Source organism: Pseudomonas sp. GW821-FHT02H09 (assembly GCF_059421425.1).
Genome location: NZ_JBWKVA010000018.1, coordinates 34420 through 90466, shown reverse-complemented (window position 1 = coordinate 90466; position 56047 = coordinate 34420). Strand labels below are relative to the sequence as shown.

54 protein-coding genes and 1 pseudogene (1 of these 55 cut by a window edge) are annotated in these 56047 nt (G+C 58.6%); 25 read left to right on the top strand and 30 right to left on the bottom strand.

The window, feature by feature from the left end:
• On the top strand, nt 1-159 hold the 3' portion of the coding sequence (locus tag AC07VR_RS22565) for a hypothetical protein (RefSeq protein WP_495012590.1). 36 nt of this gene lie to the left of the window's left edge; only the last 159 of its 195 coding nucleotides appear in the window; the start codon falls outside the window, past its left edge; its stop codon occupies nt 157-159.
• A 70-nt stretch (nt 160-229) separates the two neighbouring features.
• On the opposite strand, the gene AC07VR_RS22560 is transcribed toward AC07VR_RS22565, so the two are convergent.
• Complete coding sequence (locus AC07VR_RS22560; RefSeq protein WP_495012589.1) at nt 230-1288, bottom strand: LacI family DNA-binding transcriptional regulator; 1059 nt, start codon at nt 1286-1288, stop codon at nt 230-232.
• Nucleotides 1289-1426: 138 nt separating this feature from the next.
• On the opposite strand from AC07VR_RS22560, the gene AC07VR_RS22555 reads away from it, so the two are divergent.
• Nucleotides 1427-2350, top strand: coding sequence for a TIM barrel protein (locus tag AC07VR_RS22555; RefSeq protein WP_495012588.1), 924 nt, complete (start codon nt 1427-1429; stop codon nt 2348-2350).
• 26 nt (nt 2351-2376) lie between these two features.
• Nucleotides 2377-3546, top strand: a complete 1170-nt coding sequence (locus AC07VR_RS22550) for a Gfo/Idh/MocA family protein (protein ID WP_495012587.1) — start codon at nt 2377-2379, stop codon at nt 3544-3546.
• A 57-nt stretch (nt 3547-3603) separates the two neighbouring features.
• Here the strand turns inward: AC07VR_RS22550 and AC07VR_RS22545 are convergent, their stop codons facing one another.
• Both AC07VR_RS22545 and AC07VR_RS22540 read right to left on the bottom strand, forming a co-directional pair.
• On the bottom strand, nt 3604-4575 hold the full coding sequence (locus AC07VR_RS22545; protein WP_495012586.1) for a class I SAM-dependent methyltransferase: 972 nt from the start codon (nt 4573-4575) through the stop codon (nt 3604-3606).
• 246 nt (nt 4576-4821) lie between these two features.
• Nucleotides 4822-5670 (bottom strand): glycosyltransferase family 2 protein, encoded by an 849-nt coding sequence (locus AC07VR_RS22540; RefSeq protein ID WP_495012585.1) that lies wholly within the window; start codon nt 5668-5670, stop codon nt 4822-4824.
• Between the two features lie 640 nt (nt 5671-6310).
• On the opposite strand from AC07VR_RS22540, the gene AC07VR_RS22535 reads away from it, so the two are divergent.
• Together AC07VR_RS22535 and AC07VR_RS22530 are read left to right on the top strand one after the other, a co-directional pair.
• On the top strand, nt 6311-8263 hold the full coding sequence (locus AC07VR_RS22535; protein WP_495012584.1) for a hypothetical protein: 1953 nt from the start codon (nt 6311-6313) through the stop codon (nt 8261-8263).
• A 349-nt stretch (nt 8264-8612) separates the two neighbouring features.
• Nucleotides 8613-9302: pseudogene (locus tag AC07VR_RS22530) on the top strand (GNAT family N-acetyltransferase); the annotation flags it as partial.
• Between the two features lie 143 nt (nt 9303-9445).
• Here the strand turns inward: AC07VR_RS22530 and AC07VR_RS22525 are convergent.
• The 4 genes from AC07VR_RS22525 to AC07VR_RS22510 form a co-directional block, all read right to left on the bottom strand.
• Nucleotides 9446-9874: a TOBE domain-containing protein gene (locus tag AC07VR_RS22525; protein WP_495012583.1), complete on the bottom strand. Its 429-nt coding sequence runs from the start codon at nt 9872-9874 to the stop codon at nt 9446-9448.
• A 117-nt stretch (nt 9875-9991) separates the two neighbouring features.
• Nucleotides 9992-10345 carry a gamma-glutamylcyclotransferase family protein gene (locus AC07VR_RS22520; protein ID WP_495012618.1) on the bottom strand — a complete coding sequence of 118 codons (354 nt, stop codon included), beginning with the start codon at nt 10343-10345 and terminating at the stop codon, nt 9992-9994.
• Between the two features lie 138 nt (nt 10346-10483).
• Entirely contained in the window at nt 10484-11524 is a 1041-nt protein-coding gene (locus AC07VR_RS22515; protein WP_495012582.1) for a GGDEF domain-containing protein, read from the bottom strand.
• 323 nt (nt 11525-11847) lie between these two features.
• Nucleotides 11848-12519: a glutathione S-transferase family protein gene (locus tag AC07VR_RS22510; protein WP_495012581.1), complete on the bottom strand. Its 672-nt coding sequence runs from the start codon at nt 12517-12519 to the stop codon at nt 11848-11850.
• Between the two features lie 438 nt (nt 12520-12957).
• Here AC07VR_RS22510 and AC07VR_RS22505 point away from each other — a divergent pair, with 438 nt between their 5' ends.
• From AC07VR_RS22505 to AC07VR_RS22490, 4 genes are all read left to right on the top strand, one after another.
• The gene (locus AC07VR_RS22505; RefSeq protein WP_495012580.1) at nt 12958-14208 is read left to right on the top strand and encodes a hypothetical protein; all 1251 of its coding nucleotides are present in this window, start codon (nt 12958-12960) and stop codon (nt 14206-14208) included.
• Nucleotides 14209-14391: 183 nt separating this feature from the next.
• Entirely contained in the window at nt 14392-15876 is a 1485-nt protein-coding gene (locus AC07VR_RS22500; RefSeq protein WP_495012579.1) for an alkaline phosphatase family protein, read from the top strand.
• 522 nt (nt 15877-16398) lie between these two features.
• The gene (gene thpR / locus AC07VR_RS22495) at nt 16399-16944 is read left to right on the top strand and encodes an RNA 2',3'-cyclic phosphodiesterase (protein ID WP_495012578.1); all 546 of its coding nucleotides are present in this window, start codon (nt 16399-16401) and stop codon (nt 16942-16944) included.
• A gap of 267 nt (nt 16945-17211) precedes the next feature.
• Nucleotides 17212-17517, top strand: coding sequence for an NIPSNAP family protein (locus AC07VR_RS22490; protein ID WP_494992234.1), 306 nt, complete (start codon nt 17212-17214; stop codon nt 17515-17517).
• Nucleotides 17518-17587: 70 nt separating this feature from the next.
• On the opposite strand, the gene AC07VR_RS22485 is transcribed toward AC07VR_RS22490, so the two are convergent.
• Together AC07VR_RS22485 and AC07VR_RS22480 are read right to left on the bottom strand one after the other, a co-directional pair.
• Nucleotides 17588-19033 (bottom strand): SulP family inorganic anion transporter, encoded by a 1446-nt coding sequence (locus AC07VR_RS22485; RefSeq protein ID WP_495012577.1) that lies wholly within the window; start codon nt 19031-19033, stop codon nt 17588-17590.
• Nucleotides 19034-19245: 212 nt separating this feature from the next.
• Nucleotides 19246-20637, bottom strand: a complete 1392-nt coding sequence (locus AC07VR_RS22480) for an aldehyde dehydrogenase family protein (RefSeq protein WP_495012576.1) — start codon at nt 20635-20637, stop codon at nt 19246-19248.
• A gap of 100 nt (nt 20638-20737) precedes the next feature.
• Here AC07VR_RS22480 and ptrR point away from each other — a divergent pair, with 100 nt between their 5' ends.
• On the top strand, nt 20738-21616 hold the full coding sequence (gene ptrR / locus AC07VR_RS22475) for a putrescine utilization regulator PtrR (RefSeq protein ID WP_494992231.1): 879 nt from the start codon (nt 20738-20740) through the stop codon (nt 21614-21616).
• Nucleotides 21617-21700: 84 nt separating this feature from the next.
• Here the strand turns inward: ptrR and AC07VR_RS22470 are convergent, their stop codons facing one another.
• The 8 genes from AC07VR_RS22470 to AC07VR_RS22435 form a co-directional block, all read right to left on the bottom strand.
• Complete coding sequence (locus tag AC07VR_RS22470; RefSeq protein WP_495012575.1) at nt 21701-22516, bottom strand: HpcH/HpaI aldolase/citrate lyase family protein; 816 nt, start codon at nt 22514-22516, stop codon at nt 21701-21703.
• Nucleotides 22513-23355, bottom strand: a complete 843-nt coding sequence (locus AC07VR_RS22465) for an HTD2 family dehydratase (protein ID WP_495012574.1) — start codon at nt 23353-23355, stop codon at nt 22513-22515. Before AC07VR_RS22465 ends, AC07VR_RS22470 begins: the two co-directional genes overlap by 4 nt.
• A gap of 25 nt (nt 23356-23380) precedes the next feature.
• Nucleotides 23381-24325, bottom strand: coding sequence for an electron transfer flavoprotein subunit alpha/FixB family protein (locus tag AC07VR_RS22460; RefSeq protein ID WP_495012573.1), 945 nt, complete (start codon nt 24323-24325; stop codon nt 23381-23383).
• Nucleotides 24326-25075: an electron transfer flavoprotein subunit beta/FixA family protein gene (locus AC07VR_RS22455; protein WP_495012572.1), complete on the bottom strand. Its 750-nt coding sequence runs from the start codon at nt 25073-25075 to the stop codon at nt 24326-24328.
• 63 nt (nt 25076-25138) lie between these two features.
• Nucleotides 25139-26341, bottom strand: coding sequence for a CaiB/BaiF CoA transferase family protein (locus tag AC07VR_RS22450; protein ID WP_495012571.1), 1203 nt, complete (start codon nt 26339-26341; stop codon nt 25139-25141).
• 79 nt (nt 26342-26420) lie between these two features.
• Nucleotides 26421-27584: an acyl-CoA dehydrogenase family protein gene (locus AC07VR_RS22445; RefSeq protein ID WP_495012570.1), complete on the bottom strand. Its 1164-nt coding sequence runs from the start codon at nt 27582-27584 to the stop codon at nt 26421-26423.
• A gap of 66 nt (nt 27585-27650) precedes the next feature.
• The gene (locus tag AC07VR_RS22440) at nt 27651-28247 is read right to left on the bottom strand and encodes a thiamine pyrophosphate-dependent enzyme (RefSeq protein WP_494992224.1); all 597 of its coding nucleotides are present in this window, start codon (nt 28245-28247) and stop codon (nt 27651-27653) included.
• A complete protein-coding gene (locus tag AC07VR_RS22435; RefSeq protein WP_495012569.1) occupies nt 28235-28774 on the bottom strand; it encodes a thiamine pyrophosphate-binding protein in 540 nt (179 codons plus the stop codon). The genes AC07VR_RS22440 and AC07VR_RS22435 overlap by 13 nt, the downstream gene beginning before the upstream one ends.
• A 568-nt stretch (nt 28775-29342) precedes the next feature.
• On the opposite strand from AC07VR_RS22435, the gene AC07VR_RS22430 reads away from it, so the two are divergent.
• On the top strand, nt 29343-30638 hold the full coding sequence (locus tag AC07VR_RS22430) for a dicarboxylate/amino acid:cation symporter (protein WP_495012568.1): 1296 nt from the start codon (nt 29343-29345) through the stop codon (nt 30636-30638).
• Nucleotides 30639-30757: 119 nt separating this feature from the next.
• On the opposite strand, the gene AC07VR_RS22425 is transcribed toward AC07VR_RS22430, so the two are convergent.
• Nucleotides 30758-31660: a LysR family transcriptional regulator gene (locus AC07VR_RS22425; protein WP_495012567.1), complete on the bottom strand. Its 903-nt coding sequence runs from the start codon at nt 31658-31660 to the stop codon at nt 30758-30760.
• Between the two features lie 116 nt (nt 31661-31776).
• On the opposite strand from AC07VR_RS22425, the gene AC07VR_RS22420 reads away from it, so the two are divergent.
• The 5 genes from AC07VR_RS22420 to AC07VR_RS22400 all read left to right on the top strand — a co-directional run bounded on the left by AC07VR_RS22420 (nt 31777) and on the right by AC07VR_RS22400 (nt 36848).
• Nucleotides 31777-32967 carry a CaiB/BaiF CoA transferase family protein gene (locus AC07VR_RS22420; RefSeq protein WP_495012566.1) on the top strand — a complete coding sequence of 397 codons (1191 nt, stop codon included), beginning with the start codon at nt 31777-31779 and terminating at the stop codon, nt 32965-32967.
• A 15-nt stretch (nt 32968-32982) separates the two neighbouring features.
• Nucleotides 32983-33951 carry a hydroxymethylglutaryl-CoA lyase gene (locus AC07VR_RS22415; protein WP_495012565.1) on the top strand — a complete coding sequence of 323 codons (969 nt, stop codon included), beginning with the start codon at nt 32983-32985 and terminating at the stop codon, nt 33949-33951.
• Nucleotides 33948-34343 carry a VOC family protein gene (locus tag AC07VR_RS22410; RefSeq protein ID WP_495012564.1) on the top strand — a complete coding sequence of 132 codons (396 nt, stop codon included), beginning with the start codon at nt 33948-33950 and terminating at the stop codon, nt 34341-34343. Before AC07VR_RS22415 ends, AC07VR_RS22410 begins: the two co-directional genes overlap by 4 nt.
• Nucleotides 34340-35281, top strand: coding sequence for a D-2-hydroxyacid dehydrogenase (locus AC07VR_RS22405; protein WP_495012563.1), 942 nt, complete (start codon nt 34340-34342; stop codon nt 35279-35281). The genes AC07VR_RS22410 and AC07VR_RS22405 overlap by 4 nt, the downstream gene beginning before the upstream one ends.
• A gap of 235 nt (nt 35282-35516) precedes the next feature.
• Entirely contained in the window at nt 35517-36848 is a 1332-nt protein-coding gene (locus AC07VR_RS22400) for a dicarboxylate/amino acid:cation symporter (protein WP_494992216.1), read from the top strand.
• A 326-nt stretch (nt 36849-37174) separates the two neighbouring features.
• Here the strand turns inward: AC07VR_RS22400 and AC07VR_RS22395 are convergent, their stop codons facing one another.
• From AC07VR_RS22395 to AC07VR_RS22380, 4 genes are read right to left on the bottom strand one after another with little or no spacing between them, the layout of a single operon-like run.
• The gene (locus AC07VR_RS22395) at nt 37175-38389 is read right to left on the bottom strand and encodes a pyridoxal phosphate-dependent aminotransferase (RefSeq protein ID WP_495012562.1); all 1215 of its coding nucleotides are present in this window, start codon (nt 38387-38389) and stop codon (nt 37175-37177) included.
• Nucleotides 38386-39030, bottom strand: coding sequence for an RraA family protein (locus AC07VR_RS22390; protein WP_495012561.1), 645 nt, complete (start codon nt 39028-39030; stop codon nt 38386-38388). The genes AC07VR_RS22395 and AC07VR_RS22390 overlap by 4 nt, the downstream gene beginning before the upstream one ends.
• Nucleotides 39030-39692, bottom strand: a complete 663-nt coding sequence (locus AC07VR_RS22385) for an RraA family protein (protein ID WP_495012560.1) — start codon at nt 39690-39692, stop codon at nt 39030-39032. Before AC07VR_RS22385 ends, AC07VR_RS22390 begins: the two co-directional genes overlap by 1 nt.
• Nucleotides 39692-40357, bottom strand: coding sequence for an RraA family protein (locus tag AC07VR_RS22380; protein ID WP_495012617.1), 666 nt, complete (start codon nt 40355-40357; stop codon nt 39692-39694). Before AC07VR_RS22380 ends, AC07VR_RS22385 begins: the two co-directional genes overlap by 1 nt.
• Nucleotides 40358-40477: 120 nt before the next feature.
• Here AC07VR_RS22380 and AC07VR_RS22375 point away from each other — a divergent pair, with 120 nt between their 5' ends.
• Together AC07VR_RS22375 and AC07VR_RS22370 are read left to right on the top strand one after the other, a co-directional pair.
• Nucleotides 40478-41371 (top strand): LysR family transcriptional regulator, encoded by an 894-nt coding sequence (locus tag AC07VR_RS22375; RefSeq protein WP_494992212.1) that lies wholly within the window; start codon nt 40478-40480, stop codon nt 41369-41371.
• A gap of 160 nt (nt 41372-41531) precedes the next feature.
• Nucleotides 41532-42347, top strand: a complete 816-nt coding sequence (locus AC07VR_RS22370) for an alpha/beta fold hydrolase (RefSeq protein WP_495012559.1) — start codon at nt 41532-41534, stop codon at nt 42345-42347.
• Nucleotides 42348-42507: 160 nt separating this feature from the next.
• On the opposite strand, the gene AC07VR_RS22365 is transcribed toward AC07VR_RS22370, so the two are convergent.
• Both AC07VR_RS22365 and AC07VR_RS22360 read right to left on the bottom strand, forming a co-directional pair.
• Nucleotides 42508-43884 (bottom strand): MFS family transporter, encoded by a 1377-nt coding sequence (locus AC07VR_RS22365; protein WP_495012558.1) that lies wholly within the window; start codon nt 43882-43884, stop codon nt 42508-42510.
• A gap of 85 nt (nt 43885-43969) precedes the next feature.
• Nucleotides 43970-44104, bottom strand: a complete 135-nt coding sequence (locus tag AC07VR_RS22360) for a hypothetical protein (protein ID WP_495012557.1) — start codon at nt 44102-44104, stop codon at nt 43970-43972.
• A 297-nt stretch (nt 44105-44401) separates the two neighbouring features.
• Here AC07VR_RS22360 and AC07VR_RS22355 point away from each other — a divergent pair, with 297 nt between their 5' ends.
• The 3 genes from AC07VR_RS22355 to AC07VR_RS22345 all read left to right on the top strand — a co-directional run bounded on the left by AC07VR_RS22355 (nt 44402) and on the right by AC07VR_RS22345 (nt 47328).
• Nucleotides 44402-45325, top strand: a complete 924-nt coding sequence (locus AC07VR_RS22355; protein ID WP_495012556.1) for a LysR family transcriptional regulator — start codon at nt 44402-44404, stop codon at nt 45323-45325.
• 82 nt (nt 45326-45407) lie between these two features.
• Nucleotides 45408-46157: an alpha/beta fold hydrolase gene (locus AC07VR_RS22350; RefSeq protein WP_495012555.1), complete on the top strand. Its 750-nt coding sequence runs from the start codon at nt 45408-45410 to the stop codon at nt 46155-46157.
• Nucleotides 46158-46218: 61 nt separating this feature from the next.
• The gene (locus tag AC07VR_RS22345; protein WP_495012616.1) at nt 46219-47328 is read left to right on the top strand and encodes an MFS transporter; all 1110 of its coding nucleotides are present in this window, start codon (nt 46219-46221) and stop codon (nt 47326-47328) included.
• A gap of 23 nt (nt 47329-47351) precedes the next feature.
• On the opposite strand, the gene AC07VR_RS22340 is transcribed toward AC07VR_RS22345, so the two are convergent.
• Nucleotides 47352-47810: an Lrp/AsnC family transcriptional regulator gene (locus AC07VR_RS22340; RefSeq protein ID WP_494992206.1), complete on the bottom strand. Its 459-nt coding sequence runs from the start codon at nt 47808-47810 to the stop codon at nt 47352-47354.
• Between the two features lie 268 nt (nt 47811-48078).
• Between AC07VR_RS22340 and bcaP the strand changes: the two genes are divergently transcribed.
• Complete coding sequence (gene bcaP, locus AC07VR_RS22335) at nt 48079-49467, top strand: branched-chain amino acid transporter BcaP (protein ID WP_495012554.1); 1389 nt, start codon at nt 48079-48081, stop codon at nt 49465-49467.
• On the opposite strand, the gene AC07VR_RS22330 is transcribed toward bcaP, so the two are convergent.
• Both AC07VR_RS22330 and AC07VR_RS22325 read right to left on the bottom strand, forming a co-directional pair.
• The gene (locus AC07VR_RS22330) at nt 49464-49679 is read right to left on the bottom strand and encodes a hypothetical protein (protein ID WP_495012553.1); all 216 of its coding nucleotides are present in this window, start codon (nt 49677-49679) and stop codon (nt 49464-49466) included. The genes bcaP and AC07VR_RS22330 overlap by 4 nt on opposite strands.
• Before the next feature lie 41 nt (nt 49680-49720).
• Entirely contained in the window at nt 49721-50383 is a 663-nt protein-coding gene (locus AC07VR_RS22325; protein WP_495012552.1) for a methyltransferase family protein, read from the bottom strand.
• Between the two features lie 278 nt (nt 50384-50661).
• On the opposite strand from AC07VR_RS22325, the gene AC07VR_RS22320 reads away from it, so the two are divergent.
• Both AC07VR_RS22320 and AC07VR_RS22315 read left to right on the top strand, forming a co-directional pair.
• On the top strand, nt 50662-51432 hold the full coding sequence (locus AC07VR_RS22320; RefSeq protein WP_495012551.1) for a phytanoyl-CoA dioxygenase family protein: 771 nt from the start codon (nt 50662-50664) through the stop codon (nt 51430-51432).
• Between the two features lie 199 nt (nt 51433-51631).
• A complete protein-coding gene (locus AC07VR_RS22315) occupies nt 51632-52462 on the top strand; it encodes an arylamine N-acetyltransferase family protein (RefSeq protein ID WP_495012550.1) in 831 nt (276 codons plus the stop codon).
• A 59-nt stretch (nt 52463-52521) separates the two neighbouring features.
• Here AC07VR_RS22315 and osmE read toward each other — a convergent pair whose 3' ends face one another.
• The 3 genes from osmE to AC07VR_RS22300 all read right to left on the bottom strand — a co-directional run bounded on the left by osmE (nt 52522) and on the right by AC07VR_RS22300 (nt 54271).
• On the bottom strand, nt 52522-52875 hold the full coding sequence (osmE, locus tag AC07VR_RS22310) for an osmotically-inducible lipoprotein OsmE (RefSeq protein ID WP_494992200.1): 354 nt from the start codon (nt 52873-52875) through the stop codon (nt 52522-52524).
• Between the two features lie 88 nt (nt 52876-52963).
• A complete protein-coding gene (locus AC07VR_RS22305; protein WP_494992199.1) occupies nt 52964-53476 on the bottom strand; it encodes a DUF3016 domain-containing protein in 513 nt (170 codons plus the stop codon).
• Nucleotides 53477-53617: 141 nt separating this feature from the next.
• A complete protein-coding gene (locus AC07VR_RS22300; RefSeq protein ID WP_495012549.1) occupies nt 53618-54271 on the bottom strand; it encodes a type 1 glutamine amidotransferase in 654 nt (217 codons plus the stop codon).
• A gap of 415 nt (nt 54272-54686) precedes the next feature.
• On the opposite strand from AC07VR_RS22300, the gene AC07VR_RS22295 reads away from it, so the two are divergent.
• Entirely contained in the window at nt 54687-55799 is a 1113-nt protein-coding gene (locus tag AC07VR_RS22295; protein ID WP_495012548.1) for a succinylglutamate desuccinylase/aspartoacylase family protein, read from the top strand.
• Nucleotides 55800-56047: the final 248 nt, after the last annotated feature.

The window sequence follows — 56047 nt, the reverse complement described above, 5'->3', positions numbered from 1 at the left end:
ACCCGATTAGGTCGGGACCACGACGAGATTGTTGATGCCATAGCCGCGCGTAAACCCGACGAAGCCGAGCACGCGGCCCATGAACATACAATGTTGTTTCAGCGCCGGTTCCTGGCGTATATGCAACAGAACCTGACAGAAAATATGTCCGTTGCTTGAACCGCGTTGTCGGCAATGCTTGCCCCACGAGGGGCACGGGGCGGGCTTTTCCTCTACTCAGCTAACAACCTCAGACGCTTTCAGCGACGTCGATCTGCGGTGAAAGCATGAACCTGGCGCCAGCATCGGAGGAGGGATCTATCGTAGCGTCCACCATGGCCTTCACGGCGGTCTGCGCCAGCGCCACAACCGGGTGAGAAAGAACACACTGAACCACGCCATCGCGCAGAGCCGCCGACGTGATCGGGGTCAAGTCGTGACACACCACCGTCGGCAACGGGACGTTCTGCGTTTTCAGTACGCGCAGTGCGCTGACCACGCCCTCGATTCCTCCACCGGCCACATAGAGGCCGACCAGGTCGGGTTCACTGGTCAGGAGGTCCAGGGTACTGGCATAGGCGAACTCCTCATCCTCCAGAGTCAGGCGAGTAGCCAGTAACTCCCAATCCGGGGATTGTTCCGAGAGGAACGAGCGCAAACTCATCTCGCACAGTTCCTGGCATTGAAAGCGCTGTGTTCCGAGCATCACTGCCACCGGGCCGGGTTGTGGCGCCAGATGTTTGATGAACCAGCCTGCGGTGCGGCCCATGCGCCGGTTGTCTACACCGACATAGCCTGCGGCTGCCGAAACTTCCAGCTCGGATACCAGGGCAACCACCGGGACGCCTGCAGCACGCATGTGGGCAACGGCCTTGCGCACCACTGAATGGTCAGCCGCAACGACACCCAGCGCATCGACCTCACCTTGTAGCTGCAGGATGCGCTGCGCCGTGGCTGTCGGGTCCAGGTCATCGATGTAGTTGATCATCACCCGAACCTGCGCCTGAACGCTGGCCGCCGCGGCCTCGGCCAGGGCTTTTGCCAGGCCCTGATAAAAAGCGACACCGCGCTTGTGAAGCAGGAACCCCAAGCGCACGGTCGGGCGCTTCTGAAGCAGCCTTTGCTCGATCACATTGCGCCCGTAGAACCCCAGCCTGGCGGCGGCTTCGGCAATGCGCTGCGCCGTATCGGCGCGCACATTGGCGCGCAGATTCATCACTCGGTCAACGGTGGACAGGCTGACTCCTGCAGCCTGCGCCACATCCTCCATGGTTGAACGGCGCTGCGACGGGTTGTTTGGCTCTGACATGAAATGAAAGCCTTGCTGAAAGTTTTGACGGGTTTTGACAGCTATCGCCTGGCGACTATAGCAGCAGTGGCCTGGCTCGCCTTAGGATTCCTCCGAGCGAAACAGCACGACTCATAACAATAATCATCGGAGCCTGACATGACCCTCCATATCTCGACCGCCCCCTGTTGCTGGGGCGTAGATGATGCCAAGAATCCTCATTTACCGGCGTGGCAGCAGGTGCTCAGTGAAGCCGCGCAGGCGGGCTATCGCGGCATCGAGCTTGGGCCTTACGGTTACCTCCCGATCGACTCCCGGGTGCTGGGTCCGGTGCTGGCTGAGCAGGGGTTGCACATCGTAGCCGGGACCATTTTCGACAATCTGGTCGATCCCTCCAATCTGCCGAATCTTCTCGGTCAAACCCGCAACATCTGTGCCTTGCTCAGGCAATTGCCGGTGATCCCACAGGAGCCGGGGCAGCGCTTTGGCATGCCTTGCCTGGTGGTCATCGATTGGGGTCACGAGGAGCGTGACTACGCTGCCGGTCATTCCGACCGCGCCCCGCGTCTGGCGCCAGATGCCTGGCGGGGCATGCTGAGCCATATCCGTGCGATTGCCGAGCTGGCATGGACGCAATACGGCGTGCGAACGGTCATTCATCCTCACGCCGGGGGCTACATTGAGTTCGCTGATGAGTTGGCTCGGCTGGTCGACGACATCCCCTATGAAGTGGCGGGTTTGTGCCTGGACACCGGCCACCTCTACTACGCCGGCATGGACCCGGTTCAGACTCTGCGCCAGTACGCGGATCGCCTGGATTACCTGCATTTCAAAGATATTGATCAGGCGATGTTTGATCAGGTGCTGGGCGAGCACATCAGCTTCTTCGCCGCGTGCGGCAAGGGTGTGATGTGCCCGATCGGTCAGGGTGTCATCGACTATCACGCCTTGCGCGAGCTGATCGCCGAGCTCGGTTATCAGGGCTACATCACCGTCGAGCAAGAACGCGATCCCCGTAACGCCCATGGCAGCCTGCGGGACGTCACAGCCAGCCGTGCCTACCTCTCCCAGGTGGGTTTCTGACCCTCTCTCACGCCAAGGACTTATCGATGATCAATGGCAGCAAGCGTATTCCCCAACCTATTCGTTGGGCCATGGTAGGCGGTGGGCGCGATAGTCAGATCGGCTACATCCACCGCAGCGCAGCGTTACGTGACCAGGCATTTGTGCTGGTGGCCGGCGCATTCGATCTTGATCCAGAACGCGGCCGGGCCTTTGGCGTGCAGCTGGGGGTCGACCCTGAACGCTGTTATGCCGACTACCGTAGCTTGTTCGAGGGTGAGGCGGGGCGGCCGGATGGCATCCAGGCGATTTCCGTAGCGACGCCCAACGGCACCCATTTCGCAATTACCAAAGCGGCGCTGGAAGCAGGGCTGCACGTGGTCTGCGAAAAGCCCTTGTGTTTTACCCTGGAGGAGGCGCAAACCCTGCGGGAAATTGCCTCAGCCAGGAACAGGATCGTGGGGGTCACCTATGGCTATGCCGGACACCAGCTTATCGAGCAGGCCCGTGAAATGATCGCCCAGGGCGAGCTGGGTGAGATCCGCATGGTTCACATGCAGTTCGCCCATGGTTTTCACAGCGAGCCCGTGGAAGCTCAAAGCGACGCCACCAAGTGGCGGGTCGATCCACGCCTGGCTGGGCCCAGTTATGTTCTGGGGGACGTCGGTACCCACCCGTTGTACCTGTCGGAAGTCATGTTGCCCGAGCTAAAAATCAAGAAGTTGCTGTGTGTCCGTCAAAGCTTCGTCAAAAGCCGGGCGCCTCTTGAGGACAATGCCTACACCCTTATGGAATATGAGGGAGGGGCGATGGGGACATTGTGGTCCAGCGCGGTGAATGCCGGCTCCATGCATGGCCAGAAGATTCGGGTAATAGGCTCCAGGGCCAGCCTGGAATGGTGGGACGAGCGCCCGAACCAGCTGTCTTTCGAGGTCCAGGGCAAGCCCGCCCAGGTGTTAGAGCGTGGCATGGGCTATTTGCATCACAACGCACTACTGGATGACCGCATTGGTGCCGGACACCCCGAAGGACTGTTCGAGGCCTGGTCCAACCTTTACTACCGTTTCGCCATGGCCATGGACGCAGCCGACCGCGGGGACCAGGCACTGCTGGCGACGCTGCGCTATCCGGATATCCACGCGGGTGTCGAGGGTGTGCGATGGGTCGAACGTTGTGTCAGCTCTGCCGACAGCGGTGGGGTGTGGATTGATTACTGACCCAGGATACGGTTTGCCCCCAGGCGTGAACCGGTCACTCATAGTGTGAAATTATCTTCAGAGGGGATGAAGCCCGGCTCCAGGTTGGGCTTCATCCAGGTTGAACACCAGCGCCTTCAAGCCGCATTCAGCGTCGGCGTCGGCAAATTCCGGCGGGTTTTCCAGGCGTTGGTCGAAGCGCAGGCTCGGGGCTTCGCGGGTTACGCCGTCGATGAGGAAATCCGGGCCTATGGCCGGGTCGTTCATGCAGGCCAGTACGGTGCCGTGGCTGCTGAGCAGTTCCGGCAGCCGGCGCAACACGCGCTGGTAATCCTTGGTCAGCAGAAAGCTGCCTTTCTGAAAGGAAGGTGGGTCGATGATCACCAGATCGTAAGGGCCGCTGTTTATTACCTTGCCCCAGGACTTGAACAGGTCATGGCCGAGAAAACTCACCTTGCCCAGGTCGTGACCGTTGAGCCGGTGATTGTCGCGCCCACGGCTCAGGGCCACGCGGGACATGTCCAGATTGACCACATGATCCGCGCCACCCTCGATGGCGGCCACTGAAAACCCGCAGGTATAAGCAAACAGATTCAAGACACGCTTGCCATGGGCGTTGGCCCGTACCCAATTGCGGCCGTAGCGCATGTCGAGAAACAGACCGTTGTTCTGTTTCTTGCCCAGGTCCACCTTATAACGCAGGCCTCCCTCGGTGATCGTCCATTCCTCGATCGTTTCCCCCAGCAGCCATTCGATGGTGCTTTGCGGCAGGTAGCGGTGTTGCAGCAATAACCTATGAGCGCCGGATTTTTCCCACACAGGTGACTGAGTAATCTCCATCAGCAGCCGCTTCAATGCCTCCAGCTGCGTCTGCTCAGGCTCTTTGAACAGCGAGACCAGGACCACGCCCTGCATCCAGTCGACGGTCAGTTGTTCCAGCCCCGGCCAGCATCGGCCCCGGCCGTGGAACAGGCGGCGGGTTTCGTCGGGCACAGCTGCCAGGGCTGTCAGCAAATGGTGGTGCAGGGTAGAGAGGGCGTCAGGATTCATTGGGCAGGGCTGGTAATTTGAAGGGATGGCATTTTAAACACAATTAGCCGGATATATAGGTCACCGGGATTGAAACCGCCACTGAGCTCGCAGCGTTATCTCAATGACACTGCCTGTTGGAAGAATCCCGCTCAAGTCATCTTGGGCGGTATTTTTGTGCTTCTTAAATGTTCAGCACGCAGGCAGGGCACCGAAGCGTGAGGAAGGCCCCCGGATTTAAAGAGGGAGGATTTCGCCAGCGTGGAGTCAGTAGACGGCCGTTTTTGTTGGAAGGATCCCAAATGGCTTTCTCATATCAAGTGAATGAGATCTTAATTGTCTCTCTCCGGTCAGTTGATTGTACGCCTTGACCCTTCGGTGATTATCCGCATAACCACCCATCGCTGAGACCGTCCCGCTTTGAATATGGTCCAGATAACGGAATATCTTTTGTGGCGAAAGAAAGCTGATCTTGTAGTTCAGCGCTGCCATTCTATCTTGCAGTTCATAACCGGGATTACGCTCATCCATTTGAAAATGTAGCCCGTGCTTCTTGATCAGCCGCACATTCCACAGGGTACAAAAGCTCTTCAAGTGAGTTTCTCTGAACGGTTTCGGCGACTTTGCTTTCAAGCCCAGGGCTCGCATGCCACGCCGAGCGTAGTGCTTGAAAAATCGTGAAACCAGGCGCCAGGCTGATCGACCCACACCTCGATTCAACTGTTCCAGGCATCCGACAGCCGCCACTTCGCGTGGACCAGTGCACTGGCCGATCATCATGGTAAAAACAGTCGGATCGTAAATAAAAGTATCGGTGTGCAACAGAAACAGATACTCGGTTTCAACGTGATCCAAAGCAAGATCCAGGGCTCGGCCGTGAGCAACGCTTCCGGCTTCAGGGGCGGCTACTTTACGTTCAATCAGGTTGATCCAGTTCAGCGTGCGCAGGTATTCGCTGCTCGCATCGTCCGAATGGTTATCCACCACAAAAACAGGAACGCCAGTCTCCTGCAACCCCTCGCGCAGCAGCTCCAGGCAAGTCCTGGTCAGCCCCAGTGATTTGTAATTAACCAGCACAACACTGTAGTTTGCCTTGGTCGCAAGTGGGTATGTCATAAGTTCTTCAACCTCGATGGCTGACTGCTGTTCCGGTAATGCCAGTTCAAAGGGGGGCTGGCATAAGCTTCAGGCTTGCGCTCATCCTAGAGCGGGTAACCTTTCAGCCTGTTCCCCGGTGGATAAATTTTCTGACAGGATTGTTTTTCGGTTCCGATGGGCTGGCGCTGCTCAGTACTGCATTGATGGTCAACGTGTCCGGCATTGCGGCCAACGAACAGGAATCGGAGATCATTCGGCGTTCGGTCGCATCTACATAACGAGGACGATTCAGTTCCCGGATCCAGGGCCGAGCATCGCAGGCCTTCTTGACCCCGGCGAACGCAGATTGAGCAGGAGGCGGATTACTTTGCTGCTTGCGTTCTCATGCCTGCCCGGCTTTTGAATACCTATTTCGGATTCCAGTTCGGGTGTCCGATAGCACCATGGCCCTGCGAGTCAAGGAGCTGGGCTTGGTGAGTTGGCCCAAGTGGTCGACCCTGCGTCAGGGCACTTTTGCATAAGCGGCTACGTGAAAGTTCCTTGCCAGTCTCTGAGCAAATCGTATAGGCCACTGCTATAGCTAATCTGCTGTATTTTTATTTTACTTAGGGAAGGGACGATTATGCGAAGGTACATCGCATTTGCCGCTGTGCTTGCAATGCCAGTGGTTGCAGCAGAAGGAGCAGAGATATCCTGGTCGGTTGCCAACGGATTCCAGCAGTTCAAAAACGACGCAGATTTTCAAAAACTCAAACAAGCCTGGAAGCCTGAGATGTCGGCGGAGGCTTTTCTCGCTACACAAAACGCTGCATCTCTAAGGAAACTGCTGCCCATAAATGACACTTGGTGGGACAAAGAAAGTGGCCTCTACAACAATGGGCTGTTCAACCCTTCTCACAATGTTCTTCTGACCTACTTGGGAGCGGTACAAGGACAGACATGTCAGTGGAGTATTAACGCAAGCTTGGTTGGCTCAGCGGTACCCTGTGACGCTGAAGTGACAGCCTCGCAGATAAAGGAGAATACTCCCTTTACCATTTCCGTTTCAGTCGATGGTGCTACAGCGCAAGAGATTAAAGATCAGCGCATCACGACCAAACTGATTCTCGCAGTGGGCGACTCATTTGCATCGGGTGAGGGTAATCCTGACCATGCAGCGGTGACGAACACGATACCGGAAAAAGGCTCGGGAAAAGAAAACAAAACCGGCCTTGAGACCCTGGATTGGTTTCTCAAGGAAAATATGGGCAACCAGCGATTTACGGCATCGGCTGACTGGTGGGATACCGCATGTCATAGGTCATTTCTGTCTTGGCAATCACTTTACTCGATGAGAAAGGCAGTCGCCGACCCACATCTGGTGGTTAGGTTTGCATCTTTTTCTTGCTCAGGGGCCGAAACCTACGATGGCTTTTTTAGAGCTCAGAATGATCCTCCGGCAGAAGTTGGTCCACGTAGGGTCCTTAAGGGGTGGAGTCGTGATGGAGGCAATGTCACAGTCGCCCAGAAGGTCAGGGAGGAGCGAAAGTCAGAGAAAACAGTGTTTGTTGAAGACAAGCGCACCAAGACAGTCCTGAATAAGTCTCAACTCAATGCGGCTATCGCGTTGCTTTGTGATGGGAAGACCACTCCAGGGCTTTCAAAGTCATTCCGGCCACAACAGGAAGGCTTGCGGTCGAGTCCTTATTATGGGGAATTCAAATATGATCAGTGTCAGGGCAGTCTGCGTCAGCCTGATGAGCTTCTGACGTCGTTTGGTGGAAATGATTTCGGGTTTTCAGGGGTCGTCATGTGGGGGCTCGTACCTCGAACTGCGGTGGGAAACTCCGAAACTATCGGAAAGCTTTTTAGAACCTGGAGTCTGTCAGCTTTCCGAGGAATGATGAAAGTTCAGGAGCCGAAACCAGCAGGGAAAATGGCCACCGACCAAACCTACCTGATGTATTCCGACCTGGCCTGGACGTATACCCATCTGCTGAACGTTAAAACAGAGGATGTCAAAGAACTCATCTACCCAAATCCACTGCCGGAAAAGTTGTCAGAAGTCTGCTCTAGCCGAATGGGGCAGGGAAACGAGTCCCTGAGCGCATTCTCTATTAATGAAGGAAATAAATTCCTTATTACCAGGGGCAAGTTCAATAACTTTGTTTACAGAATAGAGGACAAGCAGGCCAAGGAGATGGTTCGGGACTTCATAGTTCCTTTACAGGGAGCGCAACGAGTGGCTATCACGAAGGTTGGTTGGAAGCCTGTCGAGTCCCAGCGAGGCTTTGAGTCTCCTGCCGGGGCGAGAACAATGTGTGCTGTGGCTAGTGCTTGTGACCAACGCAACGGAACGTGCGATTGGGTGGATCTCCCAGGCTGGCGGGCTTCTCGTCATGATCTGGATCCATCATTGAGACCGATGCAAAACATTACTCAATGGGAGTCCTATTCCCCAACCCGCCTGAGAGGATTACGGATGTCCAATGATTCGGTGCTGACTCAAGCCAGATTTGTCGATGGCAAGATTCAGGAAGACTGGATGAGGGGCTCCGTGCACCCAGTGGCTCAGGTTCATGCCGGGATTGCTGATTCGATTGATAGTCCGGAAAGCGTTGCGACTAAATAGTAGTTATAGGGTCATCAGGCCGGCTGTTTTATGTCGTAGCCGGTCAGGAAAACCGAGCGCGGATTGGAAACCGTCGAATCCTTGCTCATGAAGTGAAGCGTTGAAGCCGCCGCTTGGCGGCTTTTTAATGGCTTGTCAGTAGTCGTGCTTTGAATCGCCCTCGTTTCTGTAGACAGCTTTGGACGGCTGCTTCACGCCCTGAGGAATTCAGTCAACCTTGATCAAGGTTCTTGAGCAGTGTGGTGAACCGCGCCATCCGTTGTTAGCGCAAAGACGGGTTATGATGACCCCGCCCAGCGCTGATCCTTGAAGTCACGGGCAAGCCTTAACCCTCGGAGTCAGAAACTCGATGTTCACCATCACCCCCTTTGAAACCCCACCGCCCGAGGCCATCAAAAGCCAGATCCTGCAGTTGGTCGTCGACTACGTAACCGATATCAGCATGGTGGCCATCGCGCCGAGCAATCCGCTCTACAACCTCTATCAATACGGTATCGGATACGAGGTCCATCTCTATCTGGACGCTATGGACGGTTCCAGAGGCATTCCCGTCGAATTGATCGTGGCCTCGGATGCCCAGGACCCTTCCACTGTCGTCGGCTTCTTGCTGTATCTGCCGGTGAAGGACGATCCCGAGGCTTGCGCAGTGGCCTATATGGCCGTGCGGGAAGGCCACCGACGTCGGGGTGTTGCGCGCGCGATGCTGCAGGAAATGGTCAGTCGATACCCTCATGCCGAGCTGGCCTGCTTTGTTGGCAAGGTGCCGTATTTCGAGTCGATGGGTTTTCAGGTTGTGGGTGCGCGCGGTCCTCAGGTCGTCATGAATACCCGCGACCACAGTACGGACGGCCTGTGGGCGGTGTTGGACGTAGCGCCGATCTATAGCTCTGTGGAGGTGCGGCAGATTCATACTTATCTGCTTGCGCAAAACGGTAGAAAAGCGATGCTGGACGCCGAGAAGAAGCGTGACCGGCATCTCGACCAGATGACACGCCACGCGAAGGCTTTTGTGCTGGACCGTCTTGGAGAGGCCGCCTTGCAAGACACCGGGCGCGGACCACGCTTGCTCCAGGATGCATTGAGTCTCTTGTCAGGCTCGAAGTCGGCCTTGGCCTGCGAGAGTAAGGAGCGTTCGACCGGTGGTTGATCGTCCCTTACCTGGCACCCGGCAGGCTTATCCGATCAGACCGGAACACCCAGGATGATGTGGGAGGCCTTGATCACCGCTGTGGCACTGACACCGGGTGCCAACCCCAGATCTGCCACTGCATGTCGAGTCACGATCGAATACACCTCGGCACCGCCGGCAAGCTGGATAACCACCTCGGCGTTGACGGCTCCGTCATTGACACTGACAACCTTGCCTTCCAGACAATTGCGCGCAGAGAGACGGATGTCGCTGGATTCGGTCATCAGCATCACCCAAGGGGCCTTGATCAGAGCGATCGCGTCCTTGCCTACCGCAATCCCCAGATTTTTGATGCTTTCCATCGTGACCACGGCAACCAGTTGCTCACCGCCGGGCAGTGTCAAACCTACTTCGGCATTGACCGCGCCTTCTTGTACCTGAGTGACTTTGCCTTTGAATACGTTGCGCGCACTGACTTTCATAGCGAAAACTCCTTTTTGACCACTGGGTTAAGATTTACCGGCATCATCAAGATTATTGCTATGCAAAAGCAAGTGCAGTGCACCACTGGTCATCTGTCGGCGTGAAATGTCCAGGCATCAGGCTTGCACATACACCCAGGCATTGGCGCCGGATTTGAGCACAACCTCAACACGTTTGTAGTCCGCCACCTCGTATTTGTCGGCCATTGCCAGCTCCTGTGGCGTGATCTCGAAAACAGTGCCGCTGACCTCATCCGACATGTCGCCGCTCTCTTGCACGATGGGATGATGGGTTTTTCCACTTGCGGCCAATACCTGCGGATCAGTTATTTCGACGAGGTTTTGCTTGTAGCCCGGTAGAGCATCAGGACGACCCTTCAGTTTGCGTCCGAAGCTGGATCGTTGGACTGCTGGATCCTGCAAGGTGCCGTAGGAGAACAGCAGGACTGGTTGCTCTGTTTCAATGGCCATTAGGTTTCCTTGAACGATGGTCGATTTGATGAGCAACTCTTCATGGAATGCCCGAATGGACGCTCCGGGTGGGCAATCCGGATTTCCGGAATCCATAAACCGCCAGTCGATCCGGGCGGTGATTCGCCGTGGGGGCGATCACCGGTGTACTTGGTTGCGCCCGTTACGCTTGGCCTGGTAAAGCGCGTCATCGGCGCGAGTCAGGAGGCTCTCCAGGTTGTCACCGGTTCTGGCGAGGGCGACACCAAAGGACGCGGTTACCGTGTCCAGCACCTTTTCGGAGCGACGAGCCTTGATCCGCAACGACTGAATTTTCAGACGCAGTTGCTCCGCGAAGGCATGGGCGCTGGTGATATCGGTACACTCCTGCAGGATCACGCAGAACTCTTCGCCGCCATAGCGTGCCGCCATGGCATGCGGTGGAAGCGAGTTTCGCAGCACCTGACCGACATGTTGGAGTACGCGGTCGCCTAAAGGATGACCGTACTGGTCATTGAATTGCTTGAAGTGATCGATATCCAGCATGACCAGAGCCACACCCTGGGGGGCGTTGCTCAGCGCTTGCTCCAGCAAGCGAGTGAAGGTGTTTCGATTGAGCACCTGAGTCAGGCTGTCCAGCGTCGCGGCCAGCTGGACGCGCTCAAGCTTGTCTCGCAGGCTTTTAATCTCATTTTGAGCAGTTTGCAGTTGGGAAAGGAAACGCTGCTGCTGGTCCTGCATGAGCTGGGTGCTCTGTTGCAATTCGCTGAGTACGGCGGGCAACCGGTTAATGACCGGCTCCTCAAGCATACCCAGGCAGTGTTCCAGGCTGGCCTGAAAGTTGAGATTGCCCATCACGCTGCTCGAGATGTCGCGTTCAATGTCGTCAACCAGGTTGATCGCTTGTTGCTGCCCGGCGCGGGCGTCCTCCAACTCATCGCGAATGATGTAGTCGCGAAAAAGCCTGGCGGCGGATTCCGGGGGGAAACTGTCGAAGTCTTCGACCACCCTATCCAGGTGGCGATTCAGTTCAGGCTCCAGGCCTTTGCTGTAGGTGTACCAGAGGGCGTAGTGCACTGGGTTGGGTGGAATATTGTGACGCACCATCAGCGGTATGGCTTGCTTGAGCAGGGCCGCCGCCTCGCGGGTATCCTCTGGATATAGCGATAGGGCAGTCGCCCGCTTCTCTGATTGGCTCATAACGTCACTGTCGTTGTTGATTTTTGTCGAACATAAAGCAAGAGGAGCATAACCATACCTCTTGCAGACGGCCATCCTATTCTAAGCTGATCAGCGTATAGACCTGATGTAGACCTGGCTTGACTGCAGCAATTCGTTGATCAAGCAGCCCGGACTGTCCTGATTGAGCTTGAAGTGCAAAGGTTACAGGACGTGCTTGAAGGCACCGTCATTACTCCAGTCGTCAAATCGAAGCAGGCACGAGCGTAACGCCATGAAGTGTTCAATCGAGCGACATGGGCAGCCAGGATGGTCGTTTCTGTTGGCCTCTACCCAGGGTGACGCTAAGACTCCTGGCGAAACCGCTCCGCAATGGCATCCGCATATGGATAGAGCGAAAAGTAGGGCCTGGCTTCGTCGATCACCCGTTGGAATGACGGTCTGTGCGTCAACCTGTCGAAATAGGCGCTCAAGTGACTGAACCCGTCCGGGAACGGCTGGACGGTACTGGCATAGAAAAGCGCCGGGGCAGCGGCGCAATCGGCCATGCTGAAGTCCTGACTGGCAACCCAGGTCCTGGATGCCATCTGGCGGTCGAGCATGCCATATGCGGTCTCCAGCGTGGATCGTGCTTTTGTCAAATCACCGTTAGCACCGCTCAAGCGATCACCGACTATCTGTTGCATCGGCCCTTGGACATAGTTGTCGAAAAAGCGGTCCCATAGACGCACATCCAGCGCGGTGTCCCAATTGCCTGGAATCAAAGGGTGTTCACCGGCATAGAAGCGATCCAGGTACTCAATGATGACTGTGGACTCTGGCAGGTCGCGCTTGCGAGCGTGGTCACGGATGACCGGGAATTTGCAGATTGGCCATATGGCTTGAAGCTGTGCTCTGTCTGCATCGTCGGTGAGATCGATGATCCGCTTTTCGAAGTCGACAGCGTTTTCGTAGAGCGCGATGAGTACTTTGTGGCAGTACGACGCCAGCGGATGATAGTAAAGAGTCAGCGACATCTTTCGGCTCCTGGGGGGACGTGTGGGACGCACTACTTGAAGACGGGAAAACCAGTGCAGTTTGCGCTGTCGTTCGGGGGAGGCCTGGCACGAGGCGAAATGGCATCTGGTCGACGATAACGCTTGTGCACGCAGGCGTTCCGAGTCCGTCGTACCCATCATCATAGTCGCTGGATTGACTGCCCGAAGAGGTCGTAGCGGCGGCGACAGCCGAATCAGGTTCGATCATTGGTCCCTGACAATAAGTTTTAATAACGAATCAGTAGGCTGTTCGCAGTAATAACACGAATTGTTGATGACTATTTTTTTCCACTGTAATGATTCTGTTGCCACTTGCAGTGGTGGAATGCATATATAAAAGTTGCCAATGGAAAATGCATTTTTTATGACATGAGCTAGCCTTTCCTCCAGGCATAAAGGATGAACGCCGGGGGGAGCATGGAAACGCGGAAATATTCCTGGATCTGGCTGGTTCTTTTTCTTTGCGATGGTGTGGGGGTGACGGCTGTTTATAAGAGCCATCTAAGTGATACGCCACAAGATTCTCTTGCCTGGGGCGGGTACGTCGTACTGATTCTAGTGACAACAAGCCTGGCTGCAGCGCCGCTTATCCGTTTTCTGGAACATGGGTGGTTTGCCCGGTATGAGGAGTTCAGGAACCGGCTTAACAACGGGGCCCTTGTTTTTTATTTGAGGCAGTTTTGGCAGCCACGAACCGATAAAAACCGCATTTTGAAGACGTGGCCCATTCCCGAAGACGCGGACACCAAAAAAGCTGCCGAGCAAGCGGCAGATGTCTTGTTTACCACGATCTATGAGGAGAACTACGGCCGCAATGCATTCTTGATTCCTATGACGCTGATGCTTGTTTCAGTTTTCGTAGGTGCAACGCTGTATATCGCATGGGCTTTTGGCGGACTGAAATCTGGCTCGTTTGTGAATGCCCCAATTGCCGCTGCCTCCCTGGGCGGCGCGTATCTGTTTGTCATCAGTGATCTTGTGGTCAGCGTGCGCAGGCGCACTTTGAACGTGGCGGATGTCTATTGGTATGCGCTGCGGATGGTTCTGGCGATCCCTATCGGTATGGCTTTCAGTGCGACCACAGATACAGCTCCCAGCCTGCAGGCTACGACGGCGTTTGTTGTGAGTACCCTTCCTATGGATGTGTTGTTCAAGGCACTGCGCCGGCTGGCTGCACGCAGTCTGAATAATGCAGAAAAGGGGCAAGAAAGTGATCAGTTGATTCAGCTTGAGGGGGTCACGGCCAACATTGCTGCGGTGTTATCAGCCGAGGGGGTCGATTCAATCGAACAGCTTATCGGGATAGATCCTGTTCTTCTTTCCATTCGAACCGGCTTTTCTTTCAAGTACGTCTTGCGATTGGGATCTCAAGCGATCGTCTGGAGGCATTTTGGCCAAAATGCACACAATCTGGTTCCCCTTGGACTTGCTGATGCGCCCGCCATTGCATCGCTGATGAAAGTGTTTGTTCACCCCCCGCAAAACCCGAACTTGTCTCTGGAGTCAGCCAATAGTGTGCTGGCTGACGCGGCCGCCTGCATGCACGGCCAGGACCATCCGGCCCTGAGTGTAGAAACGCTGAAGTTCAGCTTTTTCGAAATCACGAAAGAGAGCTACACCCTTTTCTTGTTGGCGACCCAAAAACAGGACTATCACCCACCGGATTAACTGGCCACTAGCGTATTAATCCATTGCCTTTGTATTGGAGACGGCTTTGCTAACGAAAAAATAATTTCCGACCTCGATGCAGGGGTGCCAATACCCTGCTTACTCAACGCATGCGCATGGCTTACGCCGATATTCGGTCATCCTGGAGCCAAGGGCACGCAACGTTTCATTAAGGAGACGGCCATGGCTGTAAACCATGTTTTTGTACTGATGCTGGAAAACCGGTCATTTGATCATCTACTCGGGTATTCCGATATTTCCGGTATTTCGTCACCGCCGCCGGATGCCACTGCAGCGAAAGACAGCATGGGTGGGAGAGTGGCTGTATCAGATGATGCCGTGGATCAAATGGGCGATATTGACCATGAGTACCCGGCAGTTCGAGTACAGCTTCATGGGAAGGGGCAAAGCGACACAGACCCCGTCACAATGGATGGCTTCTATCAAGCCAATGGCGCCGAGTCTTTACGTTGTTTTACAGCAGGCGCACCCCAGGTTCAGGTGTTACGCCACTTGGCCAAGGAATACTGTGTTTTCAATAATTGGTTCTCTTCTGTCCCTGGGCCTACCTGGCCCAATCGGTTTTTTGTGCATGCTGCGACATCAGGGGGGTTGGACAACAGTCCGAGCAATCTGGAATCGATGGGGGCGGTGACGCTTGAAAGTCTCGGCTTCGATTTTTTGTACGGTACGATTTACGACTGGCTGGACAAGGCCGGTCTAGAGTGGCGTGTATACCATGATGACCTGCTTCCCCAGATACTTTCTATCAAGGGCATGCCGGATTACTTCGTTGATCCGGGTGACAAGCATTTTCGCTGGCTACATGAGATGGCAAAGGATCTCAATGGCAGTTACACCCCTAGCTATACATTCATTGAGCCGTCGTACGATGTCGTGAATGGGTATAAAAAAGGCAACTCCCAGCATGCAGCAGGCACTGTATCGTCTGGTGATGCACTTATTAATTGGGTCTACCAACAGATCCGTGGGTCCAGTATCTGGGAGTCGAGCGCGCTGTTGATCCTGTATGACGAACATGGAGGATTCTATGATCATGTCGTCCCTCCAAAATGTACGCCGCCTGGTGACGACCAGCGTAATAGGAGTAAGGCAGCGCAGCCGCAAAAAAGCGCGTTCGATCAACTAGGCGTGCGAGTACCCGCGGTGCTTGTTTCGCCCTGGGTTCCCAAAGGTAAAGTCGTCACCACCGAAGAAGGCCAACCCGCTTTCGATCACAGTTCTGTCATTCGAAGTCTCACTGATCTATTCCCCACTCTGCGAGGTGCCCTTCAACAGGCGGGCAAAACATCCTTGACCCGGCGCGACGGTGCAGCAGCCTCCGCTGCGCCCCTTTTCTCGTTAGTGCAGCCTCGAACGGATGACGAATCGGTGTACCAATCGCTTCGAACGCTCCCCGCCAGTGTTTCCAGCGCGAACGCTCTTTTGGATGGCGCGGCGAGCATTAATCTTGATAGTTTGCCGGTCAGTGGGTTCAAGACCGGGTTCACCCATTTGGCTTGCGCCGTTGAACTTGCACGGCAACAGCTTTCGGCCCAGCCCACGTTACATACCTCTCTTGGCACAAATGATTTATCGACGGAGGGTGGTGCACAAAGTTTTATACGGCAGCTGGCTACGCTGAATCCGAAGTTGAAAGGGGCTTGATGAGACGCGCAGTGGGTAGCACTTCGGTAAAAAACGCTACCGGTCAAACCTGACGACGGCGCAAGACGATATCCCGCCAGGGTTGTCGGCGTTTGTCCGGACGATGCCTGCTGCGCAACATCAGCGGCTTGGGCGCTTCCATCGCCAGCGCCACATTGCAGCAGGCGCTTCAGGCGTTGGCCGCTGTCCCGCTCGTATGAGCCTGCAGGCACCGTACCAGAGCATCGAATGTCGCCTTGCAGCGCGGGCTCGCACACGCTGTCGAGCAGCGGGAGGGCATCGCGGTATGCAACTGAAGTGGTTGATGGTTAATCGGAACCACGAGCAGTATGCAAATATCGCCCATGCCTACCGACGGCGGGCAAGACGAGTTTCTCAGCGCTACTACGCTGTCATTACAGCAAAGATGATGAATCACCCCCCCTGAGGCCTCTGCATCGCCAGCGTCCAGGCGCAAAGCCGATCACTCGGGGATGACCTGACGGGTATCGCTGCGCTCAGCCCAACCTGGAGGTGCAATGAATGAGTAATGACTCTCGTGAGCACGGCGAACCGTTCAAACGTGTGTTTTTCGCGCTGCCCTGCGCGTATGCACAACGCCGGGCCATAGCCCAATGGCGCAGTGCTCTTGGTCTAAGTAGCGGACGCCCGGTTCCAGCGGAAAACTTTCATTTGACTCTGATGTTTCTGGGATCAGTAGCCATGACGCAGATTCCGGGCATCTGCGCTGCCGCCGCCAGTATTCGCCTGCCAGGCGAGCATTTGACGGTACCTCTTGACCACCTCGATGTATGGCGCCGCGCCGGCATTTTGTTACTCGCTCCAGCGCAGGAACCACTGGTGTTGCGCCAGCTGGTCTATGCCTTGCAACAGGCACTGCTGCCTCTCGGGTTTGTGGACGCCCCCCGGGAATTTCGCCCGCACTTGACCTTGATGCGGGACTATCGAGCACCTGTCCCTGAATCGAATGCCCCACCAGACTTTCACCTGAGTGCCAGACACTTCACCCTGTTCGAGTCGCATAAAGGCCGCTATCGGTCGCTGGCCGAATGGCCCCTGGTTCCGTAGACGCACCCGACTGTCCCTCGGTATGGCCGGTTACGAATGGCAGGAGTCGGTCGAGACTGTGTAAATAAACCGGTTGGGCGCTGCCCAGGCTTTTTGAGGGTTGCCAATGCTGCGAGGTCTGGCTTACCAAATTGGGGAGCGACTTAGTAGACCACTGCACATCGCCACTCGGGAGGGCGCACTCGCTGAAGCTAACCGCCTGGCAGGAATATTCAGATCAACGCTCAATTGGTAAGCTCCGTCCTTTATCGAACAAGGACAGCTCGTGTGATTACCTGCCATGTGAAGTATCTGATTGACCCTTACCAAATCCCTGCTTTTGAAAGCTATTCACGATTGTGGATCCGGCTGGTGACTCGAATGGGAGGCTTGCACCATGGCTATTTCCTGCCTGCCGAAGGTGCAAACAATATCGCGTATTGCCTATTCAGCTTTCAAAGCCTCTCGGACTACGAACGCTATCGCAAAGAAGCCGAAACCGATGCCGAATGCATCAAGGCGGTGACGTTGGCGCTAGAGAAGAAATTCATTGTCAGCTATGAGCGTAGCTTCATGCGCCCCGTGCTCGATTGACCTTGCTATCAGCGATACATGATTGGAACCTCAAGTGCCAGGGCTGAGAGGGCCCTGGCATGCGCTGACCTCAGTCGTGATGCACGTCGGCGCGTTTGAGCAGTTGCTTGCACCGTTCGGACAAGTGAAACACACGCAGGTGCTTGCCGGCCTTGACGTAGCGCTCACGCAGCGTCTTCAGCGCGGCGATGGCCGAGTAGTCGACAACGCTCAGGTGGCGACAGTCGAGTGTCACCTGGGGCGGGTCGTTGGCGGGGTCGAACTGGTTGAGGAAGGGCGTGGTCGAGGCGAAGAACAGCGTGCCATGCAGGCGGTAGAGCTTGCTGCCGTCGGCTTCCAGATGACTGTCGGCGTAGAGCTCGCGGGCCTGCTGCCAGGCGAAGTTGAGCGCGGCAATGATGATCCCGCAAAGCACCGCGGTGGCCAGGTCGGTGAACACCGTGATGGCCGTCACCGCGAAGATCACCAGCACGTCGTTCAGCGGCACCTTGTTGAGCACCCGTAGCGAGGCCCAGGCGAAGGTCTGCTGCGACACCACGAACATCACCCCGACCAGTGCGGCAAGCGGGATGTGCTCGATCAGCGGCGAAAGGAACAGCACGAACAACAGGATCATTACCCCGGCGACCACGCCCGAGAGCCGGCCGCGGCCGCTGGAGCTGAGGTTGATCACGGTTTGACCGATCATGGCACATCCGCCCATGCCGCCGAAGAGACCGGAGACAATGTTAGCCGCCCCCAGTGCCACGCACTCGCGATCCGGGTAGCCACGGCTCTCGGTGATCTCATCGGTAAGGTTCAGCGTCAGGAGGGTTTCCAGAAGGCCGACCAGGGCCATCAATACGGCGTAGGGGGCCACGATGCGCAGGGTTTCCAGGTTCCAGGGCACCTCTGGAAAGGCTAATTCAGGTAAGCCGCCGGCAATGTGCGCCATGTCGCCAAGGGTGCGGGTCGGCAGGCCGAGCAGGAATGTCGCCAGACCGACGCCAAGGATCGCAACCAGCGCCGGCGGCACGGCGCGGGTCAGGCGCGGCAGCAGGTAGACGATGGCCATTGTCAGCGCCACCAGCCCGATCATCATGTACAGCGGTGTACCGCTCAGCCAGGCCTCGCCGCTCTTGAAGTGCTCCAGCTGGGCCAGGGCGATGATGATCGCCAGGCCGTTGACGAAGCCGAGCATCACCGGGTACGGCACCATGCGCACCAGCTTGCCCAGCCGTAGCAGGCCGAAAGCGATCATGATCAGTCCACCCATCAACACGGTGGTGAGCAAGTACTGCACGCCGTGCTGCACCACCAGCGCGACGATCACAACGGCCATCGACCCGGCGGCGCCGGACACCATACCCGGCCGGCCCCCGAACAGGGCGGTCAGGGTGCAGATGATGAAGGCGCCGTATAGCCCCATCAGCGGATTGAGGTGGGCAACCAGGGCGAATGCGATGCACTCGGGCATTAGGGCGAAAGAGGTGGTGAGTCCGGCCAGGGAGTCGGCGCGCAGACGTTTTGCTTTCATGGTTTACCTAAAATACAGGCCGGCGAAACCGGCCGCAGGGAGTGGCGGAAAAGCGGGCTGCGGATGTTACGGAATTGAAGGCAGCCCGGCCACTTTTCAGGTAGTTGCAACCCTTGCTTGATCTTCTGCTGGTTGATGTTTTTTTGCTTTCGAGCGTCAGCTTCACGCCCTGAGGAAGTCAGTCAACCGTATTCGAGGTTCTTTAGCTGCGGTCAGCGCCGATCCAGCCACACAGTCTGGGCATTACAAAATTCGCGTACCCCGAAATGCGACAGCTCCCGGCCAAATCCGCTTTTCTTCACGCCGCCGAAGGTGACGCGTGGGTCGGTGGCGCAATAGCCGTTGATGAACACGCCACCGGTTTCAAGCTCGCTGGCCATCTGCTGGGCAAGCTCGACATTGCCGGTGTAGATGGTGGCGGCGAGTCCGAACTCACTGTCATTGGCCAGCGCCAACGCATGTGCGGCATCGCGCGCCGTGATGATCGAAGCCACTGGGCCAAACAGTTCCTGTTTGAACGAGGTCATCTGGTCGGTGACATCAGCGAAGACAGTGGGCTCATAAAAGTTGCCGGGGCCTTCAGCCTTCTTCCCACCCATCAACAACGTCGCGCCTTCTTCCAGTGTGTCTCGCACCTGTTGATCCAGTTCATCACGCAGATCAAAGCGAGCCATGGGGCCGATGTAGGTGTCCGCAGCCAGCGGATCGCCAACGACCAGCTGGCGGGTGGCGTCGACGAACTTGCGGGTGAACGCCTCGACAACACCTTGCTCGACAATCAGGCGTTTGGCCGCTGCGCAGACTTGCCCGGTATTCTGGTAACGGCCAATAACGGCGGCTTTGACCGCTTCGTCGAGGTCGGCATCGTTGAGCACAATGAAGGGATCGGAACCGCCCAGCTCCAAAACACACTTCTTCAAGGCCGCACCGGCTTGCGCGCCGATGGCAGTGCCGGCTCGCACACTGCCGGTGAGGGTCACCGCAGCGATGCGTGGATCGGCAATCGCCTTGGAGACACCGTCTGGCGTGACATTGATGACTTCGAAGACACCTTCGGCAAAGCCGGCGCGCTTGAAGGCATCCAGCAGCAGATAGGCGCACCCCATCACGTTTGGCGCATGCTTGAGAACGTAGGTGTTGCCGGCGATCAACGCTGGAACGGCGCCACGAAGCACCTGCCAGATGGGAAAGTTCCACGGCATCACGGCGAGAATCGGGCCCAGCGGGCGATATTCAATGCGCGCCTTGCCACCTTCAACCATCGTCGGCTCGGCGGTCAGCATGGCGGGGCCGTGTTCGGCGTACCACTGGCAGAGCTGCGCACACTTTTCAATTTCACCGCGCGCCTGGGTGGTGGGCTTGCCCATTTCCAGAGTAATCATGTTCGCCAGCTTTGCTGCGTCGTCACGCAATGCCTGAGCCAGGGCGATCAACAATTGCGAGCGTTCCTCTACTGGTTTGCTCCGCCAAGCCTTGAACCCGGCAGCGGCACGGGACAGTGCGGCCTGCAGCGCCGATTCGGATTCAAAAGGGTAGTGGCCGATCTGCTCGCCGTTGGCGGGGTTGATCGAAATGGCATGGGTGAGGCTGGAAACGTTGGTCATGGCACCGTCCTGCGAGGTGGGGATGGGCTCAGGTTACGGTGGCATTAATTTTCTGGAAACTGAATAATACTGAGCATATCGTTCACGATTGGAGAATGACTTGGATCTGGTTCAGCTGGAGATTTTCAAAGCTGTTGCCGAGCAGGGCAGCATCAGCGCGGCGGCTCAGCACATCCACCGGGTGCCTTCGAACCTGACGACACGGATCAAGCAACTGGAGCAGGATCTGGGGGTGGATCTGTTTATCCGCGAGAAGAGCCGCTTGCGCCTGTCGCCGGCCGGTTGGAGTTTTCTCGACTACGCCCGGCGCATCCTTGATCTGGTCCAGGAGGCCCGCGCGACGGTGGCCGGTGAAGAGCCGCAAGGATCGTTTCCCCTGGGGTCGCTGGAGAGCACCGCGGCGGTGCGCATTCCTGAGCTGTTGGCCGCCTATAACCAGCAATACGCCAAGGTCGAGCTGGACCTGTCCACCGGGCCTTCCGGGACCATGATCGAGGGTGTGCTCTCTGGTCGATTGGCCGCCGCGTTCGTCGACGGACCGGTTCTGCACCCGGCACTGGAAGGCGTGCCGGCGTTTGAGGAGGAGATGGTGGTCATCGCACCGCTCAACCATGCCCCGATCCATCGTGCACGGGATGTCAACGGCGAGAACATTTATGCCTTCCGCGCCAATTGTTCGTACCGGCACCACTTCGAAAGCTGGTTCACCAAGGACGCATCGGTGCCCGGCAAGATTTTCGAAATGGAGTCCTATCACGGCATGCTGGCCTGCGTCAGCGCCGGTGCAGGCCTGGCATTGATGCCCCGCAGCATGCTCGAGAGCATGCCAGGGTGTACCACGGTGAGCATCTGGCCGCTGTCGGAATCATTCCGCTATTTGCGGACCTGGCTGGTGTGGCGCCGCGGCACGGTGTCACAAAGTTTGAGCATGTTTGTGCGCTTGCTTGAAGAGCGCGGCGTGGTGCGGGAAGAGGCCTGAAAAGTCTGGGGAGACAGGTACGCTAAAAAAAACGGGAGTCGCTTGCGACTCCCGCTAAATGCGCAGCTTCGAAGAACGGTTGTGCTAGTTCGCGCGCCCGAGAATGGATTGAGCGCGAGCAATGACCGGCGCATCCACCATTTGCCCATCCAGCACGAACACGCCTTCACCCGAGCTCGCGGCGTCCATGATGCGTTGCGCCCAGTGCAATTGCTCAGTACTGGGTTTTAACGCCTGATGGATGATCTGCACCTGGCTTGGATGGATACACAGCGCGCCACCAAATCCCATGTCGCGGGCAAATTGAACGGTACTGTGCAGGCCTGCGGTGTCCTGAATAGAGGGGAACACTCCGTCCAGCGCCGGGGCGAGGCCAGCAACCCGAGTGGCGAGCAGCACGGCGTAGCGGGCGTGACTGAGGATCTCTTCGGCGGCAGGGCTGGCGGTGGTCAGATTCAGGTCCAGGCCCAGATCGAGGCTGCCGAACGACAAGCGCTCAACGCCTCGGGCTTCGGCAATCGCGCTGAGTGCCGACAGGCCCTTGGCACTCTCGATGATGGGCCAGATCGGCTTGCCGGTGCTGCCAGCGGTGAACACGTGCGCCGCGCTTTCTGCCTTGGGCAGCAAGATCCCGATCACGCCGGCATGGCGTCGGCAAAGATCCAGATCCGCAGCGTGCGCCCAGTGACCAGGGGCATTCACACGAACCAGAACCTGAACATCGGGGCTCTCGCTCAAAAAGCGCTCCAGGTTATCCCTGGCCTGTTCCTTGAGGTTTTCCTGCACCGCATCCTCCAGGTCGACGATGACCCGGTCAGCGCCGGTGGCGATGGCTTTGGGGATGCGCTCTGGACGGGTTGCCGGCACAAACAGGGCGGAGCGAACAATCGATGTATTCATGGTGCTTCTCCCTCGTTGAACTCCACCTCACCGATCTGCGCGGTGCCGTCGTGGTTGCCAGCCCATAGCTGGGCCTTGCCGTTGTCGATCAAACGTCCACCGACCTCGAAAGGTTGCGGTGAAATCAGTGGCCTGATGCCCCGGAAGGAGAAGCGCTTCAAGCGAGCGCTGGGGTGCGCTTTGGTAAAGGCGCGCAAGTTCAGGGTGGCGATCAATGGACCATGCACCACCAGCCCCGGATAACCTTCGGTCTGTGTAACGTAAGGCCAGTCATAGTGAATTCGATGGCCATTGAAGGTGACCGCGGAGTAGCGCAACAGCAAGGTCGGGGAAGGTTCCACCGCGTCGCGCCATTGGCCTTCAGGCAGCGCTTCGGTGCCGCTGAGTTTGGGCGGCGTGGGTTCTCGGTAGACAATGTCCTGCTCATCTTGCAGAGCCCGTTGGCCGTCCTGGAAATACTCATGGCGTACCGTGACAAACAGCAGGGAGCCTGTACGCCCGTGCTTTTCCTCGACGTTGACGATGGTCGAGACGCAGGACACCTCGGCCTCCACCGTTAATGGTTGGTAAAACTCCAGTCGGCTGCCGGCCCACATGCGATTGCGGTTGTGCGCAGGCGGCAAGAAACCACCGAGCGCCGGATGACCGTCAGGGCCCAGTTCGCTTGCTGCAACCGGTTCCTGAAAGAATGCCCAGTGCCACAAGGGCGGTAGCGCTTCGCCGGGCAGCGGTGCCACCTCGCCCAAGGTCGCGGCAATGCGTTTAACCAGGTTGAAACTGATCCGGTCCTGGCTTTCCTGACGGCGTCCAATCCAGGCTTGAAGATCGACATTACTCATAGACATCGCTCCTGTCGGTCGGTGATCAGGCCAGGGCGGCCAGTTCGGGTACGGCGTCAAACAGATCGGCTACCAGACCGTAATCGGCCACCTGGAAGATCGGCGCTTCTTCGTCCTTGTTGATCGCCACGATCACTTTGGAGTCTTTCATGCCGGCCAGGTGCTGGATCGCGCCGGAAATACCGACGGCGATATACAGCTGTGGCGCGACGATCTTGCCGGTCTGACCGACCTGCATGTCGTTGGGGACGAAACCGGCGTCGACCGCCGCGCGGGAAGCGCCGACCGCCGCGCCCAGCTTGTCGGCCAGGGCGTACAGGTGCTTGAAGTTGTCGCCGTTCTGCATGCCGCGACCGCCGGAAACGACGATCTTGGCAGCGGTCAGTTCCGGACGATCGGACTTGGCCAGTTCTTCGCCAACGAAGCTGGAAGTGCCAGCGTCGTGGGCCGCCGCAACCGCTTCAACAGCCGCCGAACCACCAACAGCGGCCACCGGGTCGAAACCGGTGGCGCGCACGGTGATGACCTTCACGGCAGCCGAAGACTGCACGGTAGCGATAGCGTTACCGGCATAGATCGGGCGCTTGAAGGTGTCAGCACTTTCCACCGAGATGATCTCGGAGATCTGGTCAACGTCCAGCTGCGCGGCAACGCGCGGCAGGATGTTTTTGCCGTTGGAAGTAGCGGCAGCCAGGATGTGGCTGTAGCCAGCGCCCAGGCCGGCAACCAGTGGCGCCACGTTTTCTGGCAGTTGGTGCGCGTAGGCAGCGTTGTCGGCGACCAGCACTTTAGCCACGCCAGCGATTTTCGCCGCGGCTTCAGCTACCGCGCCCACATTGGCACCCGCCACCAGCAGGTGAATGTCACCACCGATCTTCGCGGCAGCCGCCACGGTGTTCAGCGTGGCCGGGGCCAGCACTTTGTTGTCCTGTTTGTCGTTTGAAAAGTCAGCAATCACCAGGATCGTCATTCAGATCACCTTCGCTTCGTTCTTGAGTTTCTCGACCAGCTCAGCCACCGACTTGACCTTGATACCCGCGCTGCGTGCAGCCGGCGCTTCGACTTTCAGGGTCTTGGTGGTGGAGGCGGTGCAAATGCCCAGAGCGTGCGCAGTCAGCACTTCGAGAGGCTTCTTCTTGGCTTTCATGATGTTGGGCAGGGACGCGTAGCGCGGCTCGTTCAAACGCAGGTCGGTGGTGACGATGGCCGGCAGTTTCAGGGAAACCGTCTGCGCGCCGCCGTCGACTTCGCGAGTCACGGCAACGCTGTCGCCGCTGACTTCGACTTTCGAAGCGAAGGTGCCCTGACCGTAGCCGGTCAGTGCCGCGAGCATCTGGCCGGTCTGGTTGTTGTCGCTATCGATGGCCTGTTTGCCAAGGATCACCAGCTGCGGCTGTTCCTTGTCGACCACAGCCTTGAGCAGCTTGGCCACGGCCAGGGAGTTCAATTCATCAGCGGATTCGACGAGGATGGCCCGATCGGCCCCCAGCGCCAAAGCGGTACGCAGCTGCTCTTGAGCAGTGGACGGACCCACAGAGACGACAACGATTTCAGTCGCAACACCTTGCTCTTTGAGGCGTACGGCTTCTTCCACGGCAATTTCGCAGAAGGGGTTCATCGACATCTTGACGTTAGCCAGGTCGACATCGGTGTTGTCCGCCTTCACGCGAACTTTCACGTTGTAATCGACCACGCGTTTCACAGCTACCAGGATCTTCATTGGGCAGTGTTCTCTCGAAAATCTTTGATCGTTGCAGTCAGGCTGCTTGTTATCGGATCGCGGCTAAATCGCCCCGGCTGCGCGCATTTGTTCAATGCGGTCCGCTCCCAACCCCAGTTCCCCGAGTACCTGTTCGGTGTGTTGGCCAAGGCCCGGCACGGCGTCCATGCGTGGTTCGAAAGCGCTGTTGGTGCCAGGAGGTATCAGGCTTGGGACGCGCCCGGCAGAGGTTTCAACTTCCCGCCAGCGATCACGGGCCTGAAGTTGTGGATGATCCCAAACACCTTGCATGTCGTTGACCCGGGCGTTGGCAATCTGCGCATGGTCCAGCCGATCGATCACCGCATCGAAGTTGAGCGTGGAGAACGATTGAACGATGAGATCCCGAAGCGCATGACGGTTTTCGACACGTTTGAAGTTGGCAGAGAAGCGTTCGTCTTCAGCCAGTTCGGGCTGGAGCAGAACCTTGTCGCAAAACAGCTGCCATTCGCGCTCGTTCTGCAAACCCAGCATGACGGTGGTGCCGTCACCGATGGGAAAGGGCCCATAGGGGTAAATGGTGGCATGCGCAGCACCCGCGCGAGGTGGCGGTGGTGCGCCGTTGTAGGCGTAGTACATCGGGTAGTTCATCCACTCGACCAGGCTTTCCAGCATGGACACATCGATGTGGCTGCCTTCGCCGGTTCGAGCGCGCAGCAACAGGGCGGACAGGACGCCCGTGTAGGCGTACATGCCCGCCGCGATGTCGGCGATCGAGCAACCGGCCTTGGCCATTTCCTCTTCACCCGGGCCGCCGGTCACCGACAGAAATCCACCTTCGCTCTGGATCAACAGGTCGTAAGCTTTTTTCTTTTCATAGGGCCCACCGACGCCATAGCCTGAAATGTCGCAGACAATCAGGCGCGCAAAGCGTTGATGCAAGGTCTCGAATGACAGCCCCATTCGCGCAGCCGCACCGGGTGCCAGGTTCTGCACGAGCACATCGGCGGTGGCCAGCAAAGCGTCCAGCACCTCGGTTGCCGAGTCCTGCTTCAGGTCGAGGGTCAGGCTTTCTTTCGAGCGATTGGTCCAGACGAAGTGCGAGGCCAGGCCGTTGACGCGTTGGTCATAGCCTCTGGCGAAGTCGCCTGTGCCTGGACGTTCGACCTTGATCACGCGGGCGCCGAGGTCGGCCAGTTGACGGGTGCAGAAGGGTGCGGCGATTGCATGTTCAAGGCTGACGACAGTGATGCCATCGAGCGGACGTGTACCGTTGGGCTGGCTCATGATTTTTTATCTCTCTTGTCATGGCTCCCCAGCTGCGCCTGCCTGGGCCGACGCACTGGGCTATTACGCTGCTGATCGCTTAGAAAGAACGCGGCAGCTCGAGCAGATGTTCCGCCACGTACGACAGGATCAGGTTGGTGGAGATGGGGGCCACCTGATACAGACGGGTTTCACGGAATTTGCGCTCGACGTCGTACTCGCAGGCGAAGCCAAAGCCGCCGTGGGTCTGCAAGCAGGCGTTGGCCGCTTCCCAGGAGGCCTTGGCCGCCAGGTACTTGGCCATGTTGGCGCTGGCCCCGGCGTTCTGGCCGCTGTCATATTCTTCGCAAGCGCGCCAACGCATCAGGTCCGCCGCTTCGATCTCGATATGGGCTTCGGCGATCGGGAATTGCACGCCCTGGTTCTGCCCGATGGGGCGGCCGAACACCACGCGGTCGCGGGCATAGGCGCTGGCCTTTTCGATAAACCAGCGACCGTCACCGATGCATTCGGCGGCGATCAGGGTGCGCTCGGCGTTCAAACCGTCGAGGATGTACCGAAAGCCTTTGCCCTCTTCACCGATCAGGCTGTCAGCGGGGATTTCCAGGTTGTCGAAGAACAGTTCATTGGTCTCGTGATTGACCATGTTGGCGATCGGCTGCACGGTCATGCCGTTGCCGATGGCCTCGCGCAGGTCGACGAGGAAGATCGACATGCCGTCGGACTTCTTCTTCACCTCGGCCAAGGGCGTGGTGCGCGCCAGCAGGATCATCAAGTCGGAATGCTGGATTCGCGAGATCCACACCTTCTGTCCGTTGATCACGTACTTGTCGCCGCGTTTGATCGCGGTGGTCTTGATCTTGGTGGTGTCGGTGCCGGTGGTGGGCTCGGTCACACCCATCGATTGCAGGCGCAATTCGCCGCTGGCCAGTTTGGGCAAGTAGTAGCTTTTCTGCGCCTCGCTACCGTGCCGCAGCAGGGTGAACATGTTGTACATCTGCCCGTGAACGGTGCCGGAGTTGCCGCCGCAGCGGTTCACTTCTTCAAGGATCACCGAGGCCTCGGCCAGCCCGAGGCCGGAGCCGCCATATTCGGTCGGGATCATCGCCGCCAGCCAACCGGCATCGGTCAGGGCCTTGACGAAGGTTTCCGGAAAGCCTTTTTCTTCGTCGACTTTGCGCCAGTAAGCCGCATCGAATTCAGCGCATAGAGCACGCACGCCCTCGCGGATGGCATTGAGTTCTTCAGAGTTGCGGTCGGTCATTATTATTTTCCTCAACGCGTCACGCACGGCATCTGCCCTGCGTGACCGGGTCCGGGCATAGAGCAATCAGATCGGGTCGAAACCCAACGCAGCACGAAAGCGATTCTTGATGTAGTGACCATCGCGCGGTGGCAGCACCCGTGGCGGGTTTTCCGCCTTGATCTTGATCGTCGCGAGCTTGACGCCATCGCGCGTCGCGAAGCGCTCGCGCAGGTCGTGTACGCCTTCCATGTCGCGGATTTCATCGGTCCAGCTGAAGCCGCAAGTTTTCGCCACCTGGTCCAGGGAAATACCAAACCCCGCGTGGCTGACTTGCATGCCGGTTTCGCCAAAGTGACCGTTATCCAGCACGGCAATGGTCAGGTTGGCCGGCTTTTGCAGCGCGACGGTAGCCAAGGCGCCGAAGCCCATGAGCAACTCACCGTCACCGGTGACCACCACTACCGACTTGTCCGGCTGGGCGTTGGCCAGGCCCAGGCCGACGGTGATCGCACTGCCCATGGCAGCCCAGAGGTAGTAGTTCGAATCATGGTCGCCAGCGGCCATGACGTCATAGGAAGCCGAACCCAGACCGGTCACGACCAGCAGGTCTTTGCGGTCTGCCAGCAGGGTCTTGACCACCTCGCGGCGGCACAGGGTGTGGTTGGCGCTTACTTGACCCATTTCTTTTCTCCAATCAGGCGCTGACCGAGCAGCAGGGCAGTGGCGGAGTCACCGTTGAAGGCCATGGTGGCGGCGCCGTGCAGCAGCGGCGCGACGTCTTCGGGAATGTCGGCACGCCAGGTCATGACCTTCATCAGATTCAAGGAGGCTTCGGTGGCCTGGCCCATGGGGTTCTGCCAGGCGTTGAATTCGGCCCAGTCGCCGCGCATGGTGACGACCATCAGCAGCGGGAAGCCTGCACAGACCTGCAGTGCCAGGGTATTGATGCAGTTGCCGACACCGCTGGATTGCATCAGCAGGGCACCACGTTCACCGCCGAGCCAGGCGCCGGCGAGGTAACCGATGCCTTCTTCTTCGGTGGTGAGGACGACCGCCTTGATGTCCGGATCTGCATACGACATGCGGATGGCCGCCGAATGACCGGCATCCGGTACGAAGACCACGTGTTTGACGTCGTGGGCCTTGAGCACGCGGAACACGTCCTCCTGCCAATCCTGCCCCACGGTTTGTTCAGCTTCTGTTGACATGCCAGTCTCCCAAGCAGTGCTGCTTTTGTGTTTTCACACATTCTGGGAGGGATGGAAGGGAACGACGACTACCGTTTTTGTCTTTGAGATATGCCGATTTTCTATAGCTCGACAGCGAATAGGTGCAGCACAGAAGAACTGCGATAGCCACGCATTATAGGAAGTGAAAAACCATGATCAGTCTGCGCACCAGGTTCCAGGCCTGAGGGTGTCGTCATAGCATTTGGGCATATCAGTTAGAGCGCGATCCGCACTTATTGAGTGAGCAGGACTAGGGTAGTTTTCCGGCAACGTCGTTACGGCGCGTAACCGACGCAACTACAACTATAAGATCCGAGGGTTGCACCTATGTATGACAGCCTCCTGCAGTTGGCTCGCCCCGTCCTGTCCTCTGTCCTCCATGACCTGTTTGGGTCGCATCCAGCCTCGGCCTGCCGGTACCGGAATTTTGCACTTGCCATTTTCATTGCGTAGCACTGCGGTCGCACACCCGCTTTTCAAGGCCATTGGCTGATAAAGCGGACGTTTGCCCAGGCTACCTTCCAGAAAACACGACAACAGGTGCGTTATGAAAAACAGGCTACCGGCTGCAGCTGGCATTCTGATCGCCATGCTGCTGGGGATCCTTATCGGCTACATGATTTTCCTCAACTTCCCGGACAAAGCGATGGCGACCAAGGTCGCCGGTTACATCTCGATCATCTCGGACATTTTTCTACGTCTGATCAAAATGCTTATCGCCCCTCTGGTGTTCTCGACCCTGGTGGTGGGCATCGCTCACATGGGGGATGCAAGCGCTGTCGGCCGGGTATTCGGCAAAGCGCTGGGCTGGTTCGTCACCGCTTCATTGATTTCACTGTCGGTGGGGCTGGTCATGGCCAACATGCTGCAGCCCGGGCACAACCTGGGGTTGCCGCTGCCGGACGTCACCAGCCCGACCAACCTGCAAACGTCGGTGTTCACCCTCAAGGATTTCATGACGCATCTGGTGCCCAAGTCCTTTGCGGAGGCCATGGCCACCAACGAAATTCTGCAGATCGTGGTGTTCTCGCTGTTTTTCGGCGTGGCTTTGGCCTCCTTGGGCAAGAAGGCCGAGGGCCTGGTGAAGGTGATCGAGGATCTGTCCCACGCGATGCTGAAGGTCACCGGTTATGTCATGAAACTGGCACCGCTGGCGGTGATGGCCGCCATGGCGGCGACCGTGGCGATCAACGGGCTGTCCATTCTGGTCAAGTTCGCGGTCTTCATGCGCGACTTCTATCTGGGGCTGATCGTGCTCTGGGCGATGCTGGTGTTTGCCGGCTGGATGTTCCTGGGGCGGCGTGTGTTCAAACTGGTGGTGTTGATCAGGGAGGCCTTCATCCTGTCTTTCGCCACGGCCAGTTCCGAGTCGGCTTACCCGAAGATTCTTCACGCGCTGGACCGATTCGGGGTCAAGCGCAAGATCTCCAGTTTCGTCATGCCCATGGGGTATTCCTTCAACCTGGACGGCTCGATGATGTACTGCACGTTTGCCGTGCTGTTCATCGCTCAGGCGTATGGCATCGAGATGTCCATCGGTACGCAGATCACCATGCTGTTGACGCTGATGCTCACCTCCAAAGGCATGGCCGGCGTGCCGCGCGCTTCGCTGGTGGTGATCGCCGCGACCCTGACCCAGTTCGATATTCCCGAAGCCGGCTTGCTGCTGATCCTGGGGATCGACACCTTCCTCGACATGGGCCGTTCGGCGACCAACGCGGTGGGCAACTCCATTGCAACCGCGGTGGTGGCCAAATGGGAGGGCGCGTTGGTGAGTGAGGATGAGGCCGAGCGAAACGCCGCGGCTCAGGAGGTTCAGGGTGGGAAACCGCTGACGGTCTGACCTGTTCACGGCGGCTGTTCAAGAGGTAAGGGTGGGCATTCACCAAGGTGGCTGCTCACCCATCGTGACTGAAGCGGGTTGAGGCAGTGTGAGTGACCAGACGTCACCCTGCGCCACTGTCAGCCATGCACGCTGCTCAGATACTCAAACAACTTGGCCGCTTCCGGCGCCAGTTGCGCCTGACTCGTAACCCCCACGAACAAGGTGCGGTGAGCCCATTCATCGGTCAAGGCTATGGCTATCAGGCGGGTACCGAGCAATTCGGCACGTACTGATGACAACGGCAGTATCCCGATACCCAAGCCCGCTTCGATCATGCGACAGATGCCGTCGAAGCTGCTGACCTGGATGCGCACTTTGAGAATTTTTCCTGCACTCACGGCTGCATCGGTGATTCTGCGCAGCAACGAACTACCTTGGTTAAGCGCTACATAATCAAAGCCGAGCGTATCCGCGAAGGACACGCTGCTTTCACCGGCCAGTTCGTGTCCTACAGGTACCAGCAGCACGAGTCGGTCGTCACGATAGGGCAGTTTGTACAGACCCTCAGCCGGTACGTTATCGGCAAAAATGCCGATATCGGCTCGCCCGCTTTCCACGGCCTGGATAATGGGCTCGCTGAGCGCTTCTTCCAACCCGATACGCACGTTCGGGTTTGCTCGCAGGAACGCTGCCAGATCATCAGGCAGGAACTGGACCACGGCGGAGGTGTTGGCGCACAACCGTACATGCCCGCGCACACCGACGGCGTAGTCACTGGCGTCGCACGCCATGCGGTGCACGCCCTCCAGAATCACCCTCGCGTGTTCAACCATCCCTTGGCCGGCTGCCGTCAGCTCAAGTCCTCTTGGCAAGCGAACGAACAGCGGGCACTGGGTCGTTCGTTCAAGCTCCGCCAGACGTTTGCTGGCGGCCGAAACCGTCATGTTGGCCTTTTCAGCTGCGCGAGTCAGATTGCCGGATTCGGCGGCGAAGATCAGCAGGCGCAATGACGACAGATCGAAATGCAGGGGATTGATCATCAAGGGGGTCCGAGGGTTTCCAGTCTGGAAAGAGTAATGGCGAAATATGAAATTTTCATCCGCCATGTTTGCGTCGATTATCCACGCACAAGTACTCAACAAGAACGGAAAACGTCATGAGGTTACCTCTTCAAGGTGTCAAGGTCGTGGAGCTCGGTCAACTCATTGCCGGACCATTTGCGGCGAAAATGCTCGGTGAGTTTGGCGCGGAGGTGATCAAGATCGAGCCTCCGGTCACTGGCGATCCGCTGCGCAAATGGCGCTTGCTGCACGACGGTACTTCCGTCTGGTGGGCCGCGCAGTCGCGCAACAAGCGCTCGCTGACCCTCGACCTGCGCCAGTGTGAGGCTCAGCAGGTGGTGCGCCGGTTGGTGGCCGAGGCGGATGTGCTGATAGAGAATTTCCGTCCGGGAACCCTGGAAAGCTGGGGGCTGGGTTGGGACACGCTGCACGCGCTTAATCCGAAACTCATCATGCTCCGGGTCTCCGGTTACGGTCAGACCGGGCCCTACCGTGACCGCCCCGGGTTTGGTGTGATTGGTGAAGCGATGGGGGGGCTGCGTCATCTTTCCGGTGAACCCGGGCGAACGCCGGTCAGGGTGGGCGTTTCCATTGGCGACTCGTTGTCAGCTTTGCACGGGGTGATCGGGATTCTGCTCGCCCTGCGTCATCGCGAGCAGAACGGTGGCGATGGTCAGCAGATCGATGTTGCGCTGTACGAGTCGGTGTTCAACATGATGGAAAGCCTGTTGCCCGAATACTCGGTGTTCAACGCCGTTCGTGAGCCCGCCGGCAGCAGTTTGCCAGGGATCGCTCCGACTAATGCCTATCGTTGCCGCGATGGTGGTTTTGCCTTGATCGCCGGCAATGGCGACAGCATCTATCAGCGCCTGATGGAGGTGATTGGTCGCGCTGATCTGGGGGCTGACCCTGAGCTTGCGCAGAACCATGGTCGAGTGTTGCAGGTTGAGCGCATCGATGCCGCCATCTCGCAATGGACCGCACGGCTCACCCTCGACGAAGTCTTGTCGATTCTGACCGAGGCACGCATCCCCGCCGGCAAGATTTACAACGCTGCCGACATTGCCCGGGACCCGCATTACCGGGCGCGAGACATGCTGCTCGCCAGCCAGCTGGACGATGGCACTCCAGTGACCTTGCCGGGCATCGTCCCCAAGCTGGGCAGCACTCCTGGCGGCGTGACTCGCCCGGCACCGACCCTGGGTCAGCACACAACCGAGATCCTCGACGAGCTCGGCATCGACGCCGCACAGCAAGCCGACTGGCGCCAACGCGGCATCATTTGAATCTGAGGAATGCACATGCAACGTCTCTATCTGCAGGAAGTCGCCACCCGTGACGGCTTCCAGAATGAAGCGCGTTTTATCGAAACCGCCGACAAGATCGCCATGATCGACGCACTCAGCCAGTGCGGTTTCGCCAAGATCGAGGTCACCTCGTTCACTTCGCCCAAGGCCATCACCGCGCTGCGCGACGCCGAAGCGGTGATGCAGGGCATCTGCCGTAACCCGGCGGTGGAGTACACCGTGCTGGTGCCCAACGTGCGCGGTGCCGAGCGGGCCCTGGCGTGCGCCATCGATGAAGCCAACCTGGTGATGTCGGTCAGCGAGCCGCATAACCGTTCCAACCTGCGCATGAGCCGCGAGCAGTCATTCGCCCAGCTCAGCGAAGTGGTCAGCGTGATTGGTCAGGGCCCGGTGGCGATCAATGTGTCGTTGTCGACGGTGTTCGGCTGCCCGATGCAGGGCGATGTACCGGTGGGGGAGGTGTTGCACTGGGTCGAGCGCTTCGCCGAGCTGGGCGCCCGCGGTGTGACCCTGTGCGACACCACTGGCATGGCGTATCCAAGTCAGGTCGAGACGCTGTCCCGGGCGGTGCGCGAGCGTTTTCCGGCGCTGCAACTGACCCTGCATTTTCACAACACCCGGGGCATGGCCCTGGCTAATGCTTTGGCGGCCATCGAGGCCGGGGTCGATCGTTTCGATTCGTCTCTTGGCGGCTTGGGCGGTTGCCCTTATGCGCCGGGGGCCAGCGGCAATGTGTGCACCGAAGACCTGTTGCACATGCTGCAGTTGATGGGTTTCAAAACCGGTATCGACCTGGACCGGGTGCTGGCGGTCGCTGCGCAGCTGCCGGGCCTGATTGGCCACGATATCCCCAGCCAGATCCTCAAGGCCGGCAAGCGCCTGGACCTGCACCCGATACCTGCCCACGTCGCCAATCTGGAAAAACAGGTGCCGTCGGCCAGAACCTGGGAGCTGCACTCATGATCGACCATCTTGACCACCTGGTGCTGACCACCATCGACCCCGTGGCCGCCGAGGATTTCTACGTGCGGGTCATGGGCATGCAGGTGCAAACCTTCGGTGACGGGCGCAAGGCGTTCGCCTTCGGCCAGCAGAAAATCAACCTGCACGTGCGTGGCCATGAGTTCGAGCCCAAGGCGCACTTGCCCGTGCCGGGGGCGCTGGACCTGTGTTTTATCGCCTCGATCCCCCTGGATCAGGTGATTGCGCACCTGACCCGTGTCGACTGGCCCATCATCGAAGGCCCGGTGTTGCGCACCGGTGCCACGGGGCCGATCCGTTCGGTGTATGTGCGTGATCCGGACCTGAACCTGATCGAGATTTCCGAACCCGTGCAGCCGGAGCGTGCAGCATGAAAGTGGTATTTCTCGACAGTGACAGCCTGCCTGTGAGCATTGCCCGGCCGGCCTGGGTCACGGACTGGCAGGACCGCCCCGACACAATGCCAGACCAAGTGGTGGAAGCCGCCCGGTATGCCGATGCTGTCATCACCAACAAGGTGCGCATCGGCCGGGCCGAGCTTGAACAGCTGCCGAACCTGCGGTTTATCTGCGTCGCGGCCACCGGTTATGACTGCATTGACCTGGCGGCCTGCCGTGATTTTGCCGTGACGGTGTGTAACGTTCCGGCTTACTCGGCGCAAAGCGTCGCCGAGTCGGTGATCGCCTCGATCTTCGCCCTGCGTCGACAGCTGTTCGCCTACCAGTCTGCAGCGCAGCAGGACTGGCCGGATTCGCGGCACTTTTGCGTGCACCGCGCGCCGATCCAGGATGTGCAGCGCAGCGTGCTGGGCATCGTCGGCAAGGGCGGTATTGGCCTGGCCACGGCGCGTCTGGCGAGTGCCCTGGGCATGCAGTTGATCTTTGCCGAACACCGTGGCGCGATCCCGGTGCGCAAGGGTTACCAGGCCTTTGAAACGGTGCTGGCGCAAAGCGATGTGATCTCGCTGCACTGTCCGTTGACCGAGAGCACCCGTCACCTGATCGGGGCCCCGGAACTGGCACAGATGAAACCCGGCGCCTTGCTGATCAATACCGCCCGCGGGCCGTTGGTGGATGAGGCAGCGGTGCTCGATGCGCTGGACAGCGGTCGCCTCGGGGGGGCAGCTCTCGATGTGCTGTGCCAGGAGCCGCCACCGGCCGACCATCCGTTGCTCAACAGCCGCCACGCCAACCTGATCGTCACTCCCCACGTGGCCTGGGCCAGCCAGAGCAGCCTGCAGCGGCTGGCCGACGGCATCCTTGGCAACCTGCAGGGCTATCACTCGGGAAAGCCGATCAACCTGGTGTCGTAAACGCTTCACCACCCCACAAGTAGGTCCACTGATGAAAACAATAACAATCGCCCCGACCCGCAAGCGACGATTTGCTCGGTGTACCTGTGTGATCCCGATCTCAACCTGATCGAGATTTCCGAGTACATCCAGCCGTAGTCATTCCCCCGAAACAACCTTTCCCTGGCGACTGGTCGCGCACCTGTATCGCGACCGGCTGCCTGGGGAAATGCATCACGCCTGCGAGGAAGCCATCATGACAACAACAATTACACCCTCGATTGCCGAAAATAAACCGAGCCGTCCGCGACTGCGCAGAGTGTTCCGCCACCTGTATGTGCAGGTGCTGCTGGCGATTGTGCTGGGCATCATCTTCGGTCATTTCTACCCCAGCCTCGGCGAAGAAATGAAGCCCCTGGGTGACACCTTCATCAAGCTGATCAAGATGCTGATCGCGCCGATCATCTTTTGCACCGTGGTCAGTGGCATTGCCAGCATGCAGAGTCTCAAGCGCATCGGCCGGGTCGGCTTCAAGTCGTTGCTGTACTTCGAAGTACTGACCACCCTGGCGCTGGTGATCGGGCTGATCGGGGTGAACCTGATGCAGCCTGGTACGGGCATGCACATCAATCCGGCGACCCTCGACGGCCATGCCGTCGAGAGCTACAGCAAGCTGGCCCATGAGCAGAGTGTGGTGGGTTTTCTGACTCATATCGTGCCCAGTACCGTATTCGGGGCCTTTGCCGAGGGCGATATCCTTCAGGTGCTGTTCATTTCCATCCTGTTTGCCTTCGCCTTGCAGATGCTCGGTGCTGCCGGCAAGCCGCTGCTGAACCTGATCGACCTGGTGGCCCAGGCGTTTTTCCGCATGGTCAGGATCGTGATGTATGTCTCGCCGCTGGGGGCCTTCGGTGGTATGGCCTTTACCATCGGCAAGTATGGCGTGGGATCCCTGGGGGCCTATGGCAACTTGTTGATCTGCTACTACGTGACCGCGCTGTTTTTTGTGTTCGTGATTCTCAACCTGGTGGCGCGCCTTGCGGGTTTCAGCCTCTGGCAGTTTCTCAAGTACATCCGCGATGAGCTGTTCCTGGTGCTGGGTACCTCGTCTTCGGAGTCGGCATTGCCGCGGTTGATGGGCAAGCTTGAGCGTCTGGGGTGCGAGAAGTCGGTGGTGGGGCTGGTGGTGCCTTCGGGTTACTGCTTCAACCTCGATGGCAGCTGCATCAACATGACAGTGCTGGCGATTTTCATCGCCCAGGCGCTGGATATCCCCCTCGACCTTTGGCATCAGGTCACCTTGTTATTGATTCTGCTGCTGACCTCCAAGGGCGCGGCCAGTGTCACCGGCGGCGCGTTCATTACGCTGGCGGCCACCCTGGGCAGCCTGGATGTGATTCCGGCGGCGGGGCTGGTGCTGGTGCTTGGGGTCTATCGGTTCATTTCCGAGGGCGGGGCGTTGATCAACGTCATCGGCAACGGTGTCGCCACGCTGTTCATTGCCAGGTGGGAAGGTGCGCTGGACGCAGAGAGGCTGGCGGTCGAACTGCACAAGGGGTGCGCCCGGGAAGTGGAGGCACAGCCCTGAACGAGTTGTCGAAAGACAACCCCAGGACCACCCAGTCCACGAAAGCTGGGTGGTTTTGGGTTTCTGAACGAAACCCGGCCGTGGCCTAATGCCGGTCAGTTAAGACATTCCGCGAACCGTAGCAGCTGGCGAAGCCTGCGTCCGGCTGCGCAGCAGTCGTAAAACAGTCACTGCGGTATTCCAGACAAATCGTGGAAGCAGGATTTGCGACGGCTTCGCCGCCGGACGCAGCCTTCGGCAGCTGCTACGGGGGACAGTGCTGAACCTGAAATTCCTTAACTGACCGGCATTAGGCCATGGCCGGGTTTTGTTTGTTCACATCCGAATTAACGCAGGGCAGTACAAAACGCGCGTATTGCCTCGCAGGCCTTCTGCAATGAGGCGTCATCCAGGGCATAGGCAATGCGAATGTAGGGGCCAAGGCCAAAGGCGCTGCCATGCACCACCGCCACATCCGCTTCGTCGAGCAGCGCGTGGGCGACGTCCTCATCGGTGAGCAACACGCGACCGCCCGGCGAGGTGCGGCCGATCAGCCCCGCACACGAGGCGAACGCGTAGAACGCTCCCGCTGGACTGACGCATTCGAGGCCCGGCGTGGCGTTCAGCAGCGCCACCATCAAATCGCGACGACCCTGGAAGGCGGCGCGGCTTTCGCGGATAAAGTCCTTGGGCCCATCCAGCGCGGCGAGTGCGGCCTGCTGCGAGATCGAGCTGGCACCGGAGGTCTGCTGCCCTTGCAGTTTTTCCATGGCCTCAAGCAGCCAGCGCGGCCCGGTGGCAAAACCAATGCGCCAGCCGGTCATGGCATAGGCCTTGGAAACACCGTTCATGGTCAGGGTGCGCGGGGCCAGTCGGGGTTCCACCTGGGCCAGGGTGTGGAACTGCTGATCGTCGAAGAGCAGGTGCTCATAGATGTCATCGGCCAGGATCAGCACCTGGGGATGGGCCAACAATACCTCGGCCAGGGCTTTGAGCTCGTCCAGGCTGTACACCGCGCCGGTGGGATTGGACGGCGAATTGAGGATCAGCCAGCGGGTCTGCGGGGTGATCGCGGCGGCCAGCGCCGCGGGTGTCAGCTTGAACCCCGCGGCGGCATCACAAGTGACGATCCGCGCTTCACCGCCACACAACTGCACCATCTCCGGGTAACTGACCCAGTAAGGCGCCGGCACGATGACCTGGTCACCTTCATTGAGGGTCGCGGCCAGGGCGTTGTAGATCACCTGCTTGCCACCGTTGCACACCAGGGTGTCCTGCCAGCTGACGTCCAGGCCGTTCTCGCGCCGAAACTTGGCGGCCACCGCTTCACGTAATGCACGCACCCCAGCCACCTGGGTGTAGCGGGTGTGGCCGTGCTCGATCGCGGCTATGGCTGCCTCGCGAACATGTTTGGGGGTATCGAAATCCGGCTCGCCGGCGCACAGCGAGATGATCTGCGCGCCTTGCGCCCGGCGTTCCGCCACACGGTCCATGATGCGGTAGGTGGCCGATGGCTGCGCGCTGGCCAGGCGTTGGTTCAGGCGCTGGATATCGGCGCTCATGCCCGGGTTCTCCAATCGGTCAGGTTCATCAGTTCCAGGGTCGAGCGGCCTTCGGTCAGCGCCTGCATCATCTGTGCTTCCTTGTTCGCCCGCGCCTCGCCTTCGGCCAGGGTACGTGCCGCATCAGCCTTGGGGATGATGATCACGCCGTCGTCGTCTGCCACCACCAGATCGCCCGGAGCCACGAAAGCGCCGTTGAAATTGAACGGTTGCCCCACCGAGGGCGCACTGGCCTTGACGGTGCCTTTTACCGAGATACCGCGGGCAAACACCGGGAACTGGCGTTTCTTCAGGGCAGCGATATCGCGTACGCCACCATCTATGACCAGGCCGACCACGCCCGCCGCTTCGGCCGCAACGGTGAGCACCTCGCCCCAGTAGCCGGCGATGAAGCTCCCCGTGCCCACGACCAGCACGCTGCCACGGGGCACGCGTTCCATGGCCAGGTGCAGGGCCAGGTTGTCACCCGGTGAGCACTCCAGCGGGTAGGCGGGGGCAGCGATGAATGCACCGTCCCAGATCGGCCGGATGGCACTGTCCACGGCGCAGGCCAGGTGGGACGCCTCATACAGCGTCGAGCTGCCGAGCATTTTTGCCCGCTCGTGGTAATCCGATGGAAAGGGAAGAATGGACGAGCTCATCAGGCTTTCCTCTGCAGGCTGTGGTAACCCAGGGCGGCCCGGGCTTCTTCAAGGGTTTTGCCTTGACTGATCAGGGCGCGAATATCGGCTTCGATGGATTCAATCTGGCGAGCGGTCGCCGCCACTTCAGCAGCACGAGCGCGAGGAACGATCACCACGCCATTGGCGTCGGCCACTACGATGTCGCGGGCACAGACCCGCGCCGTGCCGATGGACACCGGCTGGTTGACCGACTGAACTTGCACGCGGTCTTTGCCGGTGCGCATGAAGCGGCCTTTGCTGAAAATCGGGTAGCCATCGCCCAGCGCTTTGTTCACGTCACGGCACACACCGTCAATGACGGTGGCGGCGATCTGTCGAGTCCCGGCGTACTGGGTCATGATGTCGCCCCAGACGGTGCAGTCGGCGCGACCAGCGTTGTCGATCACCACCACGTCACCAGGCGCCACGTCTTCGATGAAATCACCCACGGTGCCGGGAGGTACGCTGGCCGACACGTACTGCACGGTGAATGCCGGTCCGACGACAACCTTGCCGTAGTTGTCCAGCGGCATCACGCCGAGGCATTGGCCGGGCAGCCCGAGTTTGTCCAGGGCATCGGAGACGCCAGGGGTGTCCAGGCCCTCGAACAAGGCGACCAGTGCTTGATCTTCAAGATTCATCAGACGTGCTCCACATGGATCGCTTCGAACTGGGTGTCATGCATCACCTCGGCCACCGAGCGGCCGCTGCGAACAGCCGCCAGCATGCCGTCCTGGCGGCGGGCGATGCGCTCGCCAAGGTCGAGTACCTTTTGGATTTCAGCTTGGGGTACGAACACCGTCCCGCAGCTATCGGCGATGACATAGTCATCCTCGTTGACGTCGACACCGGCCACCTTGATCGTCACGGCCGCATCAATTTGCACCAGCCGATTGCGCGCACTGATCATGGTCACCCCGCGCCCGTAAACCGGGTAGCCAATCGACTCGCTGCCGTCGATGTCGCGACTGAAACCGTCGATCACCGTGCCGCGCACTTTTTTGCCGGCCGCTGCATTGGCGAGGATGTCGCCCCAGCAGGAGATGCCCTCGATACCGCCGGCGATCACCAGCACACGATCGTCGCTGTCGATCTGTTCAACCACGGGGGTAATCAGGTGCACGGTAGGGATGTTGTCGGACTTGGCGGCCAGCAGCACGGTGCTGGCGCGGCCGACGATTTTCGGGCAGTTCCACAGCGGGCGCAGTCCCACGGTGGCACCCGGCAGGCCGAGGAAGTCGAGTGCGTCGGAAACCGTGTTGGTATCCAGCGCCGCCAAGCGATCCAGCAAACTCTTGTTGGTCATGCTCTTATTAGTCATGGGAGAGCCCCTGTGGTTACGGAGGCGCCCAGTGTCGGTGAGACAATTTGATAGGTATATTACTAATCACAGAAGCGTTAGATACGTTAAACCTATGGATTAGCCATGATCAATTTTCGTCTGATTCGTCACCTCTGGTTGTTCCTGGCTGTTGCCGAGGAACAGAATTTCGGCCGCGCCGCCAAGCGCCTGGGGATGTCCCAGCCGCCGCTGAGCGAGCAGATCCAGGTGCTGGAGCAGGCGCTCAAGGTCAAGCTGTTCGACCGCTCGCGGCGCGGCGCGAACCTGACCCCCGTGGGGGCGGCGATCCTGCCGGCCGTGCGCAAGTTCGCCGAGCAGCTGGAGCGCCTGGAACTGGCTGTGGAAGAAGCGGTGGCGGGGCAGTCGGGGATGTTGACCATCGGCGCGATTTCCACGGCCATGTTCGATGTCTTGCCGGGCTTGATCGAGCAGTTGAAGAGCGATTATCCGCACCTCACCGTGTCCGTGCGGGAAATCGACAGCGTCGAAGCCGTCCCGGCACTGGAGGCCGGGGACATAGACCTGGCATTCGCCCGGCTGGACGGTGACCTGGGGGCCTCGATCAAATCACTGCCGCTGAGGGAGGATCGCCTGGTGGTGGCCCTGCCCAGTAATCACCCCTTGGCTTCGCGCACGCGAATCAGCCTGTCCAGCCTGGCCACAGAACCCTTGGTAATGTTTTCTCGAAAGGTCAGTCCGGTCTACTTCGACAATTTGATTGCGACCTGCCGGGCCAGCGGTTTTTCCCCGCGCGTGCTGCATGAAGTGCGCTCAGTCGCCTCGCAAATCGCCTTTGTCAGCTGTGGCCAGGGCATCGCACTGGTACCGGCGTCACTGAAAAAGCTGGCGCCCGACAATGTGGTGTTTCGCGCGCTGAGCCAGAAGCTCAATGTCGTGACCACCGCGGTGGCCTGGAATACGGAACGGCCCAACCCGCTGGTGGAGGCGCTGGTCGCCCGGCTCCAGTCCAGGGCGTGAGTCGACCAAGGCCTGTAAGCGAATATGGCTTGATAGGTTTGGCGTATGAAAGCATTCCAGAATCAGGAATTTACAGAAGGCTCGATCCCCTTGAAATTGTCTGTCTTGCTGTCGGCAACCCCAGCCGAGCGGCAGTATTTTCGCTCAAGGAGTCAATAACGTGCCCTCACCAGAAACCTTCACTCACGTGCAACTCCCTTTGACGGTGGAGGGTGTCCGGCTGAACGTTGCAGCCATCCATCGCGACGGAGTCCTGGCGCCGATTGTGTTCCTGCATGGTTTTGGTTCGACCAAAGAAGACTATGCCGACATCGTGCAGCAGCCCGCATTCGCCGGTCACCCTTTTGTCGCTTACGACGCACCGGGTTGCGGCGAAAGCCAGTGCAGCGACCTTTCCCGGATTTCCATTCCATTCCTGATGCAGACGGCGCTACAGGTGCTGGCGCATTTGGGCATCGAGCGCTTCCATCTGATCGGCCACTCCATGGGCGGGCTGACTGCGCTGATGCTGGCTCACCAGTTCCCGGATCGAGTGCTCAGCTTCGTCGATATCGAGGGTAATATCGCCCCGGAAGACTGCTTCCTCAGCCGTCAGATCGTCGACTATCCAAGCAATGATCCCGAGGCGTTTTTCGCGGCCTTCATCGAACGTGCCCGGCATGCCCCGGCCTATGCCAGTGCGCTCTATTCATCGAGCTTGAGGCACAAGGTTCGCGCCGGTGCCGTGCGAGGGATTTTCCAGTCGATGGTCGAGCTTTCCGATAACGGCGACCTGATGAGCAAATTCCTCGGGTTGAAGTGCCCCCGTATGTTCATGTACGGCGAACAGAACGCGTCACTGTCCTATCTATCGCATATCGAGGCCGAAGGTGTCCGGCTGGCGCGAATTCCGGCCTGCGGACACTTCCCCATGTATTCCAATCCGATCGCCATGTGGCAGCAGATCGCCGAGTTCCAGGCGAGCACTGCGCAGTGATGCAAAAAGGGCCCGTTGGGCCCCTGTAGGAGCGAGCTTGCTCGCGATGGACTCAAGGGCAGCGCGTTCATTCAGAAGACACGCGTTATCGTTAACGTCCATCGCGAGCAAGCTCGCTCCTACAGGGGCCTCATTTCCTTCAATAGTGCAGCTGTGCCTGTCAAACCCTCGCAGCGTGCGGCTTTGCACAGCCCTTCAAACCGGTACGCTCTTCGACCTCGCCGCAACCGCTGATGTACCCATAGCGAGACAGGTTCGGCATCAGCATCGCTGCGATGAAGGTGATGGTCACTACGGCCGCGACATAGAAGAAAAAATACTCTTCGATACCCTGTGAGCGCAGCGACAAGGCGACGTATTCGGCGGTACCGCCGAATGCCGCATTGCCGACTGCATAAGGAAAGCCCACGCCCAGTGCACGCACCGCAGGCGGGAACAGTTCGGCTTTGACGATCCCGGCAATCGGGGTGTAGAGCGACGCAATGGCCAGGCCGCCAAACACCAGCAGGAACGCCGTGAACGGGCTGCTGACCGACTGCAGCGAATAGAGCAGGGGGATCACCAGCAGCATGGCCAACCCGGAAAACATCAGCATGTGTGCCTTGATCCCGATCCGGTCGGCCAGCATGCCAAAGAGTGGCTGGCAGAACATGAAGCAGACCAGGGCCGCGGTCATGATAAAGCTGACCGTTTCTGGGCTGAAGCCAGCGGAAATCACCAGAAACTTCTGCATGTACGTCGTGAAGGTGTAGAAGTACAGCGAACCTCCGATGGTGAAAGCAACCACCAGCGCGACCGCCCGTTTGTGCTTGAACATTCCGCGCAGAGAGCCGGCATCTTTGTGGTTCATATCTTTCCGGGAGGCGGTTTCATGCATGGAGCGTCGCAGGTAAACCACGACGACCGAGCTCAAGGCGCCGATGAAGAATGGAATCCTCCAGCCCCATGCGCTCAATTGCTCGGCGGTGAGGGTTTGTTGAAGAATGACCACGGTCATCAAGGCCAGGAGCTGACCGGCGATGATGGTGAAGTACTGAAAGGATCCATAGAAACAACGACGACCCGGTGTGGCGATTTCACTGATGTAGGTGGCGCCGGTGCCGTACTCTGCGCCGACAGACAGGCCCTGAATCAGCCTGGCGACCACGAGCAGAACCGGGGCAGCCACACCGATGGTTTGGTACGTCGGCATGACCGCGATCAGCAACGATCCTGCGCACATCATGAACACCGAGATAATCATCGAGACCTTGCGGCCGCGAGTGTCAGCAATCCAGCCGAAGATCCAGCCGCCGAGAGGGCGCATGAAAAAGCCGACGGCGAATACCCCGGCGGTTGCGAGCAGTTGGCTGGTGGTGTCGCCTTTGGGGAAAAACGAAGCGGCAAAGTAGATGGCGGTATAGGCGTAAATGAAAAAGTCGTACCACTCCACCAGATTGCCCGAGCAGGCACCCATGATGGCTTTGACGCGATTTGGACTTTTCACCGGATCGGTCCCGGCAGCGCGGTCTGTCTGGTTTGTGCTTGATGCGGACATGGTGTTCACCCTTTCTTCAAGGCGAGACGATACGAGGAGCACACTGAGGCGTCTGCGCTGTAGTTGGCTCGATGAGTTGATGTGCTTAGCGCAGGGGGATGAACCTGCTGACGGTCAGGTTTTCTGAAGAGAGAACCGAAGGGGGATACACGTGGGAGTCCTGCTGTTCGTTGTCGGCGTAAATCGAACAGGTCAGGTCAGGCGAAAGATGAAAAATCATGGCGCAAGTCCTCGTATCTTATTTTTGTAGTGAGTCGAGCGCTCCTGGCGCCGACGTTGATTGCAAGCTACCGCAGAGTGAGGAGGGTAATAAGCCGTCAGCCAGGCCTAACTGATATACCTAAATTCTATAGCTTGGCCCGCAGCCCCGGCGGGCTAGGGGATACAGCCGGCTCAAAAGACGTCGAGCCGCATGCCACGGGGTTTGCAGGGCATTCCAGGGCTCGCAAATGCGTTTACACTCACACTACCCTTCGACGCATAACGCGCCGACCCCCCGACCCTGGCTGGCCTGGTAATGGATGTCGTTCAACTCAAAACCCTGATTCATGTCGCCGAGCTAGGCAGTCTCAGCAAAGCTTCGGATCGGCTGCACATCGCGCAACCGGCACTCAGCCGACAAATCAGATTGTTGGAGAAAGAACTCGGCACCTACCTGTTCGAGCGACACGGAAGAGGGATGGTGATTACCGATGTCGGTAGAGAAGTGTTGGCGCATGCCACCCGAATCATGGAAGAGATGGAGTCCATTCGAAGTTCGGTGGTCGGCGGAAGGTCTTCTTTTCGGGGAACGGTAGTCATCGGTACCACCCCGACGGTCGCGGAAATCGTTACCGTGCCCCTGGTGCGCAAGATCAGAGAGGCCCATCCGAATCTGGCCGTCAGGTTTTCCTCGGCCTTCAGCGGCTATCTGCTGGACTGGGTGCAGCGCGGCGAATTGGAACTGGCCATTTCCTATGACCCCCAACCCCTGCATACGCTGCGAATCGTGCCGGTGATGATGGAGAACCTCCTTCTGGTCGGTCCCCCCAGCGCAAACTTGCGCATCGATACGCCGGTAGCCTTTGAGGCTCTGGCCGAGCAGCAACTGGTATTGCCAAGCGCTCGACACGGCCTGCGCGTGATTATGGATAACTGTGCTCGTGAGGTCGGGATCAAGCTCAAGACCAGTGTTGAAGCCGACTCGTTCGGCGCAATGATCGACCTGGTCCGCAATGGCTTTGGTTTGACGGCTTTGCCTCTTGCGTCGATTTACACACAAGTCGAATCCGGCGTGCTGTGTGCGGCCCCGTTGGTCGACCCCGTCCCCATGCGCAAACTGGTTCAGGTGTTTCCCGCGGACAGGCGAGTCAGTCCGGCAGCCAAATTTGTCGGGGATGCCTTCATCGAGATTGCCGCCGATCTGGTCAATCGCAAGATCTGGGCGGGACACATGCTCTGAGCAACCGACGAAACCGATTCGTCGGTACCTCCCCATGCAACAGCCGCACAACCTTGACCGGATTTTTAGAGGGAGGCCACCGTTGGCTTTCGAAAACACCCCGCTCGTGCTCATACCCGGATTGCTCTGCGATGAGCGCCTATGGGCACAGCAAAAAGTTGCCTTGGAACACTCAAGGCACCTCTGCATTCCAGATGTCTCACTCGACGCCAGTATTGCGCAGATGGCCAAAAGAACACTGGACGAAGCTCCACCGTTTTTTGCCCTCGCTGCGTTGTCCATGGGCGGATATGTGGCCATGGAAATCATGCGGCAGGCGCCTGAGCGTGTAACGAAGCTGGCCCTGATAGACACCATGGTGCGACCCGACGATGAAGCCAGAGCCAAGGCTCGACGCGGCCTGTTGGAGCTGGCGCAGATGGGCAGGTTCAGGGGCGTGACACCGCAACTGCTGCCCAGACTCATGCATCCACGCTGCATCGGAACATCGATTGCGGATACCGTCCAGGCGATGGCCGAAGCAGTAGGAAAGGAGGGATTCGTTCGGCAGCAACTGGCGATCCTGGAGCGTCCTGACTACCGGCCGGTCCTTGAGACGATTGCTGTACCGACCTTGATCGTTGTGGGTGAAGACGACCAAATCACCCCCCCGGTAGAGTCTGAAATCATTCATCGAGGCATACCGCACTCCAGCCTGGTTGTGCTTGCTCAATGTGGGCACCTGCCGCCTCTGGAACATCCGGAACTCACCACCCGGCTGCTGAGTCGGTGGCTTGACGATGAGCATCCAGTTGCTCATTGCCTCGCGGCTTTTCATGTTCTCCACCACTGATGACACTGTTTTGAACGATCAAACTCGATTACCTGGCGTAGTGGGTATCTTTCTATTAGGGATGCTGCAAATTCTGGTCTGGGGAGGTTCTTTCTTCCTGATGGCCGTCATGGCCGATCCGATCATGAAAGAGACGGGTTGGGCCAGCCAATGGGTCTATGGCGCACTTTCTCTGAGCATTCTCGTTTCGGCAGTATTGGCACCGCTGACCGGCAGGCTTATTGCCCGCTACGGCGGTCGCACCATACTGGCCAGCAGCGGCCTGGGTGTCGCAATCGGCTTGTTCTTGATGGCCAACTGCGCCTCACTGCCAATGTTTCTTTTGTCCTGGGCCGTGATCGGTATGGGGATGGCGCTGGGGCTGTATGAAGCGCTATTCGCCTCTTTGGGCGCTCTATATGGGGAACGGGCGGGGAGTGCGATTACGGGGATCACGCTCATTTCAGGATTTGCGACAACGCTTTGCTGGCCGGCGGTTGCGCTCGTTATCGAACACTTTGGTTGGCGCAACACCTGCCTGGCCTATGGGGGGCTGCTGGCGATTGCCGTTGCACCGACTTATCTGTGGGTGCTGCCCCGAGGCGTGGGCCCACTGGCAAAAAGCAATGGACTCGCTGATGAGAGCGCCTCGATCGACCGGCGGATCTATGCGCTCCTCACGATGATTTTTGCGCTGGGCGCAGTGATCATGACGGCGCTTTCCGTCCAGCTTGTTTCATTATTGCAGGGGCAGGGGTATTCCCTCGCAGCCGCCATTGGACTTAGCGCTTTGCTGGGTCCCAGCCAGGTGGGTTCGCGTGTTCTCCAGGTGTTTTCGCGAAAGCGACACCCCATCTGGACGACATTGATTTGTGTCGTATTTGTGGCGATGGGTCTGTTGCTTGTGACCCTGGCTCCGGCATTGACCGCCCTTGGCCTTGTGCTTTATGGCGTTGGTAATGGGCTGCGTGCGATCGTCCGGGGTCTGCTGCCACTGACCCTTATGTCGCCATCGCAGTATGTTCTGCTGATGGGGCGCATGGCTCGACCGTCACTCATCGGACAAGCGCTGACCCCCCTCGCTGGCGGTTACCTTTTGCAGACGCTGGGCGCCGGTGGTGTGCTCGCGGGCTTGAGCTCACTGGCGGTGTTGAATGTGCTTTTGGTATTTTTGCTCATTCGGCTGGTGTGAAAAATACGGGCAAGTCCAGGCACCTACAGGGGCAAGGTATTACAGTGTTTGATCTCCTTGAGTGAAAACCCGGTGTACATTTCCTTGATATTGCCAAGCGTACGTATGCGATGCATGGCGAGTTCATGGAATGCCTCCATGTCTTTGACGACTACCTGCAAGAGGTAGTCGTATTTCCCCGAAACTTTGTGACAGGCAACAATGTTGGGCAGCGCCAGAACACCCGCCTCGAATTGCTCCATGGCTTCCTGGGAGTGACTATCGAGGGTGACGCTGATGAACGCAAAAAGCCCCAGCCCCATGCTCTTTGGGTTCAAGTGCGCGTGATACCCGATAATCACCTCCTCCTCCAGGCGCTTTAGGCGCTTCCAGCAGGCTGGCGCCGACAGGCAAACACGAAGCGCTATCTCGGCGTTCGTCAGGCGGCCATTCATCTGCAGAATTTCAAGAATTGAACGATCAACCTTGTCCATTTCCGCCATGTGTTCTCTCCATTTAACAATGAGTACGTGGTAGGGCGATTGGTCCCACCTCGTGGGCCCTTGATCAAGCATCCATTTCTGCAAATTGAAAATATTAGAAAGAAAATTACCTGAAGAACACATTTTGGATAATTAACGTCTGAAAAATAATTCATTACAGAGGCGTTTCGAAAGCTAATTTTTAAGACCCTGAAATACAATTTCTTGTCGTTTCCGACACCCAAGCCACTGGCTCAGACAATAAAAACAAGTAAAAACGGAGGCAATTTTGAGCATATTCAGAACAAAAGACCTGGACGCAATGATTGCTGCTGCCCGAGCTCCTGCCGGGTTGAAAAAAGTGCTGGGGCCGATGGATCTGGTCCTGATTGGTATCGGTGCAATCGTCGGGACGGGCATCTTTGTATTAACCGGAACCGGCGCATTGACTGCGGGACCGGCCCTCACGGTTTCATTCCTGATAGCGGCGCTGGCCTGTGCATTTGCCGCGCTGTGTTATGCCGAGTTCGCCTCATCTGTGCCGGTAGCAGGCTCGATTTACACCTACAGCTACGCGACGCTGGGAGAGTTGGTGGCCTGGATGATCGGCTGGGATCTGATGCTCGAATACGGACTGGCCAGCTCGGCGGTGTCTGTTGGGTGGTCGGGTTACTTCCAGTCCCTGTTGAGCGGATTTGGGCTGGGTCTTCCGGTTGTACTGACCGCGGCTCCAGGCTCGTTGCCCGGTGTGGAAACCTGGTTCAACCTGCCAGCGCTGGTGATCATGCTGGCAATCACCTGGATGCTTTCGGTAGGCATCAAGGAATCGGCACGTGTAAACAACGTGATGGTGATCATCAAAATCGCCGTGGTCCTGCTCTTTATCGCCGTTGGTGTGCGACATGTTCAGCCGGCCAACTGGCAACCTTTCGCACCCTTTGGCGGCCATGGCATTTTTAGCGCTTCGGCCTTGGTGTTTTTTGCTTTTATTGGTTTCGATGCGGTTTCTTCTGCCGCCGAAGAAGTGAAAAAACCGGCGCGTGACCTGCCCATCGGCATTATCGGTTCCCTGGCCGTTTGCGCGGTGCTGTACGTTGCCGTTTCAATGATCATGACCGGCATCGTGCCCTATGCCCAATTCCTTGGCGTTGATCATCCGGTCTCATTGGCGTTGCAATATGCCGGTGAAAGCTGGGTTGCCGGGTTCGTTGATTTAGGCGCAATCGTTGGCATGACGACCGTCATTCTGGTGATGGCTTACGGTCAAACCAGGATCATTTACGCGATGTCGCGGGACGGACTGCTTCCCCAGCGCCTTTCCAGGGTTCACCCACGATTCGGAACCCCATATTTCGCCACCTGGATGGTGGGAATAATCTTCGGGCTGATCTCGGCACTGATTCCGCTGAACGTCCTGGCCGAGCTGATCAATATCGGTACGTTGGCAGCATTCAGTCTGATCTCGGTGGCAGTGATCGTATTGCGCAAGACCCGCCCCGATCTTCCTCGCGCATTCAGATGCCCTGGCGTGCCCATTGTCCCGTTGCTCGCTATCGGGTTCTGCGTGACCTTGATGACCTTCCTCAAGCAGACGACCTGGCTGGCATTTGGAGCGTGGCTGGCAATTGGCCTGGTGATCTATTTCGCCTATGCGAGATGCCGCTCGCTGTTGCATTAATCCCGCATCTCGTCAGTTCCCCTTGGGGTGTCAATCAGCATCCAATAGCTTTCAGGTGCGAAATTGCATCCCGGCGCCGGCAAGACAATGCCGGCGCAGGCGACGGCCCGGGTCGAGATGCGATCGGCCAGAGAACCGGAGAAGAGTCCGAGCGCGTAGTAGGTGAAGGCCGTCAGTGAATACAGCGATGGCCACGAAAAAAGGTTCTTCACGGAATTCGCCGCTGTTATCAGGGAGAGGGCGGGGGATTGCCTTAATAGATTCCGGGAATCAGCCGCGACGTGCGGGCACGATAGGCCGCGTACTCGTCGCCGAAGTGCCTGCTCAACATCGCTTCTTCGGCGCGTATGCGCGCGATGAGCGGCAGGAGCATCAGCGCGGTGAGCAGCACGCCGATGACGGAGCGAAATGCCAGCGCCCATCCCAGCGAATTGATGAGAAAACCGAGGTAGCTGGGATGGCGAATGACGCTGTACACGCCATCGGTGACCAACTGATGCCCCGGCTGGATGGCGACCAGCCCGCTGAAGCGTCGACCCAGTATGAATACCGGCCAGAGTCGTAGCGCTCCACCGACGGTGAAGAGTACGACGCCGAACCAGCGCATCGTCTCTGCACCCAACGTCCATAGGTCCTGGCGATCGGTATAGGCCGGTAGATAGGCGCTCAGCAATCCGATCAGCGAAATGACGACAATGACCCAGCGGTTGGAGCGATCTTCATACTCTCCGGAACTGAGATTTCCTTCGGAAAAAAGCCCCGTAACATAGAGGACGAAAAGTACCAGGGTAAGAGCGGTCAAGGCCCCGTGTGCAAAGAACGCGGCAAATCCTCCTTCGCCGAGAATGGCCAGTCCCAGGTAGGCCAGGGTTCCGACGAGTGTGACGGTGGTTAATCTAAGCGTGGGCGTCGTCATCCTGAGCTCGCTTGCTGTTTATCTATTTCCTGGCTGCGGCGCTACGCAGGGGCATTGAACACGATTGCGCTTCGCATCGAGGGTAATGACTGTTTAAGTATATCGCAGGGAACGACCTCGGTTGATTTGCAGGCGAGAGCCATTCTCAGGTGGACCGCCCGTGTAACCTGCCGCCATCTGTACTCACTCGACGTCAGGTTCAAATACCCTTGCGTGGCCAAACACCGTGCACCGTGCAAGTATGTCTGGAGTCATCTGCGTTTGCCGGGGTGCATGCCATGGCTACCACCGAACGTTCGCCACGCCTGACCGCCAACCGTCTGCGGGCTCTGCATAGAGAAGGTTTCGTCCTGCTGCCAGGGGTGCTCGATAGCGCGCGGATCGAAACCCTGCGCAATGCCATTGACCGCCTGAAGCCACAACACTGGGACTACAGCGGCCTGCTCGAGCACTACAAATGCGTGTTCAATCGTGATCCGCTGTGGCTGCCGTTTCTCGACTTGCCAGCAATTATCGAGCTGGCCGAAATGGCCCTTGGTGCCGATTGCCACGTGATCGGCCAGACCGCCTGGCGCTGTCATCCGGGCTTCGTTGGTGCCGCGCTGCATCTGGACTATCTGGTGTTGGAACTGCCACAAAGTCTGCTGGCCGATCCCGCATTCAAGTTGCCGATGCAGATCTGCACTGCGCACCTTTACCTCGACGATATCGACGCCGATCTCTGTCCCACCCTGGTGATCCCCGGCAGCCACCGGGCCGGACGACCGCCTATCGCCGGCGAGAGCCAGTGGCAGGGCCGCCCGGCTCAGCCAGTGCTGTGCCGGGCTGGCGATGTGCTGATGTTTCGCAGTGAACTGTGGCACGCCGGCAGCAGTAACCGCACGCCAGACCGCACCCGTTACCTGTTACAGGTGCACTACGGCAGGCGAATGGTGGCGCAGAAGTTCGCGCCATACCTGCACTGGTGCTTCAATCCTGCCGTGCTGGCCGCCGCCACGCCGCGACAACTGCGCCTGCTGGGAGAGCACCAGGAAGCCGAATACGACTGAACTGTTTGGCATCGCGAAGGCGGCGTTGAGTGGCGGATGAAGGATTGCTCTGGTTTTCGAGGTGATTGGATAAATCAATTGTCGGCCCTGCGCACTTATGGCTTATACCTGGCGCGCATCGACAGGTCGTTCTCCATCCATCAGAACCTGATCGGATGATGAGCGCTGTCCATGAGACCCCATGCATAAGGACTGAGTCATGAGCCAACCACAACTGACCCACGTTGATTTGTACCTGCAACGCCTGGGCTACGACGCGCCGCCGCCACCGACGCTGGAAACACTGCGCGAGCTTCAGTTGCGCCACACCAGCGTTTTTCCCTTTGAAACGCTTTCTACGATGTTGCGGGTTCCGGTTCCAATCGATCTTGCGTCGGTGGAACGCAAAGTCCTGCACGAGGGGCGTGGAGGATATTGCTACGAACTCAACAACCTATTCCTGGCGTTGCTTCAACAGCTTGGATTCCAGGCCAGAGGCATTACCGGACGCGTGGTGATGGGCGGTCCTGAAGACGCTTTGACTGCCCGCACTCATCGCTTGAGTTTGTTGACGCTGGACGGAACCCGTTATATCTCGGACGTCGGTTTCGGCGGCATGGTGCCCACGACGCCACTTCGACTGGACACTGAACAAGAGCAGGCAACACCCCATGAGCCGTACCGCATAACGCACCATGAAGGCAGTTATACCCTGCGTGCGAAGGTCGCCGGCGACTGGCGTGCCCTCTATGTATTTGATCTGCAAGCGCAGTCAGCGATCGATTACGAGGTGGGTAACTGGTACGTCTCGACTCATAAGGACTCGCCGTTTCTTGGGCAGTTGGTGGTGGCGAGGACGGGGGAAGGGCTGCGCCGTACGCTGAACAATGGCAGTTATGCCCTCCATCGTATGGGGGGTGAGAGTGAACGACGGCAGCTCACTGACGCCGATGAGATCATCGAGCTGCTACAAGGCGAGTTCGGGATCCGTGTTCCGCAACATCCTGAGCTCAAGCAGATCATTGCGCGGTTAATCACCCAGACCGTATAACTCCGGGATCGACCAGCGAATGCCTGATTGAAACCTCCGCGCGCCACGGCCTTACCGGGTCAATAGCCCCCGCCACTGTGCTCGGAGCGTTCTTTGGCAGCCTGTTCCAGGCTTTCCCGACCGGCGCAGCTGATAAAACCCTTGTGGTCCACTTTGCCGGTTGCATCGAGGCTGATGTGGTAGGTCTGTTGCTGTCCGCCCTGAATGAGCAGGTAGTCGAGGCAGGCCCCGGGGTTTACCGTGCGCTTGCTCACCGATGCAGGCTGCCCCCCGATGTCGAGGACCTGCTGTTTGCTCATGCCTTCCTTGACCCGCGCGACCAACGGCTGGTCCCGGAAAATCTGCTCTTGCGGGGGGGCGCAAGCCGCCAATGCTGCCAGTACAAAAAAGGTCGCGAGTAGAAGATTGGACATGACCGGGCTCCCACGTTTGCCTGGTGCGCCCAACGCCTTTGCACATCAAGGTTTGGGCGAGCAGGGTATGGATTATCAATGTAGACCGCTAAGACCCTGGCTGCTTGAACTGAGTGCGAAACCAGTCTGCGATCATGGCTTTTTCAGCGTAGAGCCGGTCACTGCTGGTGGCGCGGCCGGGACGCTGCAGATAGAACTTGTCGCTTAGATGGGCATCGGCCTGGCGAAGCGTCTGGTCGTTTTGCTTGAGTACGTAATGCAGTTGCATGGATGGCCAGGTAATGTCGCGCATAAAGCGCACATTACTGGAATAGGTATTCCAGAGTTCATAGCGACCGGCCAGATCAATGTCGCGGACTTCGATCTGCAGCACTTGGCCCGATTGCAGATAGCGTTTGCCGAGCTGTTCAAAATAGCTGCGCAACTCTTTCATGACGAAATCGTCGGCGCCGCGCTCATAGCCTGCAACGTTGAGGCTGGCATCACGGAACGTCTCGGGATTCTTGAAGCTGACCTCGACCGAGGTCGCTGCGGCGAGCGATTGCGCCATGCTGCTCATCAGCATCAGCAGGACCGCGGTGCAAGCGCCTGTGACGCGCATAACACACCTCCTGGCGCGGCTTCAGCGAGGGCCGCTACCTCGTATGAATTTTACGCCCCGCAAGGTATTCGGCAACTTCAGCGACGGTCGGCTTTGGCGCTTTTCAGTCAACCACCGCTCAAGCTCACGGCTTTTCACCGATCAGCAGAACTGCTGAGCCGCCCACCAGCCATCCAGCGTCTCCTGCAGCCAGTCGAAAACCTGTTCGTAGGCGTCGCTGTCATCCTGATCGCGGGGCAGGGGCGATTCCTCGGCGAAGTGGGCGTTGAGTGCCGCAACCGACTCACTGTTCCACTCTGGATGAAACTGCAAACCCACCCGTGTCGGGCCGACCGAGTACATTTGCTGCTCGCACCGGGCGCTGCTGGCCAGCAAGCGAGCGTCTGGAGGCAGATCGATCGCATCCTCATGCCATTCCAGCACCTTCAACACCCTGCCATCGGCAAAGGTCACTTCGGTCCAGCCCGTCTCGGTATCGGCCATCCGCCGCACATCTGCGCCAAGACCCCGCGCCAGCAGTTGCGCGCCAAGGCAAATCGCGAACACTGGCGCGTCCTGGGCGAGGCTTGCGGCCAACCATTTGCGTTCCTCGGCCAGCCATTGCGGCCCGGCGTTGGACTCGTATGGCCCACCCAAAATAATCACCGGTGCGGCGCTGATGGGCGGCAGCTCGCCGAGGTCGGCGCGATAGATGTTCAGCGTCAGCCCGCGAGCCTCGGCCCACTGGGCAATAGCGCCGGGGCCCTCGGCGGGATGGTGCTGGATCAGGCTCAATGAAGTCGGATTGTTCGACACGGCAACTCCTCAGTTTCAGTCGGTGATACGAACGTTATTTTTTTATATCTAATTGCCGTATCGGCACAATTTGCGCTGATTGCGCTTTTCTAGACTGCCGGTCACTTCGATGTTTGCCAATCGAAAAGTCCTGATAAGAACCTGCGCACCAGGAACTACAGATGAAGAAGCTAGCACTGTTCGGTGCTCCGGCACTGTCGGTGTTGTTCCTGTCCGCCATGGCCGACGCGGTCAACCTCGATACAAGTACTTCAAGTTCGACGTATTCGGCGAGTAATCTCCCCGATCAAAAAAAGGTGGCAATCGTTAACGCGGCTGCCACCTTTTCCATGTGCTGTGAGTCGCGCCCCGAAGGAGCTGCCAAAGGCTACGATCTTCTAGGACATCCCTATCTCCATCATTCGGAGTCTTACGTATGCAACGCATCGACCACTCACTCCCCTGGAGCCACCTGGGCACGGAGCGGTGCCTCAGCGTCTTCCGTTTCGGCGCCGGCACCCGCAAGGTCTACATCCAGGCCAGCCTGCACGCGGACGAACTGCCAGGCATGCGCACGGCGTGGGAGCTGAAAAAACGCCTGACCGAACTCGAGAGCCAAGGCCAGCTCAAGGGCGTCGTCGAACTGGTGCCGGTGGCCAACCCCATCGGTCTGGACCAGCACCTGCAAGGCAGCCACTTGGGGCGTTTCGAGCTGGGCAGCGGCAAAAACTTCAACCGCGCCTTCTATGAACTCAGCGGCCCGGTTGGTGAGTTGATCGGTGACCGGTTGGGCAACGATGCCCAGGCCAACATCGCGCTGATTCGCCAAACCATGGGCCAGGTGCTCGACGACTTGCCCACGCCGGCCTCACAACTCGAAGCCCTGCAGCGGTTACTGCTGCGCCACGCTTGCGACGCCGACATCACCCTCGACCTGCATTGCGACTTCGACGCGGCGATTCACCTCTACGCACTGCCGCAGCACTGGCCGCAATGGCAATCCCTGGCTGCACGCTTGCAGGCCGGTGTCGCGCTATTGGCCGAAGACTCCGGCGGTAACTCCTTCGACGAATCCTGCTCGTCGCCCTGGCTGCGACTGGCGAAGGCATACCCGCACGCCGCTATCCCTGCGGCCAACCTCGCCACTACCCTGGAACTGGGCAGCATAGGCGACACCCGCATCGACCAGGCCCAGGCCAATTGCGAAGCCATCCTCGGTTTCCTTGCCGAACAAGGCTTCATCGCAGGTCAATGGCCCGTAGCCCCGAGCCAGTGCTGCGAAGGCATGCCGTTCGCAGGCACCGAGTACCTGTTCCCACCACATCACGGTGTGGTCAGCTTCCTGCGCAGTGCCGGTGAATGGGTCGAGAAGGGCGATGCACTGTTTGAAGTGGTCGACCCACTGAATGATCGGGTCAGCACCGTCTGCGCCGGGACCAGTGGCGTGTTGTTTGCCATTGATCGCGGGCGCTATACGCAACCGGGGATCTGGTTGGCGAAAGTGGCGGGGCGGGAGGCGATACGGGTTGGGAAGCTGAGTAGTGATTGAGGGCACAGGGCAAAGCTGATCGTTGAATGATCGTTCCCACGCTCCGCGTGGTAATGCCTCTCTGGACGCTCTGCGTCCGCTTCTGTGACGCAGAGCGTCACGGGCTGCATTCCCACGTAGAGCGTGGGAGCGATCAATGCACAACCGGGGATCTGATTGGCGAAAGTGGCAGGGCGGGAGGCGATACGGGTTGGGAAGCTGAGTAGTGATTGAGGGCACAGGGCAAAGCTGATCGTTGAATGATCGTT

Bases quoted from the DNA above. Each gene is read 5' to 3' on its own strand.
- AC07VR_RS22535 (WP_495012584.1), top strand. From the start codon at position 6,311: ATGCCAGTGGTTGCAGCAGAAGGAGCAGAGATATCCTGGTCGGTTGCC.
- AC07VR_RS22455 (WP_495012572.1), bottom strand. From the start codon at position 25,075: ATGAAGATCCTGGTAGCTGTGAAACGCGTGGTCGATTACAACGTGAAA.
- AC07VR_RS22450 (WP_495012571.1), bottom strand. From the start codon at position 26,341: ATGAGCCAGCCCAACGGTACACGTCCGCTCGATGGCATCACTGTCGTC.
- osmE (WP_494992200.1), bottom strand. From the start codon at position 52,875: ATGTCCAATCTTCTACTCGCGACCTTTTTTGTACTGGCAGCATTGGCG.
- AC07VR_RS22440 (WP_494992224.1), bottom strand. From the start codon at position 28,247: ATGGGTCAAGTAAGCGCCAACCACACCCTGTGCCGCCGCGAGGTGGTC.
- AC07VR_RS22320 (WP_495012551.1), top strand. From the start codon at position 50,662: ATGGCTACCACCGAACGTTCGCCACGCCTGACCGCCAACCGTCTGCGG.
- AC07VR_RS22375 (WP_494992212.1), top strand. From the start codon at position 40,478: ATGATCAATTTTCGTCTGATTCGTCACCTCTGGTTGTTCCTGGCTGTT.
- AC07VR_RS22470 (WP_495012575.1), bottom strand. From the start codon at position 22,516: ATGAATACATCGATTGTTCGCTCCGCCCTGTTTGTGCCGGCAACCCGT.
- AC07VR_RS22345 (WP_495012616.1), top strand. From the start codon at position 46,219: ATGCTGCAAATTCTGGTCTGGGGAGGTTCTTTCTTCCTGATGGCCGTC.
- AC07VR_RS22295 (WP_495012548.1), top strand. From the start codon at position 54,687: ATGCAACGCATCGACCACTCACTCCCCTGGAGCCACCTGGGCACGGAG.
- AC07VR_RS22380 (WP_495012617.1), bottom strand. From the start codon at position 40,357: ATGACCAACAAGAGTTTGCTGGATCGCTTGGCGGCGCTGGATACCAAC.
- AC07VR_RS22415 (WP_495012565.1), top strand. From the start codon at position 32,983: ATGCAACGTCTCTATCTGCAGGAAGTCGCCACCCGTGACGGCTTCCAG.
- AC07VR_RS22550 (WP_495012587.1), top strand. From the start codon at position 2,377: ATGATCAATGGCAGCAAGCGTATTCCCCAACCTATTCGTTGGGCCATG.
- AC07VR_RS22445 (WP_495012570.1), bottom strand. From the start codon at position 27,584: ATGACCGACCGCAACTCTGAAGAACTCAATGCCATCCGCGAGGGCGTG.
- AC07VR_RS22435 (WP_495012569.1), bottom strand. From the start codon at position 28,774: ATGTCAACAGAAGCTGAACAAACCGTGGGGCAGGATTGGCAGGAGGAC.
- AC07VR_RS22405 (WP_495012563.1), top strand. From the start codon at position 34,340: ATGAAAGTGGTATTTCTCGACAGTGACAGCCTGCCTGTGAGCATTGCC.
- AC07VR_RS22525 (WP_495012583.1), bottom strand. From the start codon at position 9,874: ATGAAAGTCAGTGCGCGCAACGTATTCAAAGGCAAAGTCACTCAGGTA.
- AC07VR_RS22560 (WP_495012589.1), bottom strand. From the start codon at position 1,288: ATGTCAGAGCCAAACAACCCGTCGCAGCGCCGTTCAACCATGGAGGAT.
- AC07VR_RS22395 (WP_495012562.1), bottom strand. From the start codon at position 38,389: ATGAGCGCCGATATCCAGCGCCTGAACCAACGCCTGGCCAGCGCGCAG.
- AC07VR_RS22400 (WP_494992216.1), top strand. From the start codon at position 35,517: ATGACAACAACAATTACACCCTCGATTGCCGAAAATAAACCGAGCCGT.
- AC07VR_RS22465 (WP_495012574.1), bottom strand. From the start codon at position 23,355: ATGAGTAATGTCGATCTTCAAGCCTGGATTGGACGCCGTCAGGAAAGC.
- AC07VR_RS22480 (WP_495012576.1), bottom strand. From the start codon at position 20,637: ATGACCAACGTTTCCAGCCTCACCCATGCCATTTCGATCAACCCCGCC.
- AC07VR_RS22510 (WP_495012581.1), bottom strand. From the start codon at position 12,519: ATGTCGCTGACTCTTTACTATCATCCGCTGGCGTCGTACTGCCACAAA.
- AC07VR_RS22460 (WP_495012573.1), bottom strand. From the start codon at position 24,325: ATGACGATCCTGGTGATTGCTGACTTTTCAAACGACAAACAGGACAAC.
- AC07VR_RS22515 (WP_495012582.1), bottom strand. From the start codon at position 11,524: ATGAGCCAATCAGAGAAGCGGGCGACTGCCCTATCGCTATATCCAGAG.
- AC07VR_RS22360 (WP_495012557.1), bottom strand. From the start codon at position 44,104: ATGATTTTTCATCTTTCGCCTGACCTGACCTGTTCGATTTACGCCGAC.
- AC07VR_RS22485 (WP_495012577.1), bottom strand. From the start codon at position 19,033: ATGAAAGCAAAACGTCTGCGCGCCGACTCCCTGGCCGGACTCACCACC.
- AC07VR_RS22325 (WP_495012552.1), bottom strand. From the start codon at position 50,383: ATGACGACGCCCACGCTTAGATTAACCACCGTCACACTCGTCGGAACC.
- AC07VR_RS22500 (WP_495012579.1), top strand. From the start codon at position 14,392: ATGGCTGTAAACCATGTTTTTGTACTGATGCTGGAAAACCGGTCATTT.
- AC07VR_RS22430 (WP_495012568.1), top strand. From the start codon at position 29,343: ATGAAAAACAGGCTACCGGCTGCAGCTGGCATTCTGATCGCCATGCTG.
- AC07VR_RS22385 (WP_495012560.1), bottom strand. From the start codon at position 39,692: ATGAATCTTGAAGATCAAGCACTGGTCGCCTTGTTCGAGGGCCTGGAC.
- AC07VR_RS22540 (WP_495012585.1), bottom strand. From the start codon at position 5,670: ATGACATACCCACTTGCGACCAAGGCAAACTACAGTGTTGTGCTGGTT.
- AC07VR_RS22315 (WP_495012550.1), top strand. From the start codon at position 51,632: ATGAGCCAACCACAACTGACCCACGTTGATTTGTACCTGCAACGCCTG.
- AC07VR_RS22425 (WP_495012567.1), bottom strand. From the start codon at position 31,660: ATGATCAATCCCCTGCATTTCGATCTGTCGTCATTGCGCCTGCTGATC.
- AC07VR_RS22355 (WP_495012556.1), top strand. From the start codon at position 44,402: ATGGATGTCGTTCAACTCAAAACCCTGATTCATGTCGCCGAGCTAGGC.
- AC07VR_RS22390 (WP_495012561.1), bottom strand. From the start codon at position 39,030: ATGAGCTCGTCCATTCTTCCCTTTCCATCGGATTACCACGAGCGGGCA.
- AC07VR_RS22555 (WP_495012588.1), top strand. From the start codon at position 1,427: ATGACCCTCCATATCTCGACCGCCCCCTGTTGCTGGGGCGTAGATGAT.
- AC07VR_RS22545 (WP_495012586.1), bottom strand. From the start codon at position 4,575: ATGAATCCTGACGCCCTCTCTACCCTGCACCACCATTTGCTGACAGCC.
- AC07VR_RS22410 (WP_495012564.1), top strand. From the start codon at position 33,948: ATGATCGACCATCTTGACCACCTGGTGCTGACCACCATCGACCCCGTG.
- AC07VR_RS22365 (WP_495012558.1), bottom strand. From the start codon at position 43,884: ATGTCCGCATCAAGCACAAACCAGACAGACCGCGCTGCCGGGACCGAT.
- AC07VR_RS22520 (WP_495012618.1), bottom strand. From the start codon at position 10,345: ATGGCCATTGAAACAGAGCAACCAGTCCTGCTGTTCTCCTACGGCACC.
- AC07VR_RS22505 (WP_495012580.1), top strand. From the start codon at position 12,958: ATGGAAACGCGGAAATATTCCTGGATCTGGCTGGTTCTTTTTCTTTGC.
- AC07VR_RS22340 (WP_494992206.1), bottom strand. From the start codon at position 47,810: ATGGCGGAAATGGACAAGGTTGATCGTTCAATTCTTGAAATTCTGCAG.
- thpR (WP_495012578.1), top strand. From the start codon at position 16,399: ATGAGTAATGACTCTCGTGAGCACGGCGAACCGTTCAAACGTGTGTTT.
- AC07VR_RS22420 (WP_495012566.1), top strand. From the start codon at position 31,777: ATGAGGTTACCTCTTCAAGGTGTCAAGGTCGTGGAGCTCGGTCAACTC.
- AC07VR_RS22305 (WP_494992199.1), bottom strand. From the start codon at position 53,476: ATGCGCGTCACAGGCGCTTGCACCGCGGTCCTGCTGATGCTGATGAGC.